Below are 56,632 nucleotides of genomic sequence, written 5' to 3'. Positions count from 1 at the left end.
TCGCGGACACCTGAGATACGATGAACCCAGTCACCCGCATGCCCTGTGCGCTGTCCGCCATCGGCGTGAAACGGTGTCCGCGATCAGCGTGAAACGGGTGTCCGCGATCGCTGAAATGCGCAAACAGACGGCCGCTCACCGGACGCTGCGCCGGACGCGGAGGCTCCGCAGGGGCCTTGACCGACTGCGATCGACGTCGACAGCAACGTCACACCCAGCGTGACAACACTCGAGGCCGAGGTCAACATTCGACCACCGATAGCTCACGCAGCAGCTGGCGCTTCCCGTCGCGTGCGTGGGAACCTGCGTTGCCGGGTCCGAACCAGCCACTGCAGGTCGCGGCAATCTCATCGAACGAGGGCCGGCTTCCGTCCGGAAGGCCGACCTGAATGGCGCCAAAGACTGGCAGCTGGCATTCGAGCGCGGAACCCTTTATGCCAGCTGTCGACGCATGAGGAATCAAGGTGCGTTCGAGGCAGACAGCATTCCTGGAGACATCAGGTGACCGGGTGCCGAAGGGCATCACCGTGTCGGAAATGTCGTCCTGAGGCCCTGTGGCTGCTGCGTGTGCCTGTGGACCGGACAACTCATGCGGCATCCACAAAGGCCTGCGGCGACACCACGCGTGATCGCATCGCGGCGTCGCGCTGAAGCGCCTTGTCACCTGTGATGAGCAACAGGTCCGGCTTGGCGGCCAGCAGGTCCCACAGCAACTGATCGCCGGGGTCCGGCGCCGGCGATCCGACGCCTGGGTGCACGACGATGGCGTGCTGGGCGATGTCGGTGAGGAGTGTCTCGACCTCGGTCGAGGTCAGCCCGTGCAGCTTGCGCAGGGCCGGCCGCAGCAGGACGTCCCGGTACTCGGCCAGCAAGGCTTCGGACAGGACAAACGGAAAGTCCGCTGCCAGCATGCCGTCGAGGATGCGCGCCACGGGGGATGTGGCGTTGCCGGTCAGCAGCCCGGCAATCACCACGTTGGTGTCGACGATGACGGCCTGACGGCTCACGACTTGCGCCGCACTGCCCGCACATGCTCTTGCGCCACGGCAACGGCCTGGTCGTCGGGCAGCTTGCTGTGCGCGCGGGCGCGACGCACCAACTCACGCGCGTCGGCGCGCGACTTGATGCCATAGAACTCCAGGCTTTCGTCGATCAGTTGCCCGATCGTCTTGTCGCGCTGCACGGCCGCTTCCTTCAGCGCCTTGTAACGAGCCTCGGACAGGGTGATGGTCAGGCGGCTCATGTCGGCCTCACATTGGTGCTTTGACACCAATATGCTAACGCATCGGGGTAGCCGCAGCTGGACTGACACGCAGGTTGCCCTCATGGGCTGGTCGGCGAGGCGCATTCGAGCGGATGTCCGGCTCTCGACGTCCTTCGGACGCCACTTGACCGATCCCGAACATCCTCACCCGCTGCAGGACTGCTGTTCGGCACACACCGACGCACCTCGTCGGCCGAGCGCCGCCCGCCTACTCCGCACCGGCCTCGACAACTGCAGGCTCACCCTCGGGGTGCGTGATGCGGCCAGTCGCTGGCAGCGCGGCCCCTGGCAGGCCAGCTTCTGCCGCCGGCGAATCGCCTGCCGCGACGACCAAACCATCGTGCGCAACGTCAAGGCCGTCGGCGTCGTCGCGGCCTTCGACATCGTCGGGCGGCCTGACGCGCGCATCGAGCGCATTCATGCGACGCCGCAGGCCCGTCGCGAAGCTGCGCGCGCCGTTGGCGATGTCGCGCACCTGGCGCTTGAGCCCCGCTCGCTGCGTATCCACCGCCTGTGCCGACACCACCTCGTGGATCTCCAGCGTCTGCAGCAGCGGCATCAGCTGGTCGAGCTTGACCAGCACCTCCAGGAATCGGCGGCTGATCGACGACAGCACGTGCACGTCCACGTCCAGCGGCACCGTATCGTAGGACGCCACGCTGGTGATGCCGTGGGCCTTGAACAGCGCCTCGGCGCCATCGATGGCCTCGTTCAGGCTGGCAGTGGCGACATCGATCCTGCCACGCAGTGCCGTTTCGATCCTGCCAATGTCCTCGTGGTCGAGCCGGGTGCGGGCGATGACGGAGATGAAGTGCATGTTCAGTTGCAGCGTGTTGAACGCGCGCACGAACATGCGCTTGCCCTCGGCACTGCTGAACCGCGTGGCGATCTTGAGGCTCGCTGCCTCGACGCGGCGGAAGTCGACCTTGGCTTCGCGGGCCAGGATGCGGGCGTTGGCGTCGCCCTGGTCCACCTTCACGATCTCGACTTTGGCCATGCCCGCGGCTCCTTGTGCTGACAACGGGGTCGACGGCATCTTCCGAACGTGCCCGGCCCCTTGCCACACGAAAGCCCCGTCACCTCGGGGCGCTTTCGCGATCAGTTGCGTGGCCACGGGCATCAGCCCATTGACCGGGCGGAACCGGCGCCCTACCTTTGCGCCACGCAGCAGCTGGCCCTGCATCCAGACTCGGCAAGCCTTGGAGATTTCCTGAACTGATCCCCCGCGTGGGTTCCCGTGCAGGTCGCACAGGCACACGTGGGGACGATCGAATCGCGGTGATGCACGCCCCACCGATGGGGGACACCCGTTGCGGTGTCGCTCCGTCGGGTGCCCCTGTGCATCGCCGTGCCGAGGACCGCGCAAGCGGTCAGGCACGCCGGAGCATTCGCCTCAGGCCGGGCCTTCGAGGCAAGGGCTGCGTCCCGGTGCCGAGCGCATCCGCTCGAGCGCCGCACCGACCGCGCCCTTGCCTCCCGGGCTCGTCCCGTTCTCGCCGATGTCCCCCCCGATCGGACGCTGACACCGATCACCGCGCTCGCGCGCGCCACTGAACCCTGTCAGCCCTGGAGTTCCACGCCCCGACCGCAAGGCGGCCGGCGCCACATCACCCAACCGTCACCCGCATGGGGGCCCACGCCCCCGCCACGGGGTGCACGTGGGCTCCCTTCCCATCCAAGGAGTCCACGATGCACAGCACCAACGCCTGCCGTCAGGCCGGCGCCCATGTCGGCTCGCCACACACGGCAAGCCCCGACGCAAACCGAGCCCGACTCGGCTCGACGACGACCCCGTTCGTCATCGACGCCCCGTTCGACATCCCGGCCGGCCTGGATCTCCAGGACGATGCCGGCGCAGACAGCGCCGACAGCGCCACCGGCGCACCGGGCAGCACCCGCGAAGAGTGGGTGGAGGAGTGGAGCGAGGACGACATCGTCCTGCTGCACTGGCGCCTGCTGCAGGAGATCCGGCACCTGGCCGACCCGGCCACGCCGCTGGAGGAGAAGCTCGACACCCTGCGCTGGGTGTTCACCGAACGCGAGAAGGACGGCCTGCCGTTCTCGTTCGTGAACTGCCTGCGCGTGGTCGGCTGCAGCCCGCTGTCGCCGATCCCGTACTGCGGGCAGCTCGACGCCGAGGAGATACGCGAGCGCATCCGCCATGGGCTCAAGCCCTGGCTGCACGCGACGCTGGCCCGCTACCCCGACTGGGTGCGCGAGGCTGTGGCGACCCACCCCGAATGGGTCGAGGCCCGGCTGACACGCAATCCCCAGTGGATCAACGAGCAGCTCAAGCAGATGTCCGTGCAGGGCGACCTGTTCACGTGATCACAACCCCACCGGGCGCCTTGTCTCCGGCCTTGCTGACCGACCAGGTCATGCCGCCGCGGCGCGCGCCCATCCATTCGAAGGATTTCTCGTGCACAAGATCCCCCAACCCACGGGCCGGCTTCCCGGTCGCCATCGCCTGCTTTTCGTGCAGGCGCCCGAGGACATCGAGGTCCTCGTCAAGGAGAGCGAAGTGCTGACCGGTCGGTCCGGCCGCACTTTCGTCATCGCCGGTGCCGACCGGCTCGTCTACCGCGTCCACTGGCAGCCGCTCACCGAACCCGGTGGCCATGCCGCCGGGCCGGTGGTCGAGCGCCTCGGCCACCACGGCGAGGTCCTGAGTCGCCAGCACCTGCAGCTCTGGGAGTTCCTGGAGCACAGCCTCGTCGAGGCGCAGGCCGCCGGCCAGTTGTTCACCCCTCCGGTCCGCACGACGCCCTGATGGGCACCGATCCGCGCTGACCGGCCCACACACCCCGGCGGGTGCATCCCGCCAGGGGTGCTTCCGCCGGTTCTTCCCCCGATCGGGATGCCCCCGAAGGAGTCAACGATGAAGATCCAAGTCCGAATCAACGAAGAAGGCGCGCTGCGCAACCAGCGCCATGCCTTCAGCAACCGGTTCACCCTGGTGTCCGAGCTGCTGCAGAACGCGCGCCGTGCCGGCGCCCGCCTGATCCGGATCGACCACGATCCGCAGGCACAGATCCTGACCGTGCAGGACGACGGCCACGGCCTGGACGACTTCCAGAAGCTGCTCAGCTTCCACGAGTCGGGCTGGGACACCGACACCTGCACGCAGGAGCGCCCCTTCGGCGTCGGGTTCTCGAAGTGCCTGTACGCCGCCTCGCGCTGCGTGGTGGCCTCGGGCCGGCGCCGCGTCGACATCGACACCGCGGCCGCACTGGCCAAGGCAATGGTCGAGGTCGAGGAGTGTGTCGAAGGTGACGCGGTGACAGGCACCCGGGTCGAGCTGCACGGCGTCGACCTGCCGGACCTTGCGCAGCGCGTCGAGGAACTGTGCGCCGGATTTCCGGTGCCGGTGTGGTTCAACGGCGAGCCGCTCAAGCGCGCCATGGCCGAGGCCCACCTGGCCACCCAGGCCAGCGCCATCGGCGCCGTGCACCTCGCGGGCACGCGCGACGGCCGGTACACCCACGACACCTGGGTGTTCCTGCAGGGTTTCTGCGTGCTGCGGCCGGCCTGGTCCAGCCGCGAGGACGTGAACGTCGTGCACCTGGACTCGCGCCAGTTCATGGCGCGCCTGCCGGACCGCGACCGCCTGATCGACGAGGACGTGCAGCGCCAGCGCATCGACACCGAGCTGAAGGCCTGCTGGCGGCGCACGCTGGAGATCGCCAAGGCCGAACTGCCGCCGCGCCACTTCATCGACACCTACTACAGCGTCATGCGCGGCTGGGGGCACCTCGACCTGCTGAACGACCTCGGCACCCTGCCGGGAGAGCTGTGCAGCCTGGTGTCGGGCTACCCGGTGCAGGTGGAGCATGGCGAGCGCCGCCATCTGACGCCGGTGCCGACCGCACCCACGCGCGAGGCCATCGAGTCGGGTGCCGTGCAGCTGGTGGCCCTGGACGACGTGGGCGACGACAACGCGCCGCGCTGGATGATGGCGCGCGCCCGCGGCTGGCTGGTGTTCGACTGGATCGGCGTGCATGCCGACCACTGGGTGATGCGCCACGTCCGCTTCCTCGAGGAAGAGGGTCAGCGCGTGACGCCGGTGGGCGAGAAGCTGCGCACGGCGCTGGAGGGCCGCTGGGTCTGGCCCACGGTCATCCTCTGCGAGAAGGTTCGCCTGCGCGTCGGCGACGACGAGACGCTGGTCGGCGACGCCGGGGTCTGCCACGACGGCAACCTGTACATCCCCGACGGCGAGACGACGGGCGCGCCGGTGGAACAGCTGTCCTCGTTCACCGACGAGAACGACCAGTTCCTGGAGGCCGACCGCGACGCCGACCGCGACGCGCTGGCCGATCTGCTGCGCCTGCTGCGGGCGGTGGACCCGGTGCAGACGCTGGACTCGCTGCTGCAGTCCCTGCGCTTGGGCAAGTACCCGCTGCTCCACGGCAAGACCTTCCAGCTGACGGTGGGCGTGGGTCTCGCGCCCGGGCACACCGTCGATCTGGTCGACCACGCAGCGGCGGGCGGAGGATCGCATGCAGGACGCTGACTACGCGGCCCGCATCGACGCCGTGAAGCAGCGCGCGCATGGCCGCTGGAGCGAGGTGCTGGCCGCGGCCGGCATCGAGGAGCGCATCCTCAGGCACCGCAACGGGCCCTGCCCGTCCTGCGGAGGGACCGACCGCTTCCAGTACACCGACAAGTTCGGCGAGGGCAACTACCACTGCAGGCAATGCGGCCCGGGTGGCGGCTTCAAGCTGCTGCAGGCCGTGCGCGGCGTGGACTTCCACGCTGCCCTGTGCGAGGTGGAACGTTGCCTGGGCATGCTGCCTGCGGCTGTGGCCAACGAAGCCGGTGCCCCGGCGGCACCAGGGGAGCGCATGCGCCGGCTGGTGCAGCGCATCTGGGACGAGGCGCGGCCGGTGGTGGCTGGCGACGAAGTCGACCGCTACCTGCGCGGGCGCGGGCTGACCCTGCATCGGCATCCGCCGGTGCTGCGGTTCCACCCGTCGCTCGGCTACTTCGAGAAGGGTGCGGACGGCAAGTCGCGGCAGATCGCGGCCTACCCCGCCATGCTGGCGCTGATCCAGGCGCCGGATGGTCAGGCCGTGACGCTGCACCGGACCTACCTGCGCGACGGCCGGAAGCTCGACGCCGTCGACGCGAAGAAGGTGCTCTCCGCGGGCATCCACGGCGCGGCCGTACGCCTGTTCGATGCCGGCGCGCAGCTCGCGCTGTGCGAAGGCATCGAGACCGCCTTGGCGGTGCACCTGGCCACCGGCAAGCCCGTGTGGGCCGGCATCAGCGCCGGCAACCTGGAGAAGCTCTGGGTGCCGGACACCGTGCGCGAGGTCTGCATCTATGCGGACAACGACGCCGGTGGCGACTTCGCCGGCCAGTGCTTCGCCTACGCGCTCGCGCGGCGGCTGAAGCGGGAGGAGAAGACCACCGGCCCGCGACAGGTGCGGGTGTTCGTGCCGCGCCATGCGGGCACGGACTGGGCCGATGTGTGGTGCCAGCGTGCCACCGGCCCCGACCAGGGCCGGGGACAGGCGACCGCATCGTCGTCGGCCGACCGGGCCGCGGGCAACCGGGTGGCCCTCGGTGGCTGAGGCAGAGGTCATGGAGCTTGGGGTGCGGCGAGCCACGGCGGGCCGCACCCGCTTTTTCAGCGGCACTGGACGGGTCGGCGCATGCCCTGCGCCAAGACCTGCCGGTGCCGGCGAAAAGGTCAGGCGCCGTCGGCCATGCGGCCGACGCGCTCCCCCCGTCGTTTCCCGACTGGTAGCTGCCAGACCAGGTGACGCCCAACGGCGACACGAAGGCAGCCCTGGAGATCCCGCGCGACCGATGGCGACACCCGTGTCACCGACGTCGCGCCCCTGCCTTGCCGATGCATCGCCAATCCACCCAGGACGCGCTGCATGCGGCGAGTTGTTGTCGTCAACCCACTGCGGGGACCCGTGCCCCGACGTGGGCCGTGCCGTCCCCGCTTTTCACCCACCCCAACCCGATTGGAGAAAGTCATGAAGAGCGGACGTACCCTCGTGAGCCTGGCCCAGGAACTGGAGCGCCAGCTGCACTCGAAGAAGGACCTGATCGTGCCGTCGCAGCTGGTGCATCACAGCACCGGCGACGACGGCCAGACGCACATCATCGTCAACGAAGGCGGCAACCCGGTGCGCTACGGCGTCACGCCGCTGGCGCGCCGCCAGCTGGCCGACAAGCTGAAGATCCCGCACGCGTACTTCGAGCGCATGCGCGAGGAGCAACCGGTGCTGCTGGACCGCAACGTCAACACCTGGCTGCAGAGCGAGGACGACCGGCGCATGCTGCGCACCCTGGACGGCCAGGTGCGCGCGGTGCTGTCGGACCGCTACCGCCGGCTCGACAACTTCGACCTCGCCGAAAGCGTGCTGCCCATCCTGCAGCAGCTGCCCGACGTGCGTTTCGAGTCGGTCGAGCTGACCGAGACGCACATGTACCTGAAGTGCATCACCTCGCGCCTGACCTACGAGATGGCGCCGGGCGACGTGGTGCAGGCCGGCGTGGTGATCTCGAACTCCGAGGTCGGCCAGGGCACGCTGTCGGTGCAGCCGCTGCTGTACAGGCTGGTCTGCCGCAACGGCCTGATCGCGGCCGACCGGTCGCTGCGCAAGACGCATGTGGGCCGTACGGTCAGCACCGAGATGGACGACGCACAGGGCCTGCAGGTCTACCAGGACGACACCCTGCGTGCCGACGACAAGGCCTTCTTCCTGAAGGTGCGCGACGTGGTCCAGGCGGCGGTGTCGGAGGCGAGCTTCCGGCAGACGGCGCAGAAGCTGCAGAAGACGCTGAAGATCCCCCTCGTCGGCGACCCGGTGAAGACGGTCGAGGTGCTGGCCCAGCGCTACGCGCTCAACGATGTCGAGCGCTCGGGCGTGCTGCGGCATCTGATCACCGAGGGCGAGCTCTCGGGCTACGGGCTGGTCAATGCGGTGACGCACTACAGCCAGGAGATCGACGACTACGACCGCGCCACGGAGTTCGAGGCGCTGGGCGGCAAGCTGATCGAGCTCGGCACCGCCGAGTGGACGGGCCTGGCCGAAGCGATCTGAGCACGGCCTGAGCAGGCAGTCCGGCATGGCGGCGAGCGGGGGCAACCCCGTTCGCCGACCGGGCCGGCGCCGACGTTGCACGACGCCCCGACAAGGGCGTCGTTCACGCCGCCGAACTTGCGAACTGAGCGCGTCATGCGGTGGCGCTCACGCATTCGCCGGAATTCGCCAGGGCTTGCGAGTGGCAATTCGGTAAGCAGATGCACAAGCCCGCGCCGCCCATTGAAGTCGACCCTTCGCCCACCCTATGCTGGCCGCACAGCGCCGGAACCCTTCCTTCAGCCACCGCAACACGACCCGCATCCACCGACCAACCCCTCCACCCTGCCCTGCACGGGCTCGTGGTCCCCACGCGAGGACGCACCATGAACCAGGTCCAGCTCTCCGATGTGCAGATCGCCAACCTGACCCTGCTGCTCACCATCCGCGACGGCATCCTCCACGACCGCACGGCCGCGTGCTGCCGCTTCTCGCTCGACGCCATGCAGGCAGAGCGACTCGGCACGATGAGCGTCCAGCAGTTGATGGCCATCGTGGCCAACCTGGGTGACGCCACGCTCTTCCCTCCGCGCCGCGACCTGGTCAGCCTGCTCGACACACCGCTGCCGCTGGTTCGACCGCTGGCCGCGGTCCACGCCCCCCGCCATGTCACGGCCAGTTCGGCAGCCTGACGCCCAGTTGCCGGGTCATACGCCATGCAGTCGCGGGTCGATCGCCAGTTGCGCGCCCTGGCACTGGCCAAAGCCTGCGCGGCCTGCGGTGCACGCGTGCGCACCATCGGCCATCTGACGGGCCTGCCACCCCGCGAGGCGCTGCGCCTGCTCTTCCCGGACCGCATGGCCGTGCCTCGAGGGCGCTCGCCGGACTCGCCGGAGTGGTACCACGGCGCCAACCTGCTCCACCGCGCCGAGGCCTCGATCGTCGTGGCCCTGTACCGCCGTTTGCGAGACGCCGACTTCCCTGCGGGTGAAGCTCTCGTCGGCGCCTACCGCCACTACGTCGGCATCTGCCAGCCGCCGCATCGCATCAGCTTCGACCGCGCCTTCGATCTGGCCGCGCACACGGACGGCCTGTGGCTCACCGACACGAGGAGCTTCTCGCTGGTCACCTGCCCGACCTGCCACAGCGAGTTCCTGGCGGCCTACGGCTCCGTGGCACGCTCGAACGACCACTGCCCGTTCTGCAAGCTGGTGCAGCGGTACGGCACGGACACGCGGGTGCAGGGGGCGTTTCCGGTGCAGCCGCTGGCTGCGCCGAACGCGGATCAGCTTGGGATGCTCGTCCTGCTGCAGCTGGCTGCCAGCCCTTCGAACGAGCACCTTGCGGCACCGATGGCAGGCCAGCATAGGCCATGAGCCCCACGTCCAAAGTCGCTGACACTCAGTCGTCGGCCACGGCGGGCAATGCAGCAGTTGCTGTCTGTGGACTGTGACCAGACTCGGTCTGCCTTGGGGAAGCCTGCTCCCCTTCGCGTCGAGACATTGGCCTCCCGGCTGCGGTGGAGTCAGAACGGTCGACCGCTCATCGACCGCCAGCCGCATCGCGCCTCACAATCCCGCCGATGCCCACCCGCAAAGAAGACCTCGACGCCTTCATCCGCCGCCAGAGCGCCGACACCCTGGCGTCACTGCTGCTGGAACTCGCCTCCGAGCACCCTGAGGTGCAGCAACGCCTGGCGCGCCTGCAGCTCGCCGACAAACCCGACCGGCTTGCCGCGAACTTCCGCAAGACCCTGACGGCCTGGCGCCGCCAGACCCGCTTCCTGGACTACCGCGCCGGCATCGAATGGGCGTCTGATGTCGAAGCGTGGCTGTCGCAGATCGAGCGCGAACTGCTGCCCCGCGACCCGATGGCCGCCGTGGCGCTGGCCGAGGCCCTCATCGAGTGCGACGAGTCGGTCTTCAACCGCGCCGACGACTCCAGCGGCCGCATCGGTGATGCGATGCGCTCTGCCTGCCGCCTGTGGCTCGAGGCCGCCGCCCGCTGCGAGAGCCCGGCCGACGCCTGGCCTGCCCGCCTGCGCCGGCTGGCCGAGGCGGACCACTACGGCGCGCGCGAGGCGCTCTGGCTCCAGGCCGATCTGCTGCTGTCGCAGGCCCAGCTGCGCGAGATGGTGGCCGCGTTCGAGCGCGAACTCGATGCCGCTGCCGCGGCCGGCTCAACTGCCGCCGGCGACCACCGCCCTGCGCTTGGCGCCCTGACCCTGCTGTCGCACGCGCTGCGCGACCCCGACATCCACGTGCGCGCCACGCTGCGCCGCTGCCCGCGTCCAAACCCCGTCCAGAAACAAGGCTTCGTGCTCCAGTATCTGGACGTGGGACGCCCCGCCGATGCCCTGCCCTGGCTGGAAGACCCTGCCGACTGGCACCCGCACACACGCCTGCGCCTGCTTGCCGAAGCGCTCAAGCGCCTGGGCCAGAACGATCGCAGTGGGCCGATCCAGCAGCAGGTCTTCGAGCAGACCTTGTCGGTGGACGACTTCCGCACCTGGCTCGGGCATCTGGCGCCCGCCGCCCAGACCGCTGCCTTCTCACGGGCCAGGGAACTCGCGCTGGATCACGAGGATCCGGTCACCGCCGCGCGGCTGTTGGTGGACATCGGCTGCTTTGCCGAGGCCGAACAGGTGCTGGTGGCCGAGCCCGCCCGCATCACCGGGCAGGACTACAGCTGGCTCGTGCCGCTGGCAAAGACCCTGGAAGCCCAGCAATGCTGGCGTGGTGCAACGGCCGTGCTGCGGGCGCTGCAGGACGCCATCCTCGCCAAGGCCTACTCACCCGCCTATGGCCATGCGGCACGCTACTGGCACCAACTGCACGCCATCGCCGATCAGTCGCCGGACTGGGCGCCCTTGCAGCCCCACGCCGAGTACGTCGCCGCCCTGCGCCAGACGCACGCCCGCAAGTCAGCCTTCTGGGCGCAGGTGGCCAAGCGGCAAGGCACGGAGGCCGGCGACAGGTTGGACGGCGAGGATGCATAGCCCGACCCTGATATTCGATCAAAGTGCGTGGGACCGTTCCGCAGCGATTGCCGCCGGCCGCAGCATGAAGCCTGGGCTCACGCTCTGAGGCTACAAGCGGTCAGCTGATGACCGCTGCATAACTTCAGGACGCACCCGATCGGCTGCAGTCCAGGCCTCGCGGACTCGTGACGATGCCTCAGCGGCCCGAGACGGCCAACAGGACCATCTTCAAGCGACGGAAATTCAATGGCTTCGGTACGTCTGCCTGTCTATGACCGGTAGTCCCCCAACGGGACAGGGGCGCTTCGCCGGTAGCCACAAGAGCTGGCAGCGCCCCTACGCTGTTGGCTGGCCATGGCGGTCGACAGGCTCCGGCCAACGAGAACATTGGTCGCACACCGCTCGGCTCGTCGACAATTGCTCCATGGGGCTTGAGGTCGCGTTCCGGTCAAAAGAGTTGCGTTCGACGTGTGAAAGCCCCGCGAAGGCCAAGCGTGAGCTCGGGGAAGGTGCCGCCGCTGCATTGCGCAGGTATCTCGCCGACCTGGAGGCCGCTGAAACCGTCGCCGAGCTGGTGGAGATGGGGCTGGATTTCGAGAATTGCGGGTCGAAGGTGGGACTGATACGGTTTGGACTCAGTGAAGGGCGACACCTCTACTGCGAAGTGAACCACCAGCATGTGCCGATGAGCGGTGAGGCCGTCGACTGGTCGAAGGTTTCGAGGCTGAAGGTCATCCACATTGGAGGCGACCTGTGACGCGCTCTACCGAGTTCTCCCCAGCCTGGGCATCCCCGCCAGGTGAGACCGTCCGACAGCTGGCCGCGAAGAAGAACCTCCGGTCCGACGACCTAGCGCGGGCGGTTGGGCTGCCCCCAGGGGACCTGTCGCAGCTCTTCAACGGCGAACTGCCGATCACTGCGGCTCGTGCCAAAGGCTTGGCTGGTGTCGTTGGGGCCAGCGTGCGTTTCTGGCTGGCACGCGAGGCGCAATACAGGCGTGACGTCCAGGCACTGCAGGACGACAACAGGCAATGGGTCTCAAGCCTTCCGTTTGCGGACATGGCCCGGTACGGGTGGCTGAAGACCGCATCCTCGACGGGCGAAAGGCTACGGCATGCCCTGGAGTTCTTCGAAGTCAGCACCGTTGACGAGTGGCGCGACATCTGGCTTTCGGATCGCGCAGGCCTTACCGCGTATCGCACCTCGCCCGTTTTCACGGCGCAGGCAGCATCGGTCGCCGCTTGGCTTAGGCAAGGCGAGCTGGCCGCGGCAGAGCTGTCGGTAAGCACCTGGTCGCGTGACTGCTTTGAACGCTTATTGCCGTCCTTGAAGGCACTGACCCGTGTCCGCGAGCCTGCCGAGTTCATCCCGCAGCTCCAAGAGCGGTGCGCCACTTGTGGCGTCGCCGTTGTCATCGTGCGTGCGCCGAAGGGTTGTCCTGCCAGCGGCGCGACCCGCGTCAAGAACGGCAGGGCGATCCTGCAGCTCAGCGTTCGCTACCTACGCGACGACAGCTTCTGGTTCACCTTCTTCCACGAAGCCGGCCACCTGGTGCTCCATGAGGACCGCCTGTTCCTTGAGTGGTACGACCGGCGCGAGCTGGATAGCCACGAAGAAGCGGAAGCGAACAAGTTCGCTGGCCAGGTGCTCATCCCGCCGTCGGAAGAGGAGGCACTGCGGGCGCTGCCCCATGAGTACCGAAACATCATGCGGTTCGCCAAGAACCTGTCCATCTCACCCGGCATCGTGGTCGGGCAGCTTCAGCACCGCGGGTTGGTACGTCAGGACAAGCTGAACTTCCTCAAGAAGCGGTACTCCTGGTCTGAATAGGCCTAGCCTCGGAAGGCCTGGTAGAGGTTCGGGCTTTTCTGCCAGTTGCACATGGCATCTTCCATGACCTGCATGCCAACACCCAGATGCTGCTCAAGGGCGGCCACGCGCGCCTCCAAGACGCGGGCGCCGGTATTGGAGTCGATCTGGCCGTCAAACAGCAGCCGCGCCCCCCGCTTCGGCCCAGTTGCCTCGTTCATGTATGTCGAGTCCGCGTCGATGTCGGCGAGCCCGACCTTGCTGAGCATGGTGAGATAGTCGAAGCGGCCCGTGCGGCCGAAGCGCAAGACCGCGCGCATCTGCTCATAGAGAACGTTGAAGGCGCGACGTGCATTCCCGTTCGCCTGCGCCTTGGCTTGAGCAACCATCGCCGCGTGTGAACCAAAGCCAGTGATCCAGTCGACATAGCTGCGGACTACGGCCCCCGTCCCCTTGTCGCCTGGCTTTAGCGACTCGTACTTGCGGTGGTTGCCGAACTTGCCGGTGAACGTGTCGTAGTGGTCCTCGACCCAGTCAGCATAGGCTTCGGGATCATTCTGGACTCGCGTCCAGGTCCATGGGGCAGCTTGAGAAGCGCCATAGAGCTCTGCGGCTAGTCGCCACTCGGTCCTAAGGTTGCGGCCGCAATGGGTCGCCAGGAATATCAGCCAGAAGGCCTCCTCCGTCTGCCCCGCAGCCACGGCTGCTCTGATGGGATCAAACGATGGGCTGCGCGGATCGGCCCGCGCAGCGCTGATTGGGCGGGCGCGGATGGTCTGCACGTACATCACCCGTTGAATGCTGTCGATTAGCTGCGCGACAAAGGCGAGCATGTTCTCGGGCGGCGTTACGCCCTGTAGCGGCATCTTGTGCTGGTGAAAGTCGAGAAGCTGGGCTTCCAGCTCAATCGACCGCTGTTCCTTTTCGTGCGCGTTCATGCCGCGGCCTTTGGTGCGTCGTTGCCGCTATCGAAGAGCGTGGCCTGGTCCTTGACCGAAGGCACCATCCCGTAGCGCTTGTTGATGTACATGGCGTAGACCTCGTCCGTCAGCCGCCGCTTCAGCCGTTTGATTTCGTTCTGGTTGCCCGTCGTCTTGCCTGCCTTGTAGATAGCCAGCAAGGTAGCTAGGTCGGCCCAGTAGGGCTCCATGGACTCCCTCGGGTCCACAGCACTTGCATCGCCATTCCGCACGGCCTCCTCAAAGACCAGCAACCTCCCAACGGAAGGCCATGGGTCGCCCTGTGGCATCGGCGGCATAGGCCTCCTGGGCTGCCACCCTTCGTCGAGATACCGAATGGCCTTCTTGTCGTCTCGCTCGTACAGATGCAGGCTTCCGACGGAATGCCGGTACTCCCCCAACTCGACGCCCAGCGAGCGCGCTACCAACTCCTGGATCATGGTAAACGCGAACACGTCGTGCGGTAGGCCGAGCCAGGCGTCGTTGGACCGCATGTACGTCAGCATCTGCAGCCGTCGGTCCCGTATGACGAACTGCATCGTGCAGGTGCAGGGGATGTCGCTGTGGTACTGGAGCGTGTCTCGACGGTCGAACAGCTGAATCACCGCCTGGCGCGAATCAGGCTTGCTCCGCAACGCCGAAATGACGCGCGCCAACTGGTCGTTCGGGCGCTTGCCGAACATCCTAGGACCGTACGCCCCGTGAATGGTCAGCTCATCGTCGGACGACTTCCTGTACTCCGAGATGTAGTGCTCGATGAAGTCCAGCGCGTTGCTGCCCGCCAGTATCCAGAGCAACTCGCCAAGGCAGCTAAACAGGATGCCGCGCGACTCGGTACGGCTGAGTCGCAGGCGTGGCGCCGACAGCTTGAGCAGGACGCCGTAGATTTCGCGAGCCGGGCCCTTCGTGGGTTCGATGCGCGTGCCGCGTGCCAGAAGCTGCCGATAAACCTTGCCCAGAAGGTCGTCCAGGGAGTCGGCGCGGACGTACATGTGCGCTGAAGCCCTATGCGAAAAGGGCAACCTGTGCGTCGCCTGGAGAACTTGCGACGGCTGGCGGGGGAACGAAAACCTGCTTGGCGATGCGCACGACCTCTCGAGGGCTGACGGGATGCGCTCCGCTGCGCAGAGCTTTCAGCCGCTGGTCGGCGTTGATGTCGTAGTGGGGGTGGCGCGCGCCGCGATGGAAGGCGCGGGCAGGTAGGCCAATGCGAGCTGCGAAGGCGTGAAGCTCGCCAAGGCTGTCCGCCGTCAAATGGCACCAGCCACGACCGTATTTAGGCACATCGGCATCGTCGACGTATACCAAATCACTCCCCCCAGGAAAAATGTAACACGGCTGTTGAGCGGCATGCGGAGGCCAGCATCGCGGGCCGCGCGTCGGCCCAAAAGAACGCCCCGGACATGCCGGGTCGGCAAAACCTCATCGTTGTCATCGCGCCGAAGCCCCTGCTCGGGGAGGAAAAGCAGGGAAGTCGGCGACGCCAGCTTTAACGCTGACTCTAGCAGGCGGTCTCGTAGCATCCGGTCCTAAACAGCTTGAGGGCGACACATGGCTTCTGCCTGGCAGAACTACCAAGAGCAGGCTGCGTCCTTCTTTCGGTCGCTGGGGATGGACGCACAAACTGACGTCACGGTGCAAGGCGCCAGAACGAAGCACGACATCGACGTGCTCGTGAAGTCGCGCCATGTGGGCTTCGAGGTGACCTGGATCGTCGAGTGCAAGTGCTGGCAGACTCCGGTGAACAAGCTACACGTACTCGCTCTTCGCGAGATAGTCTCCGACACCGGCGCTGATCGGGGCATCCTGCTGTCCGAGAGCTGCTTCCAGATCGGTGCGAAGGAGGCGGCAGCGCTCACCAACGTCCATCTGCAGTCTCTGGCTGAGTCTGAAGCCGCGGCGGGCGCCGAGGTCATCGCCATGCGGCTAGCAGAGCTGAATGACCGCGTGCAGAGGTGCAGGGTCATCTATTGGGAGCTTCCGAAGTCCCTGCGCATCCAGTACGGATTGCGCCCCTATGGCGGAGAGTTTGGATACTTGGGCGACGCCGTCATCAAGCTAGCAGAGAGCACCATCCTGAAGGCTTTCAGGGGCGCCTATCCCTTCGAAGCCGACTACATGTCGAGGGCAGCAGCATCGTGGGACTTTCCGGAGGAGCTGACCTCTCCTGAACACGTCGTCACGCATTTGGAGCCGCTGATTGCTGAGTTGGAGGGCAAGCTTGAAGCGTGTGTTGCAGCGCTGCCAGCTGACCATCCGCTGCAACTGGGTGCAGGCAAGGGTGCTGTAGCTAGTACGAGTTCAATTCACGTAAGTTGAAGGCTAGCCGGCACCCCAGGCCTGTGGTCACCCGACTGCTCAGGGTCGTACGCACCAGTTCGCCCGAGCCGCGACCGGTTGCTCGCTGTCAAGCTACAACCATCACCTAGTGAGTATCCCGTCCAAAAGGGTGAAGCAGTCGCGGACGCCGGCATCAGTCGAACGACCGCTGACCGCTGCCGCCGCCGTTCAGCCAGCGAGCAACGAATGACTCTGAACAGTCTGCAGCCGAAGTAGGTCTGCGCCGTTCCGATACTGTGCACTTCGAAAGCCCCTTCTGTCATGGCAATCACAATGCGGCGCGGGTCGAAAGCGACTGGCGGGCACTGCCTCACCGCGGCGAAGCGGCAGCCGTATCGGCGGGTCCGTCATCATCCGGGCGCCTTTGGGCTTCGCCATCCGTCGTCGGCCGCAGCAAGCCCCCGTGCAGGGGACCCCTAAACGAGCCGCCATGCTGACATTCAGGTCATGCTGCGCCAGCACTCAAGACAGCGAGCGCCTCGCGCCGTGACGTCGCGCTCGCATGCTGCCACAGCAGTACCAGTTCAGCAGTGCCGTCATCGTTGGCGTACAGAAATGCGACCGGGACCTTGAGCGCATCAGCCAGCCGACACGCGATCTCGTACCTCGGTACGTGTTTGCCGGTCTCGTACTGGCTGATACGTGCGCTTGCCGTGAACTCGTCGATCCCCGCGCGCACCGCCAACGCCTCCTGGGTGAGCGCAGCCAGCTCACGCGCCTGACGAAGTCGCAGACCGAACACTGACGACGGTGCTATCGCTGGTGAAGGCTTCGCGCTCGAGGAAGGCGGTCGGGGCACCTTCAGAGAGTCTTAGATTTCCACTTGCCTTTCTCTAAGAGTTCCTTAGACTTTCTCGCGAGAAGCCGAGTCGGCAGAAGCCAGCCCGACGCCGATGCAGCCCGACGGAGGTCAACCGTGTTCGATTCCGCTCCAGACAACTGCGCTGCCAGCAGTCGCCTGCTACTTTGCGCCCGCTACCTCGTCGTCTATGGCAGATCAGTTTCGTGGCGAACCTCGACCAGCGGGTCGGGTGATGGCTCCCAAGGGCTGTGGGCGGTAGGCGCTCTCGCGTCCGGCGAGACGGAGATCCTTGGCAACTGGGCAACCCAGGATGGAAGCCAGCCGACCTGGGCGCTGGCCGAAGAGGAACTCCGACGCCGTGGCGTAGAGAGGATCCGGATCCTGATCACCGACGACGCGGAGGCCGTGGCGGCAGACTTTCCTGGCAATCCAACCCTGGTCTACCGCTCGGCCTGTACACCGGTTTCCTTGGCGTCGCTTGAACTCACGGCTCGGCAACACAGGATCGCCGAGCGCACCACCTCGCTGGCCGACCGCATCAATGCAACGATCGTTCGGCGCCTGAGACGCATGGCGCCGCTCAACAGCGCGGCAGATGCCCTGGAGCTGGTGGCGCGTTCGTTGGCGCAGGCCAGTCGACGCATCGAAACATCCTCGAACATCTCCAGCGGCGCGCGGCACCGTCCTTCCGGCCTGGGGTCGCCGTGGGCGATCACGGGTCAACGCTGGGAGCTGCCTATCGCCGAGAGTGGCCCGGCCCGGTGAACTGGCGCCCCATCTTCGCCAAGGTCAAGGCGGCACTGATACGCCGAGGTCGCTCGGAACACGATGCCGAGGATCTGGTGCAGGAAGCCTGGGTCCGGCTGGCGCAGTACGAACAAGGGCAACCGGTGGTCCAGCCAGAAGCCTTCCTGATGCGCGCTGCGCTGAACCTGTCCATCGACACCCACCGCCAGAGCCTGAGCCGTGGCACCGAAGTCGTGCTCGAGGACGTGGTTCTCATTGACGCGACGCCCAGCGCCGAAGCGACCCTCCTGGCCCGCGAGCGCCTCGAGCGCCTGAGCATCGGCGTAGGGCGGCTGCCGGAGAGGACGCGCGCGTTCTTCCTGGCGCACCGCGTCGAAGGCAAGTCCTACACGGAGATCGCTCGCGAGCATGGTCTGTCGGTCAAGGCGGTGGAGCGGCACATCGCCAAGGCAACGCTGCGGCTGACGAGTTGGATGGAAGGCTGGTGAGCACGCCCCGTGAGCGGGCCAGATCCGCTGGCTCGCTCCGACCGGACACCGCCCGCACGCGCGCCCGGCGTGGCCAATTGCATCTCGATCGCGAAACCCCTCCTCTTTCCCGCGCCTCTCGCCGACACGTTCAGCGCTCATGACTCCAGCATGACCGACGCTCTGCCGCGTCCGTCATGTCGCCCTCCCCGCTCAAGGCGTTCGCCGCCACCGATCCCGGCTTCCCCGCCCTGCCGGTTGCAGACCTGCTGGCATCGGCCGACGACCTCCGCAGCCGCATCCGCCTGTGCTTCGGCCTGTCCCGTGATGCCTTCGACGCCGAGGTGCAGCCGCTGCTCCAGCGCTATTCCAGCTACGTCCACCTGCTGCCCGCCACCGCCGACAACTACTTCAGCACACCTGCCGGCCTGCTGAATCTCGGGCTGGAGGTGGCGTTCTACAGCCTGCAAGGCACCGACGCGCACATCTTCTCCGGACGGTCGACGATCTCGGTGCGCCGCCAGCTTGAACCCCGCTGGCGCCTGGCTACCTTCATCGGCGGCCTATGCTGCGAGTTGCACCGGGTGCTCAGCCACCTGATCGTGACCGACGAGGCGGGCGGCGAGTGGCCGCAGTTCCTCATCCCCCTGGGTGACTGGCTGGCATCACGCAGTGCCACTCGCTACTTCGTTCGCTGGCGGCCGAACGCCACCGAGTCGCGCGGCCTGGGCGTGTTCGTACTGCCCTTGGTCGTGCCGGAAGCCACGCTCCAGTACCTGGCGCAGGACAACAGCATCATCGTCCCGCACCTCCTGTCCAGCGTCAGCGGGCAGCCGGTCTACCGTGACCACAACGTCCTCGACGCGCTCGTACGTCGTTCGCTTGCGCTGGTGATCGACCGGAACCTGCAGGCCAACGCCGATCGCTACGGCGTGCCGCAGTTCGGCTCGCACCTCGAGCGCTACCTGGTCGACGCGATGCGCCGGCTGGCGTCCGGCAGTCCCAGCTGGTTCCCGAACCGGGAGAAGTCGCGCGCCTGGCTGGGGTCCGATGGGCTGTTCCTGCTGTGGCCGCAGGCGGCCCACGATGTCCAGGCACTCCTCGAAGCCGATCAGCTGGCCGGCATCCCGAAGGCGCCTGAGACGGTGCTCGATCTGCTTCTGGAGGCCGGGGTCTTCGCGCGGCAGCCGGACGGTGCCTCGACCTGGTTCGTCCTGCCGCCGGAGTTGAAGACCGCCGCGGAGGCTGTGAAGCTGGCATCGCCGGCGATCCTGCTGAACGGTGTCACGCCGCCGGCCGAGCCACTGGCCATCTCGTTGGTCTGCCCACCTGGCACCACGCGAACCACCCAGAAGCCGACAACGACTGCACCGGCGCCAGCCCCCGCACCGCCGCCCGGCACCCAGTTCTCATTGCTCGACGCCACCGAGGTGGCCACATCACCGGCAGCTCGCACATCCCCGCCGCCGCCGGTGTCACAGACCCCGGCACCGCCCCCTGCTGTCGTTGCCGACCTGGCAGCCCCTTCGCCGCCCCCTGCACCCTCCCCTCCGCCGGCCGCGGCGCCCACCTTCAAGCTGAACGCGCCCATGCGCCTGAATCCGGCCGTGCGCGATGCCCTCGCGGCCATCGTCGGCACCCTCAACGGGCCGGGCAGCGCAGCAGCCGCCGCACCCATCGCGGCCGGCCTGTTCGTGCCTTTGGCTGAACTGGAACGGCGTGGCGTGCAGCCCGCGCTGGCGGGTCGGGCGCTGGCCGATGTCGGCCTGCTGGTACATGCCGGACGGGATGGCCCGGCCACCGTCACGGCCGACTTCCGCGGCGAGCCGACCATCGGGCTGGTCGTTGCCCCAGCCTGCATCGATGGTTTCGACCCTGCCGCCTTCGAGCCGGCCGCGCACGAGGAGCCCTGACATGCTCATGCGCCGCTACGAGATGCCCTGGCGGCGCGCCTACGAGGTGTACGCCGCCGCCGTCTGGGCGCCCGCCCTGCTGTTCTTCGCAGTCACCGGCGGGCTGGGCCTGCTCCCGCGACAGCTCGCACTCCCGCTCGCCGCTTTCTGCCTGGCGATGGGCGTCCTGCGGCTGGCGCAGGGGTTTCACACGCTGGTGCTGCGTGCCTCGCTGTCCGGCCGCGGGATCCAGGTGCTGAGCACACGGGCCGTCGCCCGCTGGACGGCGAAGCCTGACGAGGTGTTCCTGGGCTTCGGCTTCGAGTGGCGGCCCGTCCACTCGCAGCGTCTCTACGAACTGGCCAAGGTCGACTACCGCGAGTTCGCCGTGTCGCCCCGCCTGCTGCGGGTGCTGGGCTACGACGCACGACCGCAACCCGATGCGGAGATCGGCCTGCCTTACGTCCATGGCGTCGAGCCGCGCGAGGTGCCCCTGCACCGGCCGCTGCAGAACTTCGAAGGCGGCACCTTGCTGGTGGGCACCACCCAATCCGGCAAAGGCGTGGCGCTGGCCAACCTGGTGACGCAGGCCGTGCGCCGCGGCGACGTGGTCATCGTCATCGACCCCAAGAACAGCCGCCGCCTGAAGCGTGTCACCCAGCGCGCCTGCGAGGACTGGCGCGAGCCCGACACCTTTCTCGAGTTCCACCCCGCCTTCCCTGAAGCCGGCGTGCGCCTGGACTTCACCTTCAACTGGCAGAAGCCCACCGAGATCGCCTCGCGCATCCAGTCGATCATGCCGCCGGACACGGCCGGCGCCTTCTCCGCCTTCGGCTGGGACGCCGTGAACGTGGTCGTGCAGGGCTTGGTCGAACTGGAGGAGCGGCCGAACCTGGTCAAGCTCACCAAGTACATCGAGGGCGGCATCGAGCCCGTGTTGGAAGCGACGCTGCGCCGCTTCTACGAGCGGCTTCTCGGCACCGGCTGGCGCGACCAGCCGGAGATGAAGAAGCTGCTGCACGATGCGCACCGCGGCAACATGAAGCGCCCGTCGGAGGCGGCCAGTGCGGACCTGCTGGCCCTGGTGGCCTTCTACGAACACCACGTCCCTCAGTCGCAGCGCAACAAGGTGCTCGACGCCCAGGTGCGCACCTTCCGCCACAACCGCGAGCACTACCAGAAGATCACCGCCAACCTGCTGCCGGTGCTCTCGATGCTGACCTCAGGCGATCTGGGCCGCAGCCTGTCGCCCGACCCCTTCGACGCTGGCGATGCCAGACCGATCATGAACTTCGAGAAGATCGAGCGCGCCGGCCATGTGCTGTACATGTGCCTCGACTCGCTGCCCGACCCGTCTGTCGCCACCGCCATCGGCGCACTGGCCCTGGCCGACTTGGCAGCGCGTGCGGGCATGCGCTACAACCTGGGCGGCTACCGGCGCATCTCGCTCTTCGTGGACGAGGTGTCGAACGTCATCAACCAGCCGCTGATCGAGATCCTGAACAAGGGCGCCGAGGGTGGCATCTTCACCACCTGCGCGATGCAGACGCTGGCCGACCTGGCCAAGCGTCTGGGCAGCGAAGACGCGGCGCGCATGGCGCTGGGCAACCTGAACAACCTGATCGCGCTGCGATCCAAGGACCGGCCGACGCAGGACTTCGTGGTCGAGACCTTCGGCAAGACCGCCATCCACTCGGTGCGCGTGGGCCTGAGCAGCGGCGCCGATGCACACCTGGGCGACTTCTCGTCGAGCTACTCGACGCAGCTCACCGAGAGCTTCGAGGAGATGGTGCCGGCCGACGTGCTGGGCAAGCTGCCCAACCTGCAGTACTTCGCCTCGGTGTCGGGCGGGCGGATCATCAAGGGGCGGTTTCCGATCCTCGACCCGGATGCGGACGAACCCAGAGCAACACGTGCGGCACCGCCCAAGCCGAACCGGACTACAGCCGCAATAGCGGGACATCCGTCGTGATCCGCATCGTCAGCATCGCCGCCCTGCTCTGCCTGCTGGTGCTGGTGCTCTACCTGCCATCGGCGCATCCGCCAGAGCGATTCCTGGCGCAGATTCGAAGCGAGCACCAGGCGATGGAAGAGATTTGGGGCGAGACGCCCGCGCTGCGTATCCTCGACCGAGCGCTGGGCCTACAGGGCGCGGCACGCGAATCAACACCCATTCCCCCGACCGCCGGCGAGTCGGCGGCCAGCGGCGTGGACGGCGCCGTGGCGCGGGAGATGGCTTCCGTCAACCAGCGGCTGTTCGGGAACAGCTACTTTCGTGCGATCGATGCACTCGTGCTGCTGGCCGCCTTCAGGCTGTCGGCGATGCTGGAGTGGCTGCCCTGGATGGCAGCGTTCGTTGCTGCAGCGATGGCGGACGGCGCGATCAGCAGAGTGGTCAAGTCCAAGGAGTTCCTTCACCACGATCCGGAGCGCTTCGCGTTGTATGCATCCATGGCGATTACGCTGAGCTGTGCTGCAGTCGTGGCGATGGTTGTCCCGGTGCACGTTCACCCGCTGGTCGGCCCCGCTGTCCTGGCCACGCTGGCGCTGTTGTCCGGACGCAGCTTCGCCCACTTCCACCGGCGGGCGTAGTCCCGCCGATCAGCCCAGCGCTACGGAGCCAACATGATCTGGCCACCGCGAATCGCAGCAGCCAGCGCCTGGTGCATGGAGCCATCCGGGAGCATCAGCGGCTCGCGCCAGACCAGCCTGAAAGCCTTGAGACCCACGCCGAACACGACGAAGCAGTCCTGGCCGTAGTGCTGCGCGGAACGGTAGGCGATCCCTTCGAACCCATCCGCCGCAGCCTCGGCCGCGATGTCCTGGGTCGCCGAGAAGCGCAGGGACTGAAGCACTGGCCAAGAGGAAGCGTGCGGCCGCAGATCAAGGAGCTGAATGGGGCGTGTCGTACGCACGCACAGCAACTGTCGGCCGGCAGCGACGCCGATCGACAGCGAAACGGCTTCTCGCCGCACCAGGGACTCGTAAAGCGCCGTCTCTGGGCTTTCCGCGAAGTAGCACGTCGCCGCATTGGCGATGGCAAACCGGCTGGACAAGTCGCCGATCGGCGCCATCTTCAAGGGCCCGATCGCCACCGCTCCCGGGCGAGATCGGGTGCGCTGTACCCGGTAGACCGTCTGCGATGCCGCAAGTGCGACCGGGGGCAGGTACTGAAGGTCGTGCAGTCTCATCGAAGGGAAGTCAGTTCCCCTCGTGCTCGGCGATCCTGATCACCTTGTCCATCTGCCCTTGCTCGATGGCCTGGCGTGGCGTGATGCCGTTCAAGCCGCCATGGGGCGACTCGAGGAACGACAGCAGAGCCCAGCCTTCCGCAGTGCCCAGCGCAGCGGACAGCTTCGGAAGCGCCGCCCAGACGGACGGCTCGAACTGCCAGCGCGGCATGCGGAACCCGCGCTTGGTCTGCGTCAGGCCGATGGCACGGCCCTTGGCGATCCAGGCGTTGATGGTCACGCGCGTGGTCTGCACGAGCTGCGCTGCTTCGTCGGTCGAGATCATGTCGGCGGCACCCAGCCGCTGCTGCCGCGCAGCAAGGCTGTTGGCGAGCAAGGAGCGAACCTCGGCAGCAGGCACGTAGCTCGGTGGCTGCAGGTTCGATGGACGGGTCTTCGCGGAAGCACGGGGGTTGGTTGTGGACGGGTGCTGAATGGTTTCCTTCATCTCCAGCCTTCCTGGGTCTGGTGGGCCCGTGAGGCCCAACGTTGCGCCTTACGGCGCATTCCGGCCGTTCACCTTCTGGGACACGAAGAAGGCCTTCGCGCGGCGCAGGGGTCGAACCGTCGACACCGACAGGGGCTGTGCCGACACCTCACGGGACCGCTTCGCGACGGCCTGCGTGGCGCAGACGACGTACTGTTGCCACTGCGCATAGCGGGTCTCGACAGCGACCACGGCGCGCCCGCACATCGCCTTGAAGGCGCCGATCATCGCGGCCGACAGCTTGTTCGGCAAAAAGTCGAACCGCTCGCCATCCCGCAGGATGATGCCGTTCACGGAACACCGATAGCTCTCGTAGACGCTGCGCGCGTCCTGATTCGCACCCACCCCGCTCATCGCGAGGATGTTCGGCGCCCCTTCACGGTCATCCCATACCAACATGACATCTCCTTGCTGCGCCAAGTCGCAGAGGCTCGGGCAGAATCGAACCGGACACTTTGTCTAGTTCGTTAAGTTGGATCATACCGATCACAAGACAAAGTCGCAACGACCTTGGCCGGCGCCTTGTGCAAGCACAGTTGCACTATTCGCCGCGCGCAGTTCGTCGGAGCGCTGCATGGGGAGCGTCTTGGCCGGAACAGCAGCGTACTGCGCGATTCCGGGGAATCAGGCAGGGCCGGTTCAGTCGTCACTGCCGCAGCAGGTCTTCCGCCATGCCATCCAACCGCGCCTTCACGCTGCGCCAGCCCGGCATGTGCCGGTCCAGCAGCCGGTAGAACCTGGCACTGTGGTCGTGGCTGGACAGGTGGCACAGCTCATGGAGCACGACGTAGTCGATGCAGTCCCGCGGTGCCTGCACCAAGGCCGGGTGCAAGGTGATGAGCCCGCGCGGTGAGCAACTGCCCCACTGCACACGCATCCACTGCAGGCGCATAGGCGGCGGCGTCTTCACCCAGCGGAGTCCAGCGGCGATGGTGTCCAGGCGTTCGCGCAGCACTTCGCTGGCCCTATGGCGAAGCCACACTGACATCACGGCTTGCACGTCCTGGGCAGCTCTGCGCTGGACGGTGACCTCCAGGAAGCCGCCGCGCAGCCGGCAGGACGCCGCTGCCGCGGGATCCACCGTGACGCGCAGCCGGTAGCGGCGCCCCAGGTAGTGCACGGTCTCACCGCTGGTGTAGTCGCGGTGGCGAACGTGCTCGAGCCTGGCCTTGGCCTTCGCCACATGCTGAGCGATCCAAGCGGCGCGCTTCTTTACGGCCTGCGCTACGCTGGCGTGCGTGGCGCCCACCGGCGCATCGACCAGGACACGCCCGCTGGCCTCCACATGGATGGCCACCCTGGAGGGCCGGCGCTGCGGCTGCAGCCTCAGCGCATAGGCAATGGTTTCCTCGCCATACCGAACGCTGAACCGGCCCGCCCTGGCGAGCTGATCGACAACCCCGTCGGTCATGGCGCCTTCCCGAGGCCCAGGCGCGTGATCTGCACGATCTGCTCGACAGCCTCCTTGGCCCGGTCCAGCCCGAGCTTGCCGAACAGCAGCGGCAGCAGGCCCTTGCGGATGGCCGCCTCAATGCTCTGCGGGCTGAGCGAGTTCTCGGCCACCGCCGTTCGCACGACCTCGTCGATCTCCAAGGCCTGCGCCACCAGGGTCTGGCGGGCCGTGTCGTCCATCGCCTCCACGGCGCCATCGCCCAGCACAAGGCGCAGAACGCCAAAGTAGGCCCGGGCGTGCGGCTTGTCCGCCAACAGGTCAGGCGTGCCGGGCGGCTGGCGCGACGTCACCTGCTCCTCGAAGTCCTTGAACAGAGCGTACTGCTTGAGCGGGTGGTCGAACATCGCCTCCGCTTCTGCGATCGCCTGGCGCAGCAGTTCACCGAACACCTTCTGTGCGTACGGGTCGTCGGCCAGCTCCTGCTCGATGGTCTTGCGCAACCGGGTGCGGATCAGGTCGGTCTCGTTGCGCGTCTTCTCCTCCGACCAGTCCTTCGGGTCCTCGGCCTGGCCCAGCTGGTGCACCAGGTACACCCCCTCGGGTTCGCGAACTTCCTTGCCGATCACCTGCTTGTCGACCAGCTTTCGGATCTGCTCTTCGTAGGCGCTGTAGTCCACCACTTCCATCGCGTCACGACGTGCCGTCATGCGCAGCTCGGTGAAGAAGCGCAGGTCGGCCTTGTAGCGCGCGATCTGCGATTCAGAGAAGCTCTTGTCCTCGAAGAAGCTCCGGCTCGACAGCGCCGTCTGTAGGCACAGGCCGAAAGCCGTCACCGCGGCGTAGAAGTCGTCGCGCAGCTTCTGCCGCTCGTCGTACTCCTCACCGTCGGGCGCTTTCACGAACCTAGGCGTCAGCACCTGTCGGAACTGTTCCCGGTCCAGCTTGTTGGCCACGCCCTTGAAGAACGACCACATGCGGTCGTGCAGCCCCGGCAGGCGCTTGTACTCGGTGTCGACGTTGCGGTAGAGACCCTCGATGTCGGCCACGTCGAAGCCGCCCTGGGTGCGGGTCTCCAGATCCTGGTAGGCGCGGATCGCCGTGTCCAGCTCTTTCAGGATTCCGCGGTAGTCCACCAGCACGCCATAGCGCTTGTCGTCGTGCAGCCGGTTCACGCGGGCTACCGCCTGGATCAGGTTGTGTCCCTTCAGCGGCTTGTCGATGTACAGCACCGTGTTGCGGGGCTCGTCGAAGCCCGTGAGCAGCTTGTCCACCACGATCAGCAGGTCAGGCCCGTCGTCGGTGCCGAAGTCAGCCACCACCTGCTTCTCGTAGGTCTCGGCGTCCAGGCCATGGGACAGCACGGTCTGCTTCCACCACTTCTGCACTTCGGGCAGCTTCTCCTCATCCACCTCGGCGTTGCCCTCACGCGTGTCGGGCGGTGAGATGACGATGGCGCTGCTGACGAGGCCGGTGTCGTCGAGCGCCTGCTTGTAGCGGATGGCGTCGAGCTTGCTGTCGGTGGCCACCTGCCCCTTCAGGCCCAGGTCCAGCTTCTTGATGTTCTCGCTGAAGTGGGTCGCGATGTCCCATGCGATCAGCTCGATACGGCCCGCCGCGCCGTAGATGGCGCCCTTCTTCGCAAACTTCTTCTTCAGGTCACCACGCTGCGCGTCGCTCAGGCCCGCCGTGATCTTGTCGAACCAGCGGTTGACGGCTTCTTCGTTGATTGTCAGCTCGGGCACGCGCTCTTCGTACAGCAGCGGCGCCACCGTTTCGTCTTCCACGGCCCGCTGCATGGTGTAGGCATGCACGATGGGGCCGAACTTGTTGGACGTCTTCTCGTCCTTCAGCAGCGGCGTGCCGGTGAAGGCGATGTAGGCCGCACGCGGCAGCGCCTTCTTCATGCGCTCATGCGTCTCGCCGCCGTGGCTGCGGTGGCCTTCGTCCACCAGCACGATCAGGTTGGGCGAGGGGTTGCGGCACTCCGGCAGCTTGGACGCCGAGTTGAACTTGTGCACCAGCGTGAAGGTGATGCGCTCCGTGCCGCCGCCAATGCGGCGCGCCAGGTCGCGGCCGGTCATCGCGCGGCTCTTCTCGCCATCCTTCAGTGAAGCGATGGCCGACCCGAAGGCGCCGCCCGAGATGAAGTTGCGCGAGAGTTGCCCTTCCAAGTCCACCCGGTCGGTCACCACCACCACGCGGCACTCGGCCAGCGCGTCCACCAGCAGCAGCGCCTTGGTGAGGAACACCATCGTGAAGCTCTTGCCCGAGCCCGTGGTGTGCCACACCACGCCGCCCTCGCGCCCGCCATCAGGCCGCAGTTGCTGGATGCGCGCCAGGAGCGCCCGGATGCCGAAGAACTGCTGGTAGCGGGCCACGATCTTGCCGACCTTGCGGTCGAACAGCACGTAGCTGCGCAGGAACTCCAGCAGCCGGCCCGGCGTGAGCAAGCTGACCAGCAGGCGGTCTTGGTCGGTGGGCTCCATGGGTTGCGCCCACAGCGCATCGAAGTAGCTGGTGAGGGCGGCAGGCTTGCCCTCGAACAGCCGGGTGCGCACTGCCGCGGGCAGCGTGGCGTTCTTGACTGATGCGTGGTGTGCCGCGTCGAACTCCTCCTCGCGCCAGCGGGCCCAGAACTTCGCGGCGGTGCCGGTGGTGCCATAGCGCCCCTCGGTCTGGCTCACGGCCAGCAGCAGCTGGGCGTAGCCGAAGAGCTGCGGAATCTCGTCGGGCCGCTGGTTGCGCAGGTGCTGGCTGACGCCTTCGGTCACCATCGACTTGCCGACGGGCGTGGACTCCGGGCGCTTGGCTTCGATCACCACCAGCGGCAGCCCATTGACGAAGCACACCACGTCCGGCGTGCGGTGATGCGTACCCTGGGCGGAGAGCACCTCCATCTCTTCGGTCACGTCCCATCGGTTGGCGGCCGGTTCGGCCCAGTCGATGACGGGAATCGTCGGCTGGTGCTTCTTGCCGTCGGGCATGAACTCGGTGACCGTGATGCCCAGCGCCAGCTTGCCGTACAGCCGCTCGTTGGCCGGCAGCAGGCCTTCGGCCAGGCTCAGCGCGGACAACTCGCGCACGATCTGTTCGATGCCGCTGCTGGACAGCGGGTACGACTGGCCCTTGTACTCGTAGCGGCGGGTCTGCAGCACCTCAACGAGCCGGGACCGAAGCAGCACTTCGCGGGTGCTGCCGCGCATCGCCAGGGCCTGCGCCGTCGTCAGGAAATTCCAGCCGAGGTTGCACAGTAGATGCAACGCCGGCAGATGCGCGGCGTGCAGCTCCTTCGAGCTGGGCGCGGTGGCTGTCATGGCGTGCACTCCGTCGGCTGAACGCGGACCCGACGCCTGCCTGTGAGTACCTCGGCCATGATCGCTCGCTTCTCTACGCGCAGCTTCTCCAACTGTGCGGCGATCGATCGCTCCTCTTCTTCGGCGGTATTCAGCACCGAGGCCAATTGACGCTGGGTGTGTACATCGGGCACCTTCAGCTGAAGACCGAAGAAGTCGTCGATGCCCACGTTGAGCAGCCCGTGATTGCGTGCGCCTTCTTGCGCAATTCCGGCGATCTCCTGCTCGAGCATGCCGGCCTCAAAGTAGTGCCGAAAGAAGTCCGGGTCGGCATCGACACCGTCCCGGAACTTGAAGCAAAGGTAGAGGCTTGACACAACACCCGCCTCGTAAGCCAGCAGCGGTTTGATTGCACCAAAGGGGTAACCGGTGGAGTAGCTCTTGTTATAGGCAAACTCGCCACGCCTCAGCAGCGTGTAGCCGCTCAGATCGCGACTGGCGACACTCTTGCTGAAGAATTCCCGCTGGCTGATGAGCCCCTGCTGTGCAGAGATGGTCAGCACGTTGTCGTTTCCCTCTGCGTTCTTGCGAGCGACACGTTCGAAGACGCTGCTTAACTTGACGGTGCGATGAGAACTCGCGTCAGGTCGACCACCCGCCTGACCGCGCAGGAGGACGGACATCAGATCCTCCTTCTGCCTGCGGCTATTGGCCAGCAGCCGCTCGGTAGCTTCGATGGCGCTATCCCAAGTTTCGAGCAGTCTCACAATGGATCGCTGCTCAGCAAGCGGCGGCAGTGCGAGTTCAAGTTGCTCAAGACCAGCCTTCGTCAGCTTGTACCTTCCAACGCCCTGGCGCGTCAGCACGGGTGTCAGGTCGCGGTGCATGAAGCAGTAGTAGAACCACTTTGCAAGACACTGCTCCGAGTCAGCGATAACGTGGGCGTGATTGTTGACGTTCGCCTTGCCCTCGAAGAACAATGTCATCGGCCGCGAGCCGTGCTTTAGGAAGTGATCACCGTCTTCCCCAATCAAGGCAAACGGCATATCGATTCGGAAGTGATCGATCGAGTCGAGCTGTCCCGTTGGACCAAAGTACGGATACGGCCCCTTCATGCTGCCGCGGTCTTTGGCACTTAGCGGCATACGCAGGTTGTTCCGGATCGCGCAGCTGGAGCCAACGGTTGATCGCTTCCATCCGTCAGGCAGCATCGCCTGCCCCCTTCTTCGTTTTTCGCCCGCGCTGTCCCCCAATCGCAGTTGGCACGGCGGCAGCAGGGCCACTTCCGGCCACCAGCCGATCAAAGTCCGACTGGAACAGCCGATCCTGCACGATGCGGTACTTCTCGAACTCGCTCTCGGCGTGGGCCCGAGCAATCTCGGCCGTGACCTTGCCCGCGTCCTGCAGCACCTCCCGCTCCGTCGCAGTGATGAAGCGATTCAGCCTCGTCTCCCAGTCCTGCATGGTCATCGGGATCTGGCGCAGGGCCATGTCTTCGGCGAGATCCAGGTACGCCGACACCAGGCGCTGCAGTTGCGCCATCTCGCTTTCGGTCAGGTAGTTCTTGGCCACAACCACGTCGAACTTCTGGATCTTGCCCAGCGGCGCGTCTTTCCACGAGGTCAGCCCCATGTGGTCCCTGCTCGCATCGGCGCGGCTGACGATGACCTCAGCCGCCGTCTGCCTATGGATGGCCCAGTGCAGCTTGTTCTGCACCGTGGCGAAGAAGCGTTGCGTGGCCTGGGCCTGGCTGTCGTAGTCGATCGCCGTGGCGTACAGGTCGGTGATCTTCTGATAGAACTTGCGCTCCGAAAGGCGGATCTCCCGGATGCGCTGCAGTTGCTCTTCGAAGTACTGCTTGCCCAGGATCGAGCCGTCGTTCTTCAACCGCTCGTCGTCCATTGCGAAGCCCTTGATGGTGAAGGACTCGACGATGGCGCTGGCCCATTTGCGGAACTGCACCGCGCGCTCGGAATTGACCTTGTAGCCCACCGCGATGATGGCGCTCAGGTTGTAGTGCTTCGTGTCGTAGCGCTTGCCGTCCGCCGCAGTTATTAGAAAACTTCTAACAACTGCCTCCTGGGTCAGCTCCCGGTCGGCAAACACCTTCTTCAGGTGGTAGTTGACGGTGGGAATCTCCACGTCGTAGAGCTGCGCCATCATCTTCTGGGTCAGCCAGACGTTCTCGTCGGCGTAGATGGCCTCCACGCCGCCCTGGCCGGCTGCTGCCACGAAGGTCAGGTACTCGGCCGCTGACGAGCGAGTGAGGCTACGGCCGGGGGTCGATGTCTTGCGGCCGGGCTTGCCGGCGCCGCCCGCCCTTTCACTCATAGCCCAGCTCCTTCAGGTACGCGTCCATCTGCGCCTCCAGCCGTGCCAGCTCGGCCTTCAACTGCTCGCGCTCGCGGCGCACGGCCATCAGGTCGATCTCGGCTTCTTCCTCGAAGGTGTCGACGTAGCGCGGGATGTTCAGGTTGAAGTCGTTCTCGGCGATCTCCGCCGGCGTGGCCAGGTGGGCATAGCGCGCCACGGGCTGGCGGGCGGCGGCGGTGTCCAGGATGCGCTGCAGGTCGGCCTCGCGCAGCACGTTCTGGTTCTTGCCGGCCTCGAAGTCCCGGCTGGCGTCGATGAAGAGCACCTTGTCGTCGGCCTTGTGCTTGCGCAGCACCAGCACTGCGGCCGGGATGCCGGTGCCGTAGAACAGTTTCTCGGGAAGGCCGATCACCACGTCCAGCAGGTTCTCCTCGATCAGCTTCTGGCGGATGCGCCCCTCGGCCGCGCCGCGGAACAGCACGCCATGCGGCACCACCACGGCCATGCGGCCGGAGCCGGGCTTCATGGTCTCGACCATGTGCAGGATGAAGGCGTAGTCGCCCTTGGTACGCGGCGGCAGGCCGCGGCGGAAGCGGCTGAACTTGTCGGCCTCGGCCCCTTCGAAGCCCCACTTCTCCAGGCTGAAGGGCGGGTTGGCCACGACGATGTCGAAGTGCTTCAGCGTGGTGCTACTGGCCCCTGCGTCCAGCAGCTTCGGGTTGCGGATGGTGTCACCCCACTCGATGCGGTGGTTGTCCTCGCCGTGCAGGAACATGTTCATCTTGGCCAGCGCCCATGTGCTGCCGATGGCCTCCTGCCCGTACAGCGCGTACTTGCGCGCGCCGGTGCGCTGGCGGATGAGCCGGCCGCACTTCATCAGCAGCGAGCCCGAGCCGCAGGTGGGGTCGCAGATCTCGTCGCCCGGCTGCGGGTCCATCAGGCGCGCCATCAACGTGGACACCTCGGGCGGCGTGTAGAACTCGCCCGCCTTCTTGCCGCTGGTGGAGGCGAAGTTCTTGATCAAGAACTCATAGGCGTTGCCGATCACGTCGAGCTGGCCGACGCGGCTCTCGCGGAGGTTCAGCTCGGGCTTGGCGAAGTCTTCCAGCAGGTGGCGCAGGATGTCGTTCTTCTGCTGCTCGTCGCCCAGCTTGTTGCTGTTGAAGCTGATGTCCTGGAACACATCACGCAGCTTGCCCAGGTTGGCCTCTTCGATGGCGTGCAGTGCCTTGTCGATGCGCTCGCCGTTGCCGGGCGTGTGCCGCAGCGCGTGCAGCGCGTAGAAGCTGGCGCTGGCCGGCAACACGAAGCGCTCGTTCTTCAGCATCTCGGCGATCAGCTCGGGGTGGTCTCCGTACTGGGCCTTGTAGTGGTCGTAGTGGTCCTGCCAGACGTCGGAGACGTACTTGAGGAACAGCATCGTCAGGACGTAGTCCTTGTAGATGCTCGGGTCCACGGTGCCGCGGAAGGTGTCGCAGGCGGCCCAGACGGCGGCGTTGATGTCGTCCTGGCTCACGGCGGCCTGGGGTGTTGCGAGGTCGTTCATGCGGTGTCCTGCGGTCAATGTGAGCCGGCTTCGGCACCCAGGTCTTCGGCGATGGCCTGGAGCTGCTGTTCGCGGTTGTGGATGAGGCGCTGCAGCGCTAGCCGCTCCTGCACCGCCAGGCCGGCCAGCGCGACGATGCGGCGCTGCTCGGCGATAGGGGGAAGGGCTACGACCAACTGCTCGAGCACTGCGCGGCGGATGCTGAGCAGACTGCTGCCCTCGGCGGCCTGCAACAACTGACGCTGGCACGGCATCTGGTTGATCTGCCAAGCCAGGAACTCCGGGTCGAGCGCGGCCTCGCGCCTGACCCGGAGGTGGAAGAAGGCCGGCACGCACACGGCGTTGGGCAAGGCAGCGGCGACACAGGCCGCATAGAACCGGGCGCCCTTGGCGGCGAAGAGGATGTCGCCATCAATGATCCAGTCCGGCTGCTTGCGGCCGGCCAGCCGTGTGCGTATGACGCCTGACCATTCGACGCCCAGGTCGGGGCTGACGTCCTTCATCTGGATCACATGCACATCGCCATCGGGCACCTCTTCTACCGTCGTGCGAAAGGGGTAGCCCGCCTGGAGTTGGGTCACGTCGGCAAGCACAGTTCTGAGTACATCTAACGGCATACCGTTATCGTATCGCACATCTCACAGCGTTTGCAAGTGCAGTTTTATTGAAGATGCACAGAAACCCGACAGCCCGCCATGTTCGCGCAAGCGGACCGCGCCCGCGCGGGTTCGAATCCAGACCCCGAAACCCCCCTCGCAAACGCGCCATTCCGCGGCGCCGCGGCAGCGGCCGGCTCCTACCCTTTCGGTCACGCGCTCGACAGAGCACGGCCTTCAGATCCCGAAGCCACCGAACGAGGACCGCGCCATGTACTCTGCATTGCCCGCTGCCCGCTGCGACGTCACCACCCAGGCTAGCCAGGCCGGCTCCGGCACCCACGACAGCGAACACCCGGAGACCATCGAGACCCGGCTCTGGCTCGAGGAGCACGACTGGCTGTTCACGGTGCTGCGCAGCGAGGGCAACGTGTCGCCGACCTTCCGCTTCCCGGACCTCATCAGCGCCTGCGTGTCGCTGGTCTTCCTGCACGATGACGCGCCAGCGCGGATCTTCGACTTCCTGGGCACGCAGCTTGTGCTGCGCCCGCCGCTGACGCCCAGGCGACGCGAGTCGATGTGGCGCCCGCAGTACGAGCTGCTGCTGGCCGTGCAGCGCTCGCCGGCCAACCGCCACCCCAACCCCAAGTTCCAGCTCGACCAGCTGACCACGGCCTGCGTGGCACTGTGCCACGCGCATGAGCGCGATGGATCGCTGGTGCTGCGCCAGGCCAGGCTGAACATGGCCCGACGAGCCGCCAATGGTCGACAGTGCCTCCCGAGGTAGAGCAGTCAGTCACGCTCGACCTCCACTGAACCGCCGGCGGCGCCCGCTGCCCACCCTGACCGCTCCGCCGGTCCTCACCCGTCGCTCGACGCTCCAGGCCCGGTCGCCATGGCCGGACGAACTGGCGTCGTCCTTTCCCCCAGACGCCGTGGGTTAGATCATGCGAGTTCCACCGTCATCCCAATTGCAACGATCGCCGGCCATGCCGGTGCCAGGTGCTTGGCTGGCCGTTGTGCTCATCGCCGGTTGGATGCCGTCTCAGGCTCAGACCTGCTGGGACCAGGCTGCACAACGCCATGGCGTGGCGCCGCAGCTGCTCGTGGCGATCGCACGTGTGGAGTCCAGCCTTGACCCGGGCGCCGTGAACCGCTCGCACCAGCGACGCACCGGCTCCTACGACATCGGGCTCATGCAGATCAACAGCTCGCACCTGCCGACGCTGGCGCGGCACGGCATCGGCGAGGCGCAACTGCATGACCCGTGCACGAACATCCACGTCGGTGCGTGGTTGCTGGCCGATGTCTTCGCACGGCACGGCGCCTCGTGGAATGCCGTGGGTGCCTACAACGCTGCATGCACACGGCTCAAGGGTCCGGCGTGCAGCGCTGCGCGCGCCAGCTATGCCTGGAAGGTCTATCGCGGCCTGGAGCGACTGCCGTCCGCGTCGGCGGCGACGCAGATGTCGGCAGGGCGTCCCGTCGAACCGCCGCGTCGGCACCTCAGCGGCGCCACTGCATGGGGGGCACTGCGATGAGCCAGAACCTGATTCACCCCATGTACGCCATCCTGCTCACGGCCGTGGCCGTTGGCACAGCGTCCTGCTTCGGTGGCCGTGTGAACAACCTTGATCGGCACCCGTCGGATCCCGGCGTCGCCCAGACCGAACGATCCAGCGTACGAGCTGCCCAGCCGACGGTGGTTGCCCAGATCGACTTTGGTCGAGCCGCCCACTTCGCCACCTGCCTGCCACCGGATTGCCCCAGGTTCACCGCCAAGACGCTGGCCACGGAGCGTGCGCCCACAGCGGTCCCGATCCGGAGCGACGACCTCGCACCCGGAACCGCACATGCCGGGCCGGCGGGCGCAGTGGACTCGTACGTCCTGACGATCACGACGGTCCCGCCCGCCGAGCCAACAAGCCACACGCCGCGAACGCCAGAGAACCCCGAGGCACAGCCAACGAATCACACGGCCGTCCACTTCGCGTTCGGGAGCGCGGCACTGACCGCCAAGGCCCGCGACACGCTGGACACCATTGCCGCTGGCGACGACGTCCATAGGGTCACGCTCCGCGGCAGGACGGACGTTGCCGGGCCTCGGGCAGCAAACGATGCGCTCGCACGTCAGCGGGCAGCCGCCGTCGCAGCGTACCTGCACACGAGGTACCCACACCTGGCTGCCGCGGCCTGGCATGTCGACGCCCAGGGGGCCTGCTGTTACGCGGCGGCCAATGACACCGCCGAGGGCCGCGCACGCAATCGGCGTGTGGAGATCGCGGTCGAACGCCGCGCGGCCGACCCATAGAAGCAGCCATGCCGTTTACGCGCTTGCTCGCACCGACCAGTCGGCGCAGACCACATGTGGCGCACGGCGATCCCGTCGACCCAGCGAACTGCCAGCCACTACCTGACGTCGGCGCTCGTTCTCACTCATCGCCTACACGGAAGGACGACTCCCATGACCAACATGCACACCCTCGCTCACGCTGCCAATCCTGAAGACAAGAGCTCGTGGCCCACGCGCACAGCTGCCGGCCATGACAGGCGCACCGCCGGGCCGTGCAGGGTGCAGCAGCTCCACGTCGCCACGCTGGTCCTGTGGCTCGTGCTGGGACTTGGCGTCGCCTTCCCCGGCCACGCCCTGGACCTGGTGAACTTCGCCGACATCGACGGTCCGCTGGCCTCGGCACTGACGCAGATCGCGGCGCTGGGCCCGGGCATCAAGGCCCTGGTGGGCTTCGTCGGCTTCGTAGTGGCGCTGATCTCGCTGGCCGCACTGCGCAACTTCGGCCCGGTACTGTTCTACGTCGGCCTGGCCATCTTCGCGGCCGTCGGCCTGGTGATCGCCGGCGCGATCATGGGTGCGGTGATCTGACGCACGCGCCGCCGACACGCTGGAGACCGGCATGCACGCCGACACCTACATCCCGCGCCGGCTCGACGATCCCTGGAAGATCGGCTTCTGGGACATCGACGTGGCTGCGCCCGTGCTCTTCGGTCTGTTCATGGGCTACATGTCAGGCTCGAAGCTGGCGTTCGCCGTGTGTGCCTTGGCGGGTGCGTTCACGGCGCGGGCCATCGTTCGCATCAAGGCCGACAAGCACCCCGCCTTCGCGATGCACTGGCTGTACTGGCACCTGCCGACCAGTCCGTTGACGGTGATGCGCGCTACGCCACCGTCGCACTTGCGGCGCATGGTCGGCTGAGCCGGAGTCAGCACCATGAACTTCGAGCGCCTGAACGGCGACATCAAGGCCATGCGCCGGCGCAATCGCGGCCTGGCCGTCATGGTAGGCCTGCTCGCCATGGGCAATGTGCTGGCCATCGCGGTGATCCTGAACCTGCTGGGCTCCGTGCGCACGATCGTCGTGCCGCCGTCGATCAACAAGTCGTTCTGGGTGACCCGCGACATGGCCAGCAGCGAGTACCTCGAGCAGATGGGCAGCTTCATCGCCTGGCTGGTGCTGGACGTGACGCCAGCGTCCATCGACTGGAAGAAGGACATCCTGCTCGGGTACGTGGAGCCTGACCAGCACGGAGAACTGAAGTCCCGGCAGGAACTGGAGGCCGCGCGCCTGAAGCGCATCAACGCCAGCACCTCGTTCATGCCGCGGCAGCTGGTCGCCCACGAAGACACGCAGACCGTGGTCCTCCGCGGGCGGCTGCGCACCCTGGTCAACGGCACGGAGACCACCAATGACGCCAAGGCCTACGAGGTGGGATTCGCCTACAGCGGTGGCCGCATGCATCTGAAGACGTTCAAGGAGGTCGACCATGCCGCACCCTGATCGCCACGCCGGACCACGGCCTTTGCCGTGCCGTCCGCAACAGGCACGTCCGTCCGCCGGACCGACGTGCCACCGCGTCACTTTGGCGTCGCTCGTGGCGCTGATCACCTGTGCAGATCCCGCACGCGCACTCCAGGTGCTGGACGCCCGTGACGGTGTCGCCATCGAGGCGGTCATGTCGATCAGGGAGGCGACCCGCATCCGGATCGATGGCGCGCCCATCACCGACGTGTTCGGCAACGTCTACTCGAGCAGTTGCGGCCCGACGCCAACGTCGTCAGGCGTGGATGCGGGCACGACACCCATGCCCGCGGCGCCGGAGTTCAACCCGTCAGGCGAGGTCGTGATCGAGTGCGACCGCGACAAGGGGGAGATCTACATCAGGCCGGTGGGCGACGCGCCCAAGCCGGTCAACCTGTTCGTCTCGTCGGCACAGGCCACCTACACGCTGGTGCTGCGCAAGGCCGACACCCCCGCCGACACCATCGTGATCCGGGACAGAAGCCTGCGAGCCGTCTCACCCTCCAGTGGCGCCGATACGCACCGATTGCGTGGCGCGGCGCCTGACCACATCCGTGCGCTCAAAGCCATGCTCGTCGCGATGGCGGCCGACCGCTTGCCCACGGACATCCGGGTCGAGGACATCAGCCGGCAGGTTCAGCTGTGGGAGGGTGTGACGTTCGCGCAGATCGGCCGCTACGACGGGCGCGGACTGGTCGGCGAGCGCTACCTGCTGCAGAACGTCGGCCAGGACACGTTGGTGCTTGCCGAGCAGGAGTTCGACCGCGTGGATGGTGCGCTCGAGGGCCAAGTACTGGCCGTGGCCGTGGAGCACCACAACCTGCGGCCCGGAGACATGACGAACGTCTTCGTGATCCGCCGGGCAGGCCCGCGATGAAGGTGCCCATGTCTGCCCCGCTGTCCGGATGGCGCCAGGCCATGTCGCCACTCCTCCAGCGGCTCACGCCCAGGCAGCAGCAGTATGCGTTGCTTGTGGCCATTCTGGCCGCCGGCATCGGCGTGCTCTGGATCGTGTTCGCGAGCGCCGATCAGGAGGCGTCGGGTGTGTCCGCGCCGGGCAAGCCTTCGGGGACGGTAACCCGGCTCGGCGTCATGTCACCCGGACAGCAGGTCGACCCCCTCGACCACTGGCTCGGCACCGCGGGAAACAAGCTGGCGCAGTACGAACAGGAACGCGACGCACGAAGGCGGCACGACCAGGACAGACAAGCCTTCGAGGCCCGGACCCTGCAGCGCTTCAACGAGCTGGAGCGGCGCCTGACCGCCGCGGCACAGGTCAACGCGGCGGCTGCGCCGGACGCGGCCAGCGCACCGGTTGTCAAGACCACGGACGCGCAGGTGCCGGACGGGTTTCCGCCGGCATCGGCCCTCCCGGTGGCACCGCGACCGCAGGGGACGCCTCCCGGAAACCTTGCGGTGCCGCCCCTGCCGACCCTCGATCCCCGCTCGGGAGGGTCCGGATCCTGGCCGGCGGCGGCTCCTCCAAGGATCACGCGGGTACGGGTACACGAACCCGAACAACGAAGCTCGTCAACCGGCGTGCCGTCCGGGACACCGTCGGAGGTCATGGGCCGGCCTTCCCGCACCGTCTCGACCTGGCTGCCGGTGAGCTTCACGCGCGGCACGCTGCTCGGCGGGCTGGATGCACCCACCGGCGGGCAGGCGCAGTCCAACCCCCACCCGGTGCTGATCCGCCTGTCCGACAACGCGGTGCTGCCCAACCGCTTCCGTGGCGAGTACCGCGAGTGCTTCGTCATCGCGGCTGGCTACGGCGACATCAGCTCCGAACGGGCCTACCTCCGCACCGAGAACCTCTCGTGTGTCCGCGCCGACGGCGCGACCCTGGAAGTGAAGATCCAGGGCAGCGTCTACGGCGAGGACGGCAAGGTCGGCATGCGCGGGCGGCTGGTCACCAAGCAGGGCCAGATGCTGGCCAACGCCCTGCTGGCTGGCGTGGTCAGCGGCATCGGCCAGGGCCTGGCCACCTCGTCCACCAACGTCAGCACCTCGCCGCTGGGAACGATCACCAGCGCCTCGGGCGCCGACGCCTACCGGGCCGGGCTCGGCACCGGCGTCGGCCGCGCCCTCGACCGGCTCGCCCAGTACTACATCAAGCTGGCCGAGAACACCTTCCCTGTGATCGAGGTCGACGCCGGCCGCGAGATCGACGTCGTCATCACCAAGGGCGTCCGCATCGACGTGCCGATGAGCGCCACTGCCGCCGCGCCCCTTGCAGTCCGCCCGAGCAACCCGGAGGTCCCCGACGATGCCAACGACTGACAAGCCCTCGCCAGGCTTCGCCTTTACCTCCCCCGCCCTGTGTGCTCCCAGCCGGCATCTCCGGCCCGCGGCCTGGTTCATGGCCGGTCTGGTGGCCCTTGCCGCAGGCCACGCCGGCGCCGCTGCCGCAGATGAGGCGCGGCTGCTGGCCGCGCTGCGCAAGGCGCATCCCGGCACGCAGTTCACGCAGGTGCAGCGCTCGCCCGTGGCCGGCCTGTACGAGGTCTGGATGAACAGCAACGTGGCCTACGTGTCGCCGCGCAATCCGCGCTATTTCATCTTCGGCCGGGTCTTCGACACCCAGACCATGCAGGACCTCACCGGCCCCAGACTGGCTCGCGCGTCCACCATCGCTGCGCAGGCCGGCCAGGCGCCCGGCGCGGGCGTTCCTTCAGCGCTGGCCGAGAGGATGCCGGCTACCGACGCGCCCATTGCGTTCGACCAGCTGCCGCTGGCGGACGCGATCAAGACCGTGCGCGGCAGCGGCGGCAACGAGCACCGTCGCATCGCCGTCTTCAGCGACCCGGGTTGCTCGTTCTGCCGCCGGCTCGAGCCCGAGCTGGCGGGCCTGGACGACGTGACGATCTACACCTTCCTCGTGCCCTTCCAGGGCCGCGCGCGCCCGGTCTCGATCTGGTGCGCGGCGGACCGCGAGAAGGCCTGGCACCAGTTCATGCTGCAGGGCGACACCTCGCTGCTCAGGCCGGCGGGCGACCCGGCAGCCCTGCGGGCCCCGGAGTGCGACAACCCGCTCGACCGCAACCTCGCGCTCGCGCAACGCCTCGCCGTCCAGGGCACGCCCACCCTGGTCTGGGCGGATGGCACTCGCACCGACGGCTACGTCGACCGGGCCGTGCTGCTCGCGCGCCTCCAGCAGGTGTCGAAGGTGGCGGGGGGCAAGCCATGAAGCAGTCCGCCGTCGTGTTCCCCGCAGCTCCGACATCGCGTGCTGCCCCAGCCACCGGACTGGCCGCGGCGTCGGTGCTGCTGGCCTGGATGCTGAGCGGCTGCATGAGCATGAGCGGTCTCAGCGGCAGCTCCAGCTATGCCTGCAAGGCCCCGGACGGCGTGACCTGCGACTCCGTCTCCGGCACCTACGCCAATGCCGTGCAGAACAACCTGCCGAGTCAGCGGCGAACGGCCGGTGCCAGCCCAGGCACGCCGCAAGCTCCGCGCGCGACGGAGGGCATCGCAGGCGCAGCCGCAGCGGGCGCTGCAGGCGCGGCAGCCTCCCGCATCGCCGTCTCACCAACGGCGCCCTCGCCCACGGCCATGCCGCTCCGGTCGTCGGCCCGCATCCTGCGGCTCTGGTTCAAGCCCTGGGAAGACGCCGACCGCGACCTCCACGACCAGGGCTACGTCTACGTCCGGGTCGACGACGGCCAGTGGCTCGTCGAGCACGCGCAGCGGCAGATCCGCGATGCCTACGCGCCCCTGCGGCCTCCGCCGCCCACATCCGGACGTCCTGCAGGCGGCGCCACCGAGGCGCGCGACCCCAGGACATCGAACCAGTCGGGTCGGGCAGATCAACCGAGTGGTTCGCTGTCGCTGCCCGGCCTGACACCTCCGGCGGGCCGGCCGCAGATGCCCGTCGATCCTCGTGGCAACGAACCCAACGACTGACCTGACACCTCTTCCGGCCATCCCTGCGAGGCACGCGCCATGCCCACTCCGTTCACCCCGACCGCTTCGACCCGATCCGCCGCCTCTCCTGGCGGCAGCCGCCCCGGCCACGGCAGCCTGGGCTGGCTCGGCCTGGGCTCGCCTCCGGACACGCCGGCCGAGCAGTTCGCGTCCTGGCTGCCGTACTCGGCCTACCTCGCCGACGAGAAGCTCTTCGTCAACCGCGACAGCCTGGGCTTCATGCTCGAGCTGATGCCGCAGTCGGGTGCCGATGACCGCATGGCCGAGGTGCTGATCTCGCTGTACTCGACCTGCCCGCCGGCCACCGGGATCCAGTTCCACCTCTTTGCCTCGCCGCACATCCGCGAGCAGCTGCGCCGCTATGCCAACCTGCGCGTCGAGGATGCCGACCAGGCCGACAAGGCCAAGCACTGGGGTCGCCCGGCGCGCAACGACAACCTGTTCCACCGCCTTGCTCGGCAGCGTGTGGGGCACCTGCTGCACGGCGCGCAGCAGTCGCTGACCACCGGCTTCCACTACACGATCCGCGACTTCCGGCTGATGATGAGCGTGTCGGTGCCCGGCGGCGTGGAACAGGCCGGCGACCTGACCCGGCGCGACGAACTGGTCGCGCTGCGCGAGTCCATGGCGTCCACGCTGCGCTCGGCGTCGCTGCCCAGCCGTGTCTGCGACGCCGCAGACCTGATCAACTGGTGTGCGCTGTTCACCAACCCGAACCGGGTTTCCCAGACCGACGCCCCCAACCTCCACTACGACGACGGCCGCGAGATCCGCGACCAGATCGTCGACTTCGACACCATCCAGGACCCGCACCCGGCCGGCCTGACCCTCTGGAAGGAAGGTCACGAGGGATCGCTGGAAGCACGCTTCTACTCGATCAAGTCCTTCCCCGAGCGCTTTGCGCTGTGGCAGATGGGCTCGCTGATCGGCGACCTGATGCAGCCGGCGCTGCAGTACAGCGCGCCCTTCCTGCTGACCATGGGCGTGCACGTGCTCGACCCCAACGTCATGAAGTCCGTGGTCACCGCCAACCACGTGCGCGCGACCCAGAACGCCCGCAGCAAGATGGCCGAGGTGATGCCCGACGTGGGCAAGAAGCTGCAGGACTGGACGGCAGCGGCCCACGCCATCGACGTGGGCAGCAGCCTGGTGAGCCTGTACCACCAGCTGGCGATCTTCTCGCCGCCCGAGAAGGCCGTTTCCGCCCAGGAGACAGCCAACGCGATCTGGCGCGGACGGGGCTTCCAGCTCAATGCCGATGTCTACATGCACCGTCAGGCGCTGCTGGCCAGCCTGCCGATGACGCTGTCGGAGGCCTTCCACAAGGACCTGGCCAAGATGCGCCGCGTCTCGCGCAAGACGATGGCCAATGCCATCCACCTGGCACCGCTGATCGCCGAGTGGCGCGGCACGCGCACGCCGGCCCTGGTCTTCGGTGGCCGGCGCGGCCAGCTGATGACGCTGGACATCTTCGACAACGACCTGGGCAACTACAACTTCGCGATCATCGGCGCGCCCGGGTCCGGCAAGTCGGTGCTGATGAACGAGATGGCCTGGTCCTACCGGGCCATCGACGCCAAGGTGTGGATGCTCGACCTCGGCCGGTCGTTCGAGAAGCTGTGCCGCAAGGCCAAGGGCACGTACATCGAGTTCCGGCCCGACGTCGACATCTGCCTCAACCCCTTCACGCACATCGTCGACATCAACGAGGACATCGACATGCTGGTGCCGGCCATCTCCAAGATGGCCTCGATGTCCCGGCCGCTGGACGAGGTCCAGTACAAGGCCATCTCGGCGATGGTGATCAAGCTGTTCCGCGAGCACGGCAACGCGCTCACGGTGACCGCGCTGCGCGACGCCTTCAAGGCCGGCACCATCGAGGAGCTGGGCGTGCGCGAGGACCCCCGCATCCGCGACCTGGCCGTGATGCTGAACCCCTACGCGCGCGGCGGCCAGTACGAGCGCTTCTTCGAGGGGCGCAACAACATCGACTTCTGCAACGACTTCGTCGTCATCGAGAACGAGGAGCTGAAGCGCCGGCCCGACCTGCATGCGGTCGTCAACATCCTGCTGCTGCACCAGATCACCGGCGAGATGTACCTGACGCGCAACCGGCGCAAGGTGCTCTTCATCGACGAGCTCAAGCAGCAGCTGGGCGACATCGGCGCCGACGACCCCGTGAAGGCTGCCGTGGTCGAGGAAGCCGCCCGTCGCGCCCGCAAGTACGGCGGATCGCTCGGCACGGCCACGCAGAGTGCCGACGACTACTACGGCTCCGCCCAGATGGAGGCGGCCTTCAACTGCTCGGACTGGGTGTTCCTGCTGCGGCAGAAGCCCGAGTCGATCGAGATGCTCGACCGCAAGGGGCGGCTGTCGATGGACGAGCCCAAGAAGCGGCTGCTCAACTCGCTGCGCACGGAGCCCGGCGTGTTCTCGGAGGTCTACATCTCCTCGCCGGTGGGGGAAGGCGTGGCGCGCAACATCCTCGACCCGGTGACCCACCTGCTGTTCTCCAACAAGCTGGAGGACAACGCCCCGATCGACGAGCTGCGGGCGCAGGGCCTGAGCATCGACGACGCGATCACCGAGCTGCTGCGGCGGCGCGGTCACGCGGTGTGACCCAGGCGAGGCCCCCATGGACGTCTACGCCAGCGCCAGTGCGGGCCCGAACCCCCAGCAGCCCCTTGCCGGGCCCGTGGGCGTGGCGCCCATCCTCCTCCACGCGTCATTCGCGCTGCTGATCGTGCTGGGCACGCTGGCCGCCTACGACCGCGTGGTGGTGCGCCCGGCCCAGCGGGTCGGCGTGGTCGATGTCGGCGAGGTGTACCGGCAGAAGGAGGCCGAGTTCACCCAGCTCCTGACCCGCGCCACCACCGACGCCGACCGCGAGAAGGCGTTTGCGCTGGCCCGGAGCTTCTCGCAGCGGCTGCCGGCGGCGCTGGAGGAACTGCCCCGCGACTGCGCCTGCCTGGTGGTGCTTAAGAGCGCCGTGGCCGGCCGGACACCGCGGACCGTCGATCTGACGGCACTGCTGCAGCAGAAGCTGGGCCATCCCCAGACACCCCACAGGAACGACTCCGAGGAGGCCCGATGAACCGCAGCCTTCGCGCCCAGGCCATCGACTTTGCGGCGCACATGCGGCGGCGCTGGTACCTCTACCTGCCCGTGTTCGCGATCTGGGCCTTCGCCTACACGCGGCTCTTCATCGACCCGACGCCGCGGGTGCCGGTCCTCTTCAACTGGACGGGCAGCCTGCCGTACCGGGTGGCCTGGCTGCAGCACGGCGAGCATCCGCTGCAGCGCGGCGAGTTCGTCATCTTCTCGTTTGCGGGCGAAGCGCGAACCGCCTACCCCGGACTGGACGGTCAACCGTTCTTCAAGGTCGTGCGCGGCCTGCCGGGCGACGTGGTGACGGTGTCCGGCCGCACGGTGTCGGTCAACGGTGTCGTCGTCGGCACGGCCAAGGCCCAGGCCTTCGACCGGCGCCCGCTGGAGCCGATCGCGCCGACGGTGATCCCGCCAGGCCACTACTACGTGCAGGGCACGGGTCCGGACTCGTTCGACTCGCGCTACCGCAGCAGCGGGCTCGTGCGGGCCGAGCAGGTGCTGGGCACCGTGGTGCCGCTGTTCTGAGGGGCTGCCATGGATCCGCATTCGATGCTGCGTTGGCCGGCTTCCCGTCACGTCGCCCAGTCGATCACCCAGGCATCGCTGGCGTCCCTTGTCGCCATGACCGCGCTCGCCGCTGCCTTGCCGGCGCCGGCGCAGACACCGTCCCAGCCGGCTGTCACGGGCGACGTGCCGATGGCCGACTACCTTGCGCTGCTCCAGCAGATTTCCCCTGCGGCACACCAAGGGGCACAGGCCTATCTCCAGGCGCACGAGCGCCGGTGCCGCCGGAGTCTTTCGAGCCGCGAGTTGCGACAGGCGATGGCGGAAGGCGACGGCGATCCGCTGCTGATGGCGATGATCCGGGCCAGCCACCTCCAGGACGGGCCGGGCCTGACCCGGCTGGGCGAGCAGGTCTCATGCACCCGGAAGGCGGCAAGGTGAAGTTCGAGCTGCCACTGCCTCAGGCAGATTGCACCAGCCCGGCGGCGCGCGTCATTCAGTGCCTGCTGGCGGTCGCCGCAACGATCCTGAGCACGGCCGCCCACGCCGTGGACCTGGGGACCATCGGCCCGACCTATGGGATTGCCGAGCCCCACCTGCTGGAGTTCATCCAGCAGCGCCTGCGCGACAAGGAACGCACGGGTGAACTGCAGCGTCTGATCGACGAGGCGCGCAACCGTGGTGTGGCCGCAGTGCGCCAGCCCGCTCCGGTCGAGGGCGTACGAAGCACCGAGACTGCACGGTCCTGGACCATCGATCCCACCTTCACGCTCGACCGCAACATCGTCGATGCGCAGGGCAGGCTGCTGTTCCCGGCCGGGATGCGCAAGAACCCGCTGGAGGTGGTGTCGCTGTCCAAGCGGCTGCTGTTCTTCGATGCCCGTGACGGACGACAGGTCGCTCGGGCCCGCGAGCTGATCGCGCGCTACGACGGCAAGGTCAAGCCCATCCTGACCGGTGGCTCGTACCTGGACCTGATGAAGGCCTGGCGCGTGCCGGTGTACTACGACCAGCAGGGAACGCTGACGCGCCGCTTCGGCATCAGGCAGGTGCCCGCCGTGGTGTCGCAGGAAGGCATGCGCCTGCGCGTCGACGAGGTGCTCGTGCAATGACCAACCTGCCCTCCCTGATCCGCTGGCTTGCCGCACAGAGGATGCCCGCGCTTCGCCGATGGGCCGGCCAGGTGCTTGCCCGCGCGGTGCTGCTCGCCGCCCTGCCCTGGGTGGCGCCTGCGCAGGCCGCCGACAGCCTGACCTGCACCGGCCGCTTCCCCAACCCGATCACCGAGATCTGCTGGAGCTGCATCCTGCCGATCAGCATCGGCAGCGCCACCATCGCCAACTTCGATGGGCAGGAGGACATCCCCAACCCGTCGAACCCGGTCTGCAGCTGCGGCGTGAACCCCACCATCGGCCTGTCGATCGGGTTCTGGGAGCCGGCCCGGCACGTGGAGGCCGTGCGCAAGCCATTCTGCCTGGCGTCGCTGGGCGGCATCGACCTCGACCCCGGTGTCCCGGCGCCGGCGGCGGCACGGTTCACGCGCCCCGAAGGTGATGGCGACGGCGGCAGCTTCTACCAGGCGCACTTCTACGTGAACCCGGTGCTGTACTGGCTGGAGGTAGTGACCGACTTCCCGTGCCTGGAGCGGGGCTCGTTCGACCTGGCCTACCTGACCGAGGTGGACCCGCTGTGGAACGACGACGAGCTGACCCTCATCCTCAACCCCGAGGCCGTGCTGTTCGCCAACCCGGTGGCGGTGGCGGCCTGCGCGGCCGATTGCGTGGCCGCGACCGCGGGCTTCGGCATCGCCGAGATGTTCTGGTGCGCCGGCTGCCAGGGCGGCATCTACCCCTTCGATGGCCACGTGCCGTACCACATGGGCGGCGTGCGAACGGCTGCCCTCATCGCGCAGCGGCTGACTGCCAAGATGCACCGCGAACTGCTGGCCTGGGGCTGGCATGGCCGGCCGGGCCTGTGCGGGCCCTACTTCCTGCCAGCCATGGACAAGACCGCCTACAAGACCCAGCTGACCTACCCAGTGGCCAACACCGCCAAGGACGGCGGGCGCTGCTGCCAGCCCTTCGGCCGCAGCACCATCGTCTGGGGCGCCGGCAAGGAGTACCCGGTGCGCGGCGAGGACTTCGCGTTCATGCTGTTTCGGAAGAGGAACTGCTGTGTGGGCTACTGACGCGGCATCGCCCATCGGACGGACGCTCGGCGCGGGAATCGCTGCGCTCGTTCTTGCCGGCAGCGTGCTGGGTGCCCCGGCGACGCCACCCACGGTGACCGACGCCGACATCCAGCGCGCACGCCAGCAGCATCGGATGCCGACCGATGCTGAGCTGGCGCGGGTGCAGACTCCCGCCGCACCTCGGATCGAGAACCTGCCGCAACCGGTGACCCGCATGCCCATCGACCTCGAGGCCATCTCCAAGGGCTTCGACCTGCAGAACGGTACGCAGGCGGCGGCGTTGGGCCCGGGCAAGGCAGGGCCGAAGGTGCTGATCTTCGTGAGCTTCGCGATGCCGGAGCCGACGCTCCAGCGCTTGGTCGACCAGGCAGCGCGTGCGGGCGCGACGCTCGTACTGCGGGGGTTGGTCAACGGATCGATCAGAGACACGGTGACCCGCATGCAGGCGCTGATCGGCAGCCGCCGCGTTGCCGTCCAGATCGATCCGGAAGCGTTCGATCGCTACGCAATCACACGGACGCCGACTTTCGTCCTGGTCATGGACGGTGCCGGGGCCGAGGCCTGTGCATCCCGCGTGTGTGGCTCGTCGCAGCAGTCTGTGAAGGTCGCTGGAGATGTGACCCTGGACTATGCGATGCAGTACCTGAGTCGGAGCTCGCAGGGTTCAGCTCGGCCGAGGCGGTAGACGCTGCTCGCCCATCGGCTCGCGTCCAAAGTCAGCAACGCCACTGACAGCGGAAGTTAGGGCTGGGCGGAGCAGGACCTGCATACGACCCTTTGCTGTCCTTCGGCTTGCGTCGGTGGGCAACAGCAGCAGTTAAGGGTTGTGCGACACCTGCCCACGCGCTGAAGGTCGAGTTGCCCCGCTGCCGCCGGGCAGGTGTTGCATAAGCCTCTAGGGAGGAAACCGCGGCGGACGCCACGGGGGGTCGTCAGGTGCAGCGGCTATGGCGATTCGGCCGCGATTCCGCAGTGACGGAGTTGCCACGACACGGCAGCATTGCGTTGGCAACGGTCGCTGGCGACTCGACGCGTGTCGCCGAGGCGCGGCGCGGCGTCGTTTGGTGGCCTGACAAGGCCGTCCTTATGCGGCAGGCGATGCGATCCACCGGACGCCCGAGTCGACGCCGCGATGGTGGCCGGTGACCAAGCGCGGTCATCATGTGGGCGGTGCCCGGATGGAGCAGTCGCGCGACAGGACCTGCAGCACCACCATGGCGTGGCCGCAGTGCGCACAGACGAAGGTCGGCGCCGACGCGGCCGACGGTTCGTCGGCGGACTCGTTGGGTTCTGGCGGCGCCACCTGCAGCAGCTCGCGCGCCAGCGCCAGGTTGTCCCTGCGGCTGCCGTTGGCCAGCAGGCCGTAGTGCCGGATCCGATGGAAGCCGGCCGGCAGGACATGAAGCAGGAAGCGGCGCATGAACTCGTCGGGCTTCAGCGTCATCGCCTTGTGGCGAGTTCTGCCCCGGCCGCTCTTGTTCGCGCGGTAGTCCTTCCAGCGGAAGGTGACGCCGCGCTCGTCCATCGCGAGCAGCCGGCTGTTGGAGATCGCCACGCGGTGCGTGTAGCGCGACAGGTAGGCCAGCACGGCCTGCGGCCCAGCGAACGGCCGCTTGGCGTAGACAACCCACTCGCAGCGGCGCAGTGGCGCCAGCCAAGCCTTGAACGCCGCAGCGTCGGCCAGCGATGCATGCTGGCCGAAGAAGCTGAGCTTGCCGCTGTCGTGCAGCCGCTTCAGCTCCTCGAGGAAGCGCCGCCGGAACAAGCGCGACAGGACCCGCACTGGCAGGAAGAACCCCGGCCGGCAAGCCACCCAGGTCGTCCCACCGGATCCCAGCCCACCGCCGGGCACGATGCCGTGCACATGCGGGTGGTGCGTCATGGCCGAACCCCAGGTGTGCAGGACCAGCGTGGCGCCGATGCGCGCGCCCAGGTGCTTGGGGTCGGCAGCGATCGTCTGCAGCACCTCGGCGGCCACGTCGAACAGCAGCCCGTACACCGCAGTCTTGTTCTGGCAGGCGATGTCCGCCACCGGCGCCGGCAGCGTGAACACGACGTGGTAATACTCGACCGGCAGCAGATCGGCCTGGCGCGCGTCGAGCCAGCGCTGAGCCGCGCTGCTCTGGCACTTCGGGCAGTGCCGGTTGCGGCAGGAGTTGTACGAGATCTGCTCGGTGCCGCAGCCACCGCAGCGCAAGACATGCCCGCCCAGCGCCGCGCTGCGGCACTGGGTGATGGCCGACATGACCTTCAGCTGCGCGAGGCTCAGGTGGCCGCGCTGGGCCTCACGCCAACCGGGGCCGTGGATGCGGAAGATGTCGGCGACCTCCAGGGCAGGCCGCCCCACGGGCGCCGCCTACGGCGAGGGCAGGACCTCCAACGGACTGACCACCTCGCGCAGGACTTCGGTGGCCACATGGGCGTAGACGGTAGTGGTCTCGAGCTTCTTGTGGCCGAGCATGACCTGGATCACGCGGATGTCGACCTTCTGTTCCAGCAGGTGCGTCGCGAAGGCGTGCCGCAGCGAGTGCATCGTCACGCGCTTGTCGATGTGGGCGGCCTCGGCGGCAGCGTGGACCGCGCGGTTGAGCTGCCGTGGCGTCAGCGACTCGACCGGGTTCAGGCCCGGGAACAGCCAGCCGCCGGGCAGCATCTTGCCCTGGGCATGGGCGACGCGCCACCAGGTGCGAAGCCGCTGCAGCAGCAGCGGTGAGAGCATGGCGTAGCGATCCTTGCGTCCCTTGGCCTGCTCGATGCGCAGCGTCATGCGCTGGCTGTCGACGTCGCCGACCTTGAGCGCGACGACCTCGCTGACCCGCAGGCCCGCACCGTAGGCCAACGCCAGGGCGGTCTGGTGCTTGAGGTTCTCCGTCGCGGCGATCAACCTGGCAACTTCCTCGCGGCTGAGCACCACGGGCAACCGCTGCGGCAGCCGCACCGACTTCATCCCGACCATCAGGTTGGGCTGGCGCACCGTGACGTCGAAGAAGAACTTCAGAGCGGTCAGCGTGGCGTTGAGCGTGAAGGGCGAGGTGCTGTTGTCGACGAGGTGCAGTTGGAAGGCGCGCAAGTCCTCCACCGTGGCGGTGTCGGGCGCGCGCTTGAGGAACGCTGCGAGCCGGCAGACGGCACGCACATACGCCTGCTGTGTCTTGGGATCGAGCTTGCGCATGCGCATGTCGTCGAGCATGCGTTGCCGCAGCGGGGTGACCGTCGGATGGTTCGTGTCCATGGTTGCTGCTCCGTCGATGAACGAGGCGGATTGCCTCGATCGTCAACATCGCGCAAACCTGCGGCGCTGCGAACCACCTCGACCTCTCCCGGAGCGCCTACCGCGCGAGCGGTTTAGTCCTCAGACTGAATGCAGACCCTTCGATTTGCCTTTGAGTGTTCGCTGGCGCCGCAAGCGGCCACTGAGTAGCTATCACCGTCGAGGGGCAGACCGCCGCTTGGCAGCGGCGGCGGAGGTCTTCACCCCGATCACCGTTAGGACCACGCCCTCCGAAAGCCGGACGCTTTGAGACTCGACTTCCGCGGTTCGGAGAGCCTGACTCGACACCCACCGACTCGCTGGTTCGACGGCAGGTCGTGACATCCGCTCCCCGTCGTCGAACACCATACCGAATGCCGCAGTCTCATGACTCAGCTCGCTCGGAATGTAGGCGTCCTCTGGCATGGCATCGTTCCGTACGGACCATGAAAGGCCGTGCTGCTTGTGGCACAAGACACACGCAGCCACCGCCGAGCGCTTCACGAGCTTGATTGCCGATGCCGTCAGGCTCGCGCGGAAGTCCTGTCCCAGCTGCTTCGCTGTCTCCAAGCTGGTCTTGCGGCCCTGGATCCAAGGGTCCACGAGGTAGTTGGGAAGGAGCAGTTGGCTGGCGTACGCGTTTGCCTCCGCTTCCGCTGACTTCGCCTTGACGTTCTGAGGGCTGATGTCCTCTTGGGCGCACTGGAAGCCGCCCGTATGTCGGTCCCGCATCCAGTGGGCCAGCTCATGCCCGACTGAGAAGCGCTGACGCTCCGGTCGGCTGCCCGAGTTCACCGTGATGGCGGCTCTCTTGCCGATCGCGACCAATCGAGCCTCGCAGCCACAAAGTGGCGCGTAGCGGACCGGCGCGCCTTGGTCGTCCGCTATCGCGTCAAGGTCGATGTGCTCGGGCCTTGTGACGCCGTAGCGCCAAAGGAGACGCTCGGGTTCGCTGAGCCGTTCGACATCAATCGCGCTCATCTGGCTTCAGGGCGCCAAGTCGGACAAGGTCGTCGTACAGGCTCTCCCAGTCGCTCTGCGATTGCTGCCTGCCATCTCTGAAAGCTACTCGAAGCTCCGGCTCTCGAGCAAAGACTTCCCGAATGGCTTCCTTGATGCGTTCAAGAGAAGGGCGCTTCGACGCTGGCCGTTGAGTGGACTCGAGGGTTCTGTCCTTCACGAGCTGCTCGCGAAGCACGCTGGCGGCCGCCTCGCGCATGGAAGAACGAATCTTCTCAGCTAGCTCGTTGAAGTCGAGACCTTCCTCTTCAGCCTGTTCGCGAAGGTCAGCCTCGCTCGCTAGCAAGACGTCCTCTAGGGCGAGCCGCCGGAGCGCGGCCAATTCATTGGCGTGCTTGCGCTTGATCATCGCTTGCCCCCATCGGCGAATAACTGCTCCAGGCCGCGCCGGTACGCCCGATGAGCACTGTCGTACTCCGTCTGCGTCATGTCGAACATCTCGCGAGTTTCAGCGGCGCTGAGATCGGCGAGCTTGCCCTCAATCAGGTTGGTGACCGCCGGCTTGTCCGCAAAGTGAGCCTTGATTCTGGCAATGTTCGCCTCAGCCTCGTTCTCGCGCCGACCTCGCTCTTCGACCTCGATTAGCGCGTCTTCGACGGAGGGGACGTGCCTGTCCAGTTCGCCAAGCACATCGTCTGCCGACTGGCCTTCCAGGGCAAGCGATTCAATCGCAACGCGATTGCGCTGGTACCAGGAGTCGCGTGAGTCGCTCGCGAGACCCTCCATTGACTTAATCAGGTAGGCCTCGAAGGGCACGTCCAGCGGCCAAGGGCGCCCTGGTTGGCCGGCGGCCGCTTGCATGCAGCGCTTCACAGCCTCGTCGAGCAGTTCTGAGGGGTCCTGGTACTCAGACCCGCCCATGAGCACGCGCGCTGCGCGGTGCACCTTGTGGGCCGGCGAGAGCCCAAGTTGCTCAATCGCCGCCTGAACGTCAGACGACGTCGCGTACTTTCTGTCGGTGTTCTCGTTGTCCAGCACTTTGAAGTCCTCTTCATGCGCTGCCCCCTGATCCTCCCATGTATGCGGGGCTGCCGACGAAACCGGACAAGAGTCGCGTTGTCCGTATTTGGCCGGCACACCTCATACAACGGTAGGGCTCCCCCCTTCTCCCCTAGCCGGGACTGACTGGTACGAGCCCAACCCAGTGAAAACCCTAGACACGTACTGTATATTCGTCCAGCAAGTATGACAAAAGTACCTGCGCCTGCCTTGAACGATGCTGAGCTCGCGGCAGCGATTGGCACGTCTGTGGCGCGATCTGGCAAGTCGGAGGTGCTGATTGCCACTCGTCAGGGTAGCTCCGAAGTGTGGGCACGTCCGGCGAAGGCTTCAGAACCGTGGCAGCAGGTCGGCTCCGGCGACTTCGGCCAGCGGTGCGTCGACGAGGTGGTCGCCAAGCGCGGGTTGACGGTCTTGCTGGCGCCTGTCACGAGCTCACCGCGAAGCATCACACCGGAAACAGCCGCTCTCGCAGCCAAGTCGGTCAAGCAACCGGCGCTTCAGGCCTGGCTGAAGGCGTCGCTCGCGGCGTGCGGTCTCATTGAGGCGCGCAAGGGCAGCGGCCGGGCAGGAGCCATCACTTCCCCAACCAGGGAAAAGGTGCTGTATCGCGCCGCCTGGCGCTGCCAGATGGACGGCTGTGCCGAAGATCTGCGCACCCACCTCGGCGCAACGACGACATGCAACTTCAGCTACTTGGCGCACATCGTCGCCGCATCGCCAGATGGGCCTCGCGGTGACCCTGCTCGGTCGGCAGAGCTGGCGGACGACCCCGACAACATCCTGCTGCTCTGCGACAAGTGTCATCGGACGATTGACCGCGTCGATGCCGATAGGTACTCGGTCGAGTACCTCAATGCAATGCGTGAACGCAGTGTGGCGGCGGTTCGGCGGCTGCTGGACACGCTGGCCTACCCGCGGGCGCGCGCCATCAGCCTGATCGCTAGCATCACGGGGCAGGTTCACCCGCCGCTGACCCAAGCAGAGATGGGCGAAGCCCTTTGGTCTCAGGGCATTCGGGCGGACGAGAAGTCGCCCCAGGCGCTGGTGTCCATCCCGCGTCAGCTGCCAGACCCTCACGATGCTGCGTATTGGTCTGTGGTCATGCGAGGGCTGCGGGATTCGACGGTCGCTCTGCGCGGCGTGTTGGAGGGGTCAAGCAGCGACGAACAGGCGCCGGAGCGCCTGGCGCTGTTTCCGCTCTCCAGCACCTCGGTCTTGGTTCTCGCCGGCCGCGTCATTGGCGACAAGGCCAATGTGACGGTGTTCCAGCCCTTCAGGAATGCGTCAAAGAATCGGTGGCTCTGGCCAGTGGGTTCGAGTGCCAACCAGTTCCAGTTGTCCACCGCCGGCGTCGGCGAGCGCGGGGGAGAGGCATGCCTGCGGGTCAGCCTTACCTTCGACATCGCCGACGACCGTGTGCCGATCTCCGGCGCGCCCACGATGCACATACGGGCAGAGCGCCAGGGCATCGACGCCATCGCGCGGCCGGAAGACCTGTTCGCCTTCGGCCTGTGCGTGGACGAAGCCTTGAAGGTCCTGCAGGACCAGTGGAAGGTTGGAACGGTGCATCTGTTTGTTGGTGCGCCTGCAAGTGCCTGCTTAAGGCTGGGGCAGAAGCTGCAAGCACGGCATCACGCGACCGTTGTCGTCTACGAGACGGTCCAGGGCTCAAAGGGTTTCGAAGAAACCATCCGCATCACTCGTCGGGAGGCGCGTCACGAGCCCACCGGTGAGTCCTTTGACCTCAATCCGTGACACCAAGAGGGAATTCATGAGTACACAAAACAAGCTCTCCAAGCGTGTCATCGCAGCCCTGGCTGCGCGTCGTGACGAGGCTCAATGGGAGAAGCTCATCGTTGGGCTGCTGCACAAGCTGGAACTGCCGCGCGAGAAGCGGCTCAAGGCAATCGAGAAGTACGAGAAGCTGGGGCGCCACATCGCCCGAAAGCTCGGCGTTGGCGAGGCCGATGTTCACATGCTCGTCCAAGGCTCGATGGCGACGCAGACGACGGTGGCGGGCTACGGGCCGCAGAAGTTCGACCTGGATGTCATCGTCAAGCTCAGCTCACCGCGCTTCACCAACTTGCGCGAGTCGGAGCAGTTCTTCGCCGATTTCGGTAAGGCGTTGGAGGGGGCGGACCCCGATGCAGGTGAGCCCGACGAGAAGAACCGCTGCTGGCGCCTGCAGTATCCGGGTTTCGCGTTCTACTTCGACGTCACACCCGCGATTCCGTTGAGTCTCGGCATCACGGGTACGGACCTCCGGGTGCGCGACAAGGTGCACGTCTGGTCGCCTTCAAACCCGCAAGACCTGATTGCCTGGTTCTGCGCCATCGCCGACAAGCGCTTCGAGTTCCAGAAGATGGTTCTCTTGAAGGCTGCGATGGACCACGCGCAGATCGACCCGGTGCCGGACACGCCGGTGGCTATCGACGACATCTTGCGCCGCATCGTGCAGCTCCTCAAAGTGCACCGCGACAGCTACTTCCGCGGCATGCCTAAGGAGATTCGAGACGCCATGCCGATTTCGGTCATCCTGGTGACCCTGGCGGCAAAGGCTTACGACTATCTCGTGACCCACGAGAAGCGCTCGTTCAGCTCGGCCATCGAGGTCGCGCTGGAGGTGGCGGACCGTCTGCCGGAGTTCATCGAGCGCGGCAAGGGCTACGCGGAAGTGCCCAATCCGAAGCTGCCGTTCGAGAATTTCGCGGACAAGTGGCGGACAGACGGCGGCCTGCGCGAGCGGCAGTTCAAGGCATGGCACGCGAGGCTCATAGCTGACCTCGATGCCCTGTTCAGCGACGAAGTCAGCCGTGCCGACGAAACTAAGATCCGCAATATCTTCGGACAGGCGGGTGTCGATGCGTGGAAGGCGTCGCAGCCGAGGCCTGAAGGCGTGTTCGGCGGACTGCTGCTCAACCCGTCCGCGGGAAACCCCACGCGCCCGGCGTCTACCGGCTCGCGCAACACCGCCGGCTGACAGACCGAGTACATGGACCGCGACGCCCCGTTTTCGAGCGCTGCAAGGGCAGTAGATACCTGGCTCCGTTCGGAGCCAGGTCTTGTGCTGCGCGCGGCTCGCGAACTGGACTGGTGGGAGCTGCGCGCGGTGCACGAGCTGCTGCCGACGGGCCAGGCGAAGCTGGTGCTGCCGCCGGGTTTCCCTGGTGAGCCGCCAGAGGTGTTTGTCAGCAAAGACCGATGCCTTGTAGTGCCCCACATCGAGTCGAACGGCCGGGTGTGCACCGGTGTTGCTTCACAGCCCGACGACTACGCTGATCCGATTGGCGCGGTGCGCCGCGCGCTGCAGGCACTCGCGGAACTGCTCGACAAGAGCCTCGACCCGGCATGGCGTGAGCATGAGTTCGCGCGGGAGGCGCGCTCCTATTGGGATGCGTACTGCCTGCAGCGCCGCCAGGCACCTGATGCGCGCCCCGTTCCGGTCATGATGGATGCGGACCTGAGTGGCCTGGCGAACGTGGCCGACGGGGCGCTGGGTGTCTTTACGTTGGGCAAGCTGGGCACTCGCAACGCGGCGGCCGTCTTCGCCACCGCCGGCGCGCAGGACCCCAAGTCGCTGGCCGTGCGGCACGGGCGAGCGGCGGGAACCCACGTCGCCGGCCACGCGCTCTTCATCCGGCTGCCCAGCACCTTTGCATGGACGCCGCAGACTTGGCCGACGTCTCTCCTGCAGCTTGGGCAACTGGTGTCGCAGGTGACGGCAGGGGAGGTTCAGCTGCCGGCCTGGCTGGCCAAGCACAAGGACCGCAAGCCTCGTCCCTACTCCGTGATCTTCGTGCACGGGGAGATCGCGTATGGCTATCTGTTGACTCCTGCGGTCGTGCCAGGTCTGGCGCCCGCCGGTATCTTCCCGGTTGGCGTGAGGCGCCTTGATGCCGACTGGGCACTTGCTCGTGGCCAAGGCCTGGACATCCTGCATCTGCGCCGCAAGGCCCGAGTGCTCCTTCTGGGGGCAGGTTCGCTCGGAGCACCCGTCGCCGAGCACCTCGTGCGCTCGGGCGTCGGCGACCTCACGGCCGTCGACCACGAGACTATGGAGTCTGAAAACACGGGTAGGCATACGCTAGGGCACACCAGCGTCGGCAGGTACAAGGTGCTTGACCTGCAAGCGCGCTTGCTGCGAGAGGTGCCTGGTGTCTCCGTGAAAGCTGAGCCGATGCGCGCAGCCAAGTACGTCCAGACCCATGTGCAGCCCGGCGCCTTCGACCTGGTGGTTGACTGCACCGCTGAGTCGGCGGTCCGAACCCTGCTGTCTGCGCAACGCCATGGCCGTCTTGCTGGAACGCCCGTGGTGATGACCTGGGTCGAGCCCTTCTGTGCCGCGGCCCATGTGGTTGCACTCGGCACTGCCGATGTGTGGCCAATATCAGATCCCGCCGACCAAGCAGTCAATGTGGCCGAGTGGCCAGATGACCCTCGAGTTCGGCTGCCGATGTGTGGCGCAGGCTTCCACCAATATGGAAGCGCCGACATCGGGCAAGCTGCAGGCTTCGTGGCCCAACGAGTCCTTGTCGCCGCCGATGCAAAACTGACCCACTGCGCCGAAGTAAATCTGACCCACCTGGGCGAAGCTGACGGCCTTTTGGCCGTCGATGTTGACCCAGGAGCAAGCAGTGGAGATACGAGTGATGGCCCG

57 protein-coding genes are annotated in these 56,632 nt (G+C 67.0%); 36 read left to right on the top strand and 21 right to left on the bottom strand.

Going from position 1 to position 56,632, the window contains the following annotated elements; all coding sequences use genetic code 11:
• Positions 1–587: 587 nt before the first annotated feature.
• The 3 genes from ENE75_RS23610 to ENE75_RS23600 all read right to left on the bottom strand — a co-directional run bounded on the left by ENE75_RS23610 (position 588) and on the right by ENE75_RS23600 (position 2,447).
• Positions 588–1,007, bottom strand: coding sequence for a putative toxin-antitoxin system toxin component, PIN family (locus ENE75_RS23610; RefSeq protein WP_128201327.1), 420 nt, complete (start codon positions 1,005–1,007; stop codon positions 588–590).
• A complete protein-coding gene (locus tag ENE75_RS23605; RefSeq protein ID WP_128201325.1) occupies positions 1,004–1,243 on the bottom strand; it encodes a CopG family transcriptional regulator in 240 nt (79 codons plus the stop codon). The genes ENE75_RS23610 and ENE75_RS23605 overlap by 4 nt, the downstream gene beginning before the upstream one ends.
• A 229-nt stretch (positions 1,244–1,472) precedes the next feature.
• Positions 1,473–2,447, bottom strand: coding sequence for a DUF1845 domain-containing protein (locus ENE75_RS23600; protein WP_233259248.1), 975 nt, complete (start codon positions 2,445–2,447; stop codon positions 1,473–1,475).
• Positions 2,448–2,953: 506 nt separating this feature from the next.
• On the opposite strand from ENE75_RS23600, the gene ENE75_RS25535 reads away from it, so the two are divergent.
• From ENE75_RS25535 to ENE75_RS23550, 10 genes are all read left to right on the top strand, one after another.
• On the top strand, positions 2,954–3,592 hold the full coding sequence (locus ENE75_RS25535) for a hypothetical protein (RefSeq protein WP_233259247.1): 639 nt from the start codon (positions 2,954–2,956) through the stop codon (positions 3,590–3,592).
• A 91-nt stretch (positions 3,593–3,683) separates the two neighbouring features.
• A complete protein-coding gene (locus ENE75_RS23590) occupies positions 3,684–4,034 on the top strand; it encodes a hypothetical protein (protein ID WP_233259246.1) in 351 nt (116 codons plus the stop codon).
• 108 nt (positions 4,035–4,142) lie between these two features.
• Entirely contained in the window at positions 4,143–5,777 is a 1,635-nt protein-coding gene (locus ENE75_RS23585) for an ATP-binding protein (RefSeq protein ID WP_128201323.1), read from the top strand.
• Complete coding sequence (locus ENE75_RS23580) at positions 5,764–6,840, top strand: DUF7146 domain-containing protein (protein ID WP_128201321.1); 1,077 nt, start codon at positions 5,764–5,766, stop codon at positions 6,838–6,840. The genes ENE75_RS23585 and ENE75_RS23580 overlap by 14 nt, the downstream gene beginning before the upstream one ends.
• A 414-nt stretch (positions 6,841–7,254) precedes the next feature.
• Positions 7,255–8,328 carry a DUF932 domain-containing protein gene (locus ENE75_RS23575; RefSeq protein WP_128201319.1) on the top strand — a complete coding sequence of 358 codons (1,074 nt, stop codon included), beginning with the start codon at positions 7,255–7,257 and terminating at the stop codon, positions 8,326–8,328.
• Positions 8,329–8,693: 365 nt separating this feature from the next.
• Complete coding sequence (locus tag ENE75_RS23570; RefSeq protein WP_128001284.1) at positions 8,694–8,999, top strand: hypothetical protein; 306 nt, start codon at positions 8,694–8,696, stop codon at positions 8,997–8,999.
• A 24-nt stretch (positions 9,000–9,023) separates the two neighbouring features.
• Positions 9,024–9,683: a FlhC family transcriptional regulator gene (locus ENE75_RS23565; RefSeq protein ID WP_128201317.1), complete on the top strand. Its 660-nt coding sequence runs from the start codon at positions 9,024–9,026 to the stop codon at positions 9,681–9,683.
• 206 nt (positions 9,684–9,889) lie between these two features.
• The gene (locus ENE75_RS23560) at positions 9,890–11,305 is read left to right on the top strand and encodes a DUF6880 family protein (protein ID WP_128201315.1); all 1,416 of its coding nucleotides are present in this window, start codon (positions 9,890–9,892) and stop codon (positions 11,303–11,305) included.
• A 406-nt stretch (positions 11,306–11,711) separates the two neighbouring features.
• Positions 11,712–12,044 carry a hypothetical protein gene (locus tag ENE75_RS23555; protein ID WP_128201313.1) on the top strand — a complete coding sequence of 111 codons (333 nt, stop codon included), beginning with the start codon at positions 11,712–11,714 and terminating at the stop codon, positions 12,042–12,044.
• The gene (locus ENE75_RS23550; protein WP_128201311.1) at positions 12,041–13,117 is read left to right on the top strand and encodes an ImmA/IrrE family metallo-endopeptidase; all 1,077 of its coding nucleotides are present in this window, start codon (positions 12,041–12,043) and stop codon (positions 13,115–13,117) included. Before ENE75_RS23555 ends, ENE75_RS23550 begins: the two co-directional genes overlap by 4 nt.
• A 2-nt stretch (positions 13,118–13,119) precedes the next feature.
• Here ENE75_RS23550 and ENE75_RS23545 read toward each other — a convergent pair whose 3' ends face one another.
• From ENE75_RS23545 to ENE75_RS23535, 3 genes are read right to left on the bottom strand one after another with little or no spacing between them, the layout of a single operon-like run.
• A complete protein-coding gene (locus ENE75_RS23545) occupies positions 13,120–14,034 on the bottom strand; it encodes an alpha-glutamyl/putrescinyl thymine pyrophosphorylase clade 3 protein (protein WP_128201309.1) in 915 nt (304 codons plus the stop codon).
• On the bottom strand, positions 14,031–15,047 hold the full coding sequence (locus ENE75_RS23540) for a thymidylate synthase (protein WP_128201307.1): 1,017 nt from the start codon (positions 15,045–15,047) through the stop codon (positions 14,031–14,033). The genes ENE75_RS23545 and ENE75_RS23540 overlap by 4 nt, the downstream gene beginning before the upstream one ends.
• Before the next feature lie 13 nt (positions 15,048–15,060).
• Complete coding sequence (locus ENE75_RS23535; RefSeq protein WP_128201305.1) at positions 15,061–15,363, bottom strand: DUF4031 domain-containing protein; 303 nt, start codon at positions 15,361–15,363, stop codon at positions 15,061–15,063.
• Between the two features lie 243 nt (positions 15,364–15,606).
• Between ENE75_RS23535 and ENE75_RS23530 the strand changes: the two genes are divergently transcribed.
• Positions 15,607–16,374, top strand: a complete 768-nt coding sequence (locus tag ENE75_RS23530) for a restriction endonuclease (protein WP_128201303.1) — start codon at positions 15,607–15,609, stop codon at positions 16,372–16,374.
• 466 nt (positions 16,375–16,840) lie between these two features.
• Here ENE75_RS23530 and ENE75_RS23525 read toward each other — a convergent pair whose 3' ends face one another.
• Complete coding sequence (locus ENE75_RS23525; RefSeq protein ID WP_233259245.1) at positions 16,841–17,137, bottom strand: helix-turn-helix transcriptional regulator; 297 nt, start codon at positions 17,135–17,137, stop codon at positions 16,841–16,843.
• A 174-nt stretch (positions 17,138–17,311) separates the two neighbouring features.
• Here ENE75_RS23525 and ENE75_RS23520 point away from each other — a divergent pair, with 174 nt between their 5' ends.
• From ENE75_RS23520 to ENE75_RS23500, 5 genes are all read left to right on the top strand, one after another.
• Positions 17,312–17,962, top strand: coding sequence for a transposase (locus ENE75_RS23520; protein WP_158289073.1), 651 nt, complete (start codon positions 17,312–17,314; stop codon positions 17,960–17,962).
• The gene (locus ENE75_RS23515; protein WP_128201299.1) at positions 17,959–18,432 is read left to right on the top strand and encodes an RNA polymerase sigma factor; all 474 of its coding nucleotides are present in this window, start codon (positions 17,959–17,961) and stop codon (positions 18,430–18,432) included. The genes ENE75_RS23520 and ENE75_RS23515 overlap by 4 nt, the downstream gene beginning before the upstream one ends.
• A gap of 176 nt (positions 18,433–18,608) precedes the next feature.
• Complete coding sequence (gene mobH, locus ENE75_RS23510) at positions 18,609–20,324, top strand: MobH family relaxase (RefSeq protein WP_128201297.1); 1,716 nt, start codon at positions 18,609–18,611, stop codon at positions 20,322–20,324.
• 1 nt (position 20,325) lies between these two features.
• The gene (traD, locus tag ENE75_RS23505) at positions 20,326–22,275 is read left to right on the top strand and encodes a conjugative transfer system coupling protein TraD (protein WP_128201295.1); all 1,950 of its coding nucleotides are present in this window, start codon (positions 20,326–20,328) and stop codon (positions 22,273–22,275) included.
• Positions 22,272–22,895: an IncC plasmid conjugative DNA transfer DtrJ family protein gene (locus ENE75_RS23500; RefSeq protein WP_128201293.1), complete on the top strand. Its 624-nt coding sequence runs from the start codon at positions 22,272–22,274 to the stop codon at positions 22,893–22,895. Before traD ends, ENE75_RS23500 begins: the two co-directional genes overlap by 4 nt.
• A 20-nt stretch (positions 22,896–22,915) precedes the next feature.
• On the opposite strand, the gene ENE75_RS23495 is transcribed toward ENE75_RS23500, so the two are convergent.
• The 9 genes from ENE75_RS23495 to ENE75_RS23455 form a co-directional block, all read right to left on the bottom strand.
• Positions 22,916–23,494: an RES family NAD+ phosphorylase gene (locus tag ENE75_RS23495; protein ID WP_128201291.1), complete on the bottom strand. Its 579-nt coding sequence runs from the start codon at positions 23,492–23,494 to the stop codon at positions 22,916–22,918.
• A 10-nt stretch (positions 23,495–23,504) separates the two neighbouring features.
• Positions 23,505–24,020 (bottom strand): hypothetical protein, encoded by a 516-nt coding sequence (locus ENE75_RS23490; protein WP_199232403.1) that lies wholly within the window; start codon positions 24,018–24,020, stop codon positions 23,505–23,507.
• Positions 24,021–24,029: 9 nt separating this feature from the next.
• Complete coding sequence (locus ENE75_RS23485) at positions 24,030–24,419, bottom strand: hypothetical protein (protein WP_128201289.1); 390 nt, start codon at positions 24,417–24,419, stop codon at positions 24,030–24,032.
• Positions 24,420–24,666: 247 nt separating this feature from the next.
• Positions 24,667–25,431 (bottom strand): M48 family metallopeptidase, encoded by a 765-nt coding sequence (locus tag ENE75_RS23480; protein ID WP_128201287.1) that lies wholly within the window; start codon positions 25,429–25,431, stop codon positions 24,667–24,669.
• The gene (locus tag ENE75_RS23475; protein ID WP_128201285.1) at positions 25,428–28,727 is read right to left on the bottom strand and encodes a type I restriction endonuclease subunit R; all 3,300 of its coding nucleotides are present in this window, start codon (positions 28,725–28,727) and stop codon (positions 25,428–25,430) included. Before ENE75_RS23475 ends, ENE75_RS23480 begins: the two co-directional genes overlap by 4 nt.
• A complete protein-coding gene (locus tag ENE75_RS23470; RefSeq protein WP_128201283.1) occupies positions 28,724–29,989 on the bottom strand; it encodes a restriction endonuclease subunit S in 1,266 nt (421 codons plus the stop codon). The genes ENE75_RS23475 and ENE75_RS23470 overlap by 4 nt, the downstream gene beginning before the upstream one ends.
• Positions 29,907–30,914, bottom strand: coding sequence for a virulence RhuM family protein (locus ENE75_RS23465; RefSeq protein ID WP_233259244.1), 1,008 nt, complete (start codon positions 30,912–30,914; stop codon positions 29,907–29,909). The genes ENE75_RS23470 and ENE75_RS23465 overlap by 83 nt, the downstream gene beginning before the upstream one ends.
• A 115-nt stretch (positions 30,915–31,029) precedes the next feature.
• Positions 31,030–32,565 (bottom strand): type I restriction-modification system subunit M, encoded by a 1,536-nt coding sequence (locus ENE75_RS23460; RefSeq protein ID WP_128201280.1) that lies wholly within the window; start codon positions 32,563–32,565, stop codon positions 31,030–31,032.
• A gap of 14 nt (positions 32,566–32,579) precedes the next feature.
• Positions 32,580–33,158, bottom strand: coding sequence for a restriction endonuclease subunit S (locus ENE75_RS23455; protein WP_233259243.1), 579 nt, complete (start codon positions 33,156–33,158; stop codon positions 32,580–32,582).
• Positions 33,159–33,432: 274 nt separating this feature from the next.
• Here ENE75_RS23455 and ENE75_RS23450 point away from each other — a divergent pair, with 274 nt between their 5' ends.
• The 17 genes from ENE75_RS23450 (at position 33,433) to trbC (ending at position 47,388) form a co-directional block, all read left to right on the top strand.
• Positions 33,433–33,948, top strand: coding sequence for a hypothetical protein (locus tag ENE75_RS23450; protein WP_128201278.1), 516 nt, complete (start codon positions 33,433–33,435; stop codon positions 33,946–33,948).
• A 301-nt stretch (positions 33,949–34,249) separates the two neighbouring features.
• Entirely contained in the window at positions 34,250–34,702 is a 453-nt protein-coding gene (locus ENE75_RS23445; protein ID WP_233259242.1) for a lytic transglycosylase domain-containing protein, read from the top strand.
• A complete protein-coding gene (locus ENE75_RS23440; protein WP_158289072.1) occupies positions 34,699–35,472 on the top strand; it encodes an OmpA family protein in 774 nt (257 codons plus the stop codon). The genes ENE75_RS23445 and ENE75_RS23440 overlap by 4 nt, the downstream gene beginning before the upstream one ends.
• 153 nt (positions 35,473–35,625) lie before the next feature.
• The gene (locus ENE75_RS25530; RefSeq protein ID WP_233259241.1) at positions 35,626–36,042 is read left to right on the top strand and encodes a hypothetical protein; all 417 of its coding nucleotides are present in this window, start codon (positions 35,626–35,628) and stop codon (positions 36,040–36,042) included.
• Between the two features lie 31 nt (positions 36,043–36,073).
• Entirely contained in the window at positions 36,074–36,373 is a 300-nt protein-coding gene (gene traL, locus ENE75_RS23430) for a type IV conjugative transfer system protein TraL (RefSeq protein WP_128201274.1), read from the top strand.
• A 15-nt stretch (positions 36,374–36,388) separates the two neighbouring features.
• Positions 36,389–36,955: a type IV conjugative transfer system protein TraE gene (gene traE, locus ENE75_RS23425; protein ID WP_128201272.1), complete on the top strand. Its 567-nt coding sequence runs from the start codon at positions 36,389–36,391 to the stop codon at positions 36,953–36,955.
• A gap of 94 nt (positions 36,956–37,049) precedes the next feature.
• The gene (locus tag ENE75_RS23420; RefSeq protein ID WP_199232402.1) at positions 37,050–37,853 is read left to right on the top strand and encodes a type-F conjugative transfer system secretin TraK; all 804 of its coding nucleotides are present in this window, start codon (positions 37,050–37,052) and stop codon (positions 37,851–37,853) included.
• A gap of 8 nt (positions 37,854–37,861) precedes the next feature.
• Positions 37,862–39,256 (top strand): TraB/TrbI/VirB10 family type IV secretion system protein, encoded by a 1,395-nt coding sequence (locus ENE75_RS23415; RefSeq protein WP_128201268.1) that lies wholly within the window; start codon positions 37,862–37,864, stop codon positions 39,254–39,256.
• A gap of 91 nt (positions 39,257–39,347) precedes the next feature.
• A complete protein-coding gene (locus tag ENE75_RS23410; protein WP_233259240.1) occupies positions 39,348–40,163 on the top strand; it encodes a DsbC family protein in 816 nt (271 codons plus the stop codon).
• On the top strand, positions 40,160–40,879 hold the full coding sequence (gene traV / locus ENE75_RS23405) for a type IV conjugative transfer system lipoprotein TraV (protein ID WP_128201264.1): 720 nt from the start codon (positions 40,160–40,162) through the stop codon (positions 40,877–40,879). The genes ENE75_RS23410 and traV overlap by 4 nt, the downstream gene beginning before the upstream one ends.
• Before the next feature lie 39 nt (positions 40,880–40,918).
• Positions 40,919–43,519 (top strand): type IV secretion system protein TraC, encoded by a 2,601-nt coding sequence (gene traC / locus ENE75_RS23400; protein ID WP_128201262.1) that lies wholly within the window; start codon positions 40,919–40,921, stop codon positions 43,517–43,519.
• Positions 43,520–43,535: 16 nt separating this feature from the next.
• Positions 43,536–43,994 (top strand): hypothetical protein, encoded by a 459-nt coding sequence (locus ENE75_RS23395; protein WP_233259239.1) that lies wholly within the window; start codon positions 43,536–43,538, stop codon positions 43,992–43,994.
• Positions 43,991–44,533 carry a conjugative transfer signal peptidase TraF gene (gene traF / locus ENE75_RS23390; protein WP_128201261.1) on the top strand — a complete coding sequence of 181 codons (543 nt, stop codon included), beginning with the start codon at positions 43,991–43,993 and terminating at the stop codon, positions 44,531–44,533. The genes ENE75_RS23395 and traF overlap by 4 nt, the downstream gene beginning before the upstream one ends.
• A 9-nt stretch (positions 44,534–44,542) precedes the next feature.
• Entirely contained in the window at positions 44,543–44,953 is a 411-nt protein-coding gene (locus ENE75_RS23385; RefSeq protein ID WP_233259238.1) for a hypothetical protein, read from the top strand.
• The gene (gene traW / locus ENE75_RS23380) at positions 44,929–45,624 is read left to right on the top strand and encodes a type-F conjugative transfer system protein TraW (protein ID WP_128201259.1); all 696 of its coding nucleotides are present in this window, start codon (positions 44,929–44,931) and stop codon (positions 45,622–45,624) included. Before ENE75_RS23385 ends, traW begins: the two co-directional genes overlap by 25 nt.
• Positions 45,625–45,665: 41 nt before the next feature.
• Complete coding sequence (locus tag ENE75_RS23375; protein ID WP_128201329.1) at positions 45,666–46,700, top strand: TraU family protein; 1,035 nt, start codon at positions 45,666–45,668, stop codon at positions 46,698–46,700.
• Positions 46,687–47,388 (top strand): type-F conjugative transfer system pilin assembly protein TrbC, encoded by a 702-nt coding sequence (trbC, locus tag ENE75_RS23370; RefSeq protein WP_128201257.1) that lies wholly within the window; start codon positions 46,687–46,689, stop codon positions 47,386–47,388. The genes ENE75_RS23375 and trbC overlap by 14 nt, the downstream gene beginning before the upstream one ends.
• 474 nt (positions 47,389–47,862) lie before the next feature.
• On the opposite strand, the gene ENE75_RS23365 is transcribed toward trbC, so the two are convergent.
• The 5 genes from ENE75_RS23365 to ENE75_RS23345 all read right to left on the bottom strand — a co-directional run bounded on the left by ENE75_RS23365 (position 47,863) and on the right by ENE75_RS23345 (position 51,951).
• The gene (locus tag ENE75_RS23365; RefSeq protein WP_128201255.1) at positions 47,863–49,050 is read right to left on the bottom strand and encodes an IS91 family transposase; all 1,188 of its coding nucleotides are present in this window, start codon (positions 49,048–49,050) and stop codon (positions 47,863–47,865) included.
• A 9-nt stretch (positions 49,051–49,059) separates the two neighbouring features.
• Positions 49,060–49,935, bottom strand: coding sequence for a tyrosine-type recombinase/integrase (locus tag ENE75_RS23360; RefSeq protein WP_128201253.1), 876 nt, complete (start codon positions 49,933–49,935; stop codon positions 49,060–49,062).
• A 192-nt stretch (positions 49,936–50,127) separates the two neighbouring features.
• Complete coding sequence (locus tag ENE75_RS23355; RefSeq protein WP_128201252.1) at positions 50,128–50,934, bottom strand: ImmA/IrrE family metallo-endopeptidase; 807 nt, start codon at positions 50,932–50,934, stop codon at positions 50,128–50,130.
• Entirely contained in the window at positions 50,921–51,322 is a 402-nt protein-coding gene (locus ENE75_RS23350; RefSeq protein ID WP_128201250.1) for a hypothetical protein, read from the bottom strand. The genes ENE75_RS23355 and ENE75_RS23350 overlap by 14 nt, the downstream gene beginning before the upstream one ends.
• On the bottom strand, positions 51,319–51,951 hold the full coding sequence (locus ENE75_RS23345; protein ID WP_128201248.1) for a hypothetical protein: 633 nt from the start codon (positions 51,949–51,951) through the stop codon (positions 51,319–51,321). Before ENE75_RS23345 ends, ENE75_RS23350 begins: the two co-directional genes overlap by 4 nt.
• 231 nt (positions 51,952–52,182) lie before the next feature.
• Here ENE75_RS23345 and ENE75_RS23340 point away from each other — a divergent pair, with 231 nt between their 5' ends.
• The 3 genes from ENE75_RS23340 to ENE75_RS23330 form a co-directional block, all read left to right on the top strand.
• Positions 52,183–53,730 (top strand): HNH endonuclease, encoded by a 1,548-nt coding sequence (locus ENE75_RS23340; RefSeq protein WP_158289071.1) that lies wholly within the window; start codon positions 52,183–52,185, stop codon positions 53,728–53,730.
• Entirely contained in the window at positions 53,705–54,955 is a 1,251-nt protein-coding gene (locus tag ENE75_RS23335) for a nucleotidyltransferase domain-containing protein (RefSeq protein ID WP_233259237.1), read from the top strand. Before ENE75_RS23340 ends, ENE75_RS23335 begins: the two co-directional genes overlap by 26 nt.
• Positions 54,956–54,967: 12 nt before the next feature.
• Positions 54,968–56,632, top strand: a 1,665-nt coding sequence (locus ENE75_RS23330) for a HesA/MoeB/ThiF family protein (protein WP_158289070.1), incomplete at its 3' end; no start/stop codon positions are given.

Origin of the sequence: Rubrivivax albus, from assembly GCF_004016515.1 — a bacterium.
Classification (GTDB): Bacteria; Pseudomonadota; Gammaproteobacteria; order Burkholderiales; family Burkholderiaceae_C; genus Rubrivivax; species Rubrivivax albus.
This window is presented reverse-complemented; position numbering and strand designations above follow the sequence as displayed.

Bases quoted from the DNA above. Each gene is read 5' to 3' on its own strand.
- ENE75_RS23375 (WP_128201329.1), top strand. From the start codon at position 45,666: ATGCCCGCGCTTCGCCGATGGGCCGGCCAGGTGCTTGCCCGCGCGGTG.
- ENE75_RS23350 (WP_128201250.1), bottom strand. From the start codon at position 51,322: ATGATCAAGCGCAAGCACGCCAATGAATTGGCCGCGCTCCGGCGGCTC.
- ENE75_RS23585 (WP_128201323.1), top strand. From the start codon at position 4,143: ATGAAGATCCAAGTCCGAATCAACGAAGAAGGCGCGCTGCGCAACCAG.
- traV (WP_128201264.1), top strand. From the start codon at position 40,160: ATGAAGCAGTCCGCCGTCGTGTTCCCCGCAGCTCCGACATCGCGTGCT.
- ENE75_RS23475 (WP_128201285.1), bottom strand. From the start codon at position 28,727: ATGACAGCCACCGCGCCCAGCTCGAAGGAGCTGCACGCCGCGCATCTG.
- traD (WP_128201295.1), top strand. From the start codon at position 20,326: ATGCTCATGCGCCGCTACGAGATGCCCTGGCGGCGCGCCTACGAGGTG.
- ENE75_RS23545 (WP_128201309.1), bottom strand. From the start codon at position 14,034: ATGAACGCGCACGAAAAGGAACAGCGGTCGATTGAGCTGGAAGCCCAG.
- mobH (WP_128201297.1), top strand. From the start codon at position 18,609: ATGTCGCCCTCCCCGCTCAAGGCGTTCGCCGCCACCGATCCCGGCTTC.
- ENE75_RS23570 (WP_128001284.1), top strand. From the start codon at position 8,694: ATGAACCAGGTCCAGCTCTCCGATGTGCAGATCGCCAACCTGACCCTG.
- ENE75_RS23385 (WP_233259238.1), top strand. From the start codon at position 44,543: ATGGATCCGCATTCGATGCTGCGTTGGCCGGCTTCCCGTCACGTCGCC.
- traW (WP_128201259.1), top strand. From the start codon at position 44,929: ATGCACCCGGAAGGCGGCAAGGTGAAGTTCGAGCTGCCACTGCCTCAG.
- traF (WP_128201261.1), top strand. From the start codon at position 43,991: ATGAACCGCAGCCTTCGCGCCCAGGCCATCGACTTTGCGGCGCACATG.
- ENE75_RS25535 (WP_233259247.1), top strand. From the start codon at position 2,954: ATGCACAGCACCAACGCCTGCCGTCAGGCCGGCGCCCATGTCGGCTCG.
- traE (WP_128201272.1), top strand. From the start codon at position 36,389: ATGAACTTCGAGCGCCTGAACGGCGACATCAAGGCCATGCGCCGGCGC.
- ENE75_RS23415 (WP_128201268.1), top strand. From the start codon at position 37,862: ATGTCTGCCCCGCTGTCCGGATGGCGCCAGGCCATGTCGCCACTCCTC.
- ENE75_RS23485 (WP_128201289.1), bottom strand. From the start codon at position 24,419: ATGTTGGTATGGGATGACCGTGAAGGGGCGCCGAACATCCTCGCGATG.
- ENE75_RS23450 (WP_128201278.1), top strand. From the start codon at position 33,433: ATGTACTCTGCATTGCCCGCTGCCCGCTGCGACGTCACCACCCAGGCT.
- ENE75_RS23540 (WP_128201307.1), bottom strand. From the start codon at position 15,047: ATGTACGTCCGCGCCGACTCCCTGGACGACCTTCTGGGCAAGGTTTAT.
- ENE75_RS23355 (WP_128201252.1), bottom strand. From the start codon at position 50,934: ATGAGCGCGATTGATGTCGAACGGCTCAGCGAACCCGAGCGTCTCCTT.
- ENE75_RS23605 (WP_128201325.1), bottom strand. From the start codon at position 1,243: ATGAGCCGCCTGACCATCACCCTGTCCGAGGCTCGTTACAAGGCGCTG.
- ENE75_RS23555 (WP_128201313.1), top strand. From the start codon at position 11,712: ATGGGGCTTGAGGTCGCGTTCCGGTCAAAAGAGTTGCGTTCGACGTGT.
- traC (WP_128201262.1), top strand. From the start codon at position 40,919: ATGCCCACTCCGTTCACCCCGACCGCTTCGACCCGATCCGCCGCCTCT.
- ENE75_RS23580 (WP_128201321.1), top strand. From the start codon at position 5,764: ATGCAGGACGCTGACTACGCGGCCCGCATCGACGCCGTGAAGCAGCGC.
- ENE75_RS23395 (WP_233259239.1), top strand. From the start codon at position 43,536: ATGGACGTCTACGCCAGCGCCAGTGCGGGCCCGAACCCCCAGCAGCCC.
- ENE75_RS23480 (WP_128201287.1), bottom strand. From the start codon at position 25,431: ATGACCGACGGGGTTGTCGATCAGCTCGCCAGGGCGGGCCGGTTCAGC.
- ENE75_RS23600 (WP_233259248.1), bottom strand. From the start codon at position 2,447: ATGCAGGGCCAGCTGCTGCGTGGCGCAAAGGTAGGGCGCCGGTTCCGC.
- traL (WP_128201274.1), top strand. From the start codon at position 36,074: ATGCACGCCGACACCTACATCCCGCGCCGGCTCGACGATCCCTGGAAG.
- ENE75_RS23460 (WP_128201280.1), bottom strand. From the start codon at position 32,565: ATGAACGACCTCGCAACACCCCAGGCCGCCGTGAGCCAGGACGACATC.
- ENE75_RS23360 (WP_128201253.1), bottom strand. From the start codon at position 49,935: ATGGACACGAACCATCCGACGGTCACCCCGCTGCGGCAACGCATGCTC.
- ENE75_RS23565 (WP_128201317.1), top strand. From the start codon at position 9,024: ATGCAGTCGCGGGTCGATCGCCAGTTGCGCGCCCTGGCACTGGCCAAA.
- ENE75_RS25530 (WP_233259241.1), top strand. From the start codon at position 35,626: ATGACCAACATGCACACCCTCGCTCACGCTGCCAATCCTGAAGACAAG.
- ENE75_RS23560 (WP_128201315.1), top strand. From the start codon at position 9,890: ATGCCCACCCGCAAAGAAGACCTCGACGCCTTCATCCGCCGCCAGAGC.
- ENE75_RS23495 (WP_128201291.1), bottom strand. From the start codon at position 23,494: ATGAGACTGCACGACCTTCAGTACCTGCCCCCGGTCGCACTTGCGGCA.
- ENE75_RS23575 (WP_128201319.1), top strand. From the start codon at position 7,255: ATGAAGAGCGGACGTACCCTCGTGAGCCTGGCCCAGGAACTGGAGCGC.
- ENE75_RS23530 (WP_128201303.1), top strand. From the start codon at position 15,607: ATGGCTTCTGCCTGGCAGAACTACCAAGAGCAGGCTGCGTCCTTCTTT.
- ENE75_RS23440 (WP_158289072.1), top strand. From the start codon at position 34,699: ATGAGCCAGAACCTGATTCACCCCATGTACGCCATCCTGCTCACGGCC.